This window comes from Actinosynnema sp. ALI-1.44 (assembly GCF_001984155.1).
GTDB lineage: Bacteria > Actinomycetota > Actinomycetes > Mycobacteriales > Pseudonocardiaceae > Kibdelosporangium.
In genome coordinates, this window is sequence record NZ_MTQO01000026.1 from 1 (window position 1) to 57,671 (window position 57,671).

Annotated in this window: 45 protein-coding genes; 23 read left to right on the forward strand and 22 right to left on the reverse strand. The window is 68.7% G+C overall.

All coding sequences use genetic code 11. The features are described from left to right. From ALI144C_RS02965 to ALI144C_RS02980, 4 genes are all read right to left on the reverse strand, one after another. The coding region (locus ALI144C_RS02965; protein ID WP_237773937.1) for a DUF11 domain-containing protein at positions 1–3,807 on the reverse strand (3,807 nt) is incomplete at its 3' end. 490 nt (positions 3,808–4,297) lie between these two features. After that, positions 4,298–6,076, reverse strand: coding sequence for a S8 family serine peptidase (locus ALI144C_RS02970; protein ID WP_076985436.1), 1,779 nt, complete (start codon positions 6,074–6,076; stop codon positions 4,298–4,300). 118 nt (positions 6,077–6,194) lie between these two features. Beyond that, entirely contained in the window at positions 6,195–8,912 is a 2,718-nt protein-coding gene (locus ALI144C_RS02975) for a LuxR C-terminal-related transcriptional regulator (RefSeq protein ID WP_076985437.1), read from the reverse strand. Positions 8,913–9,003: 91 nt separating this feature from the next. Further along, complete coding sequence (locus ALI144C_RS02980; protein WP_076985502.1) at positions 9,004–10,560, reverse strand: phytoene desaturase family protein; 1,557 nt, start codon at positions 10,558–10,560, stop codon at positions 9,004–9,006. A 175-nt stretch (positions 10,561–10,735) separates the two neighbouring features. Between ALI144C_RS02980 and ALI144C_RS02985 the strand changes: the two genes are divergently transcribed. After that, a complete protein-coding gene (locus tag ALI144C_RS02985) occupies positions 10,736–12,652 on the forward strand; it encodes a hypothetical protein (protein ID WP_076985438.1) in 1,917 nt (638 codons plus the stop codon). A 6-nt stretch (positions 12,653–12,658) separates the two neighbouring features. On the opposite strand, the gene ALI144C_RS02990 is transcribed toward ALI144C_RS02985, so the two are convergent. Then, positions 12,659–13,621 carry a helix-turn-helix transcriptional regulator gene (locus ALI144C_RS02990; RefSeq protein ID WP_076985439.1) on the reverse strand — a complete coding sequence of 321 codons (963 nt, stop codon included), beginning with the start codon at positions 13,619–13,621 and terminating at the stop codon, positions 12,659–12,661. 90 nt (positions 13,622–13,711) lie between these two features. On the opposite strand from ALI144C_RS02990, the gene ALI144C_RS02995 reads away from it, so the two are divergent. Then, a complete protein-coding gene (locus tag ALI144C_RS02995; protein WP_076985440.1) occupies positions 13,712–14,119 on the forward strand; it encodes a VOC family protein in 408 nt (135 codons plus the stop codon). On the opposite strand, the gene ALI144C_RS03000 is transcribed toward ALI144C_RS02995, so the two are convergent. Genes ALI144C_RS03000 through ALI144C_RS03015 form a run of 4 tightly spaced genes read right to left on the reverse strand, consistent with a single transcriptional unit; the run spans position 14,116 to position 18,117 of the window. Next, positions 14,116–14,802, reverse strand: a complete 687-nt coding sequence (locus tag ALI144C_RS03000) for a response regulator (protein WP_076985441.1) — start codon at positions 14,800–14,802, stop codon at positions 14,116–14,118. The genes ALI144C_RS02995 and ALI144C_RS03000 overlap by 4 nt on opposite strands. Positions 14,803–14,838: 36 nt before the next feature. Beyond that, a complete protein-coding gene (locus ALI144C_RS03005) occupies positions 14,839–15,984 on the reverse strand; it encodes a sensor histidine kinase (protein WP_143230369.1) in 1,146 nt (381 codons plus the stop codon). Positions 15,985–16,003: 19 nt separating this feature from the next. Then, positions 16,004–17,137: a right-handed parallel beta-helix repeat-containing protein gene (locus ALI144C_RS03010; protein WP_076985442.1), complete on the reverse strand. Its 1,134-nt coding sequence runs from the start codon at positions 17,135–17,137 to the stop codon at positions 16,004–16,006. Between the two features lie 14 nt (positions 17,138–17,151). Beyond that, on the reverse strand, positions 17,152–18,117 hold the full coding sequence (locus tag ALI144C_RS03015; RefSeq protein WP_076985504.1) for an ArsR/SmtB family transcription factor: 966 nt from the start codon (positions 18,115–18,117) through the stop codon (positions 17,152–17,154). A 250-nt stretch (positions 18,118–18,367) separates the two neighbouring features. Between ALI144C_RS03015 and ALI144C_RS03020 the strand changes: the two genes are divergently transcribed. The 3 genes from ALI144C_RS03020 (at position 18,368) to ALI144C_RS03030 (ending at position 23,834) form a co-directional block, all read left to right on the forward strand. Continuing rightward, on the forward strand, positions 18,368–19,975 hold the full coding sequence (locus ALI144C_RS03020) for an FG-GAP-like repeat-containing protein (protein WP_076985443.1): 1,608 nt from the start codon (positions 18,368–18,370) through the stop codon (positions 19,973–19,975). 14 nt (positions 19,976–19,989) lie between these two features. Further along, on the forward strand, positions 19,990–21,513 hold the full coding sequence (locus ALI144C_RS03025; RefSeq protein WP_076985444.1) for an alkaline phosphatase D family protein: 1,524 nt from the start codon (positions 19,990–19,992) through the stop codon (positions 21,511–21,513). A gap of 206 nt (positions 21,514–21,719) precedes the next feature. Next, positions 21,720–23,834: an Agd3-related carbohydrate-binding protein gene (locus tag ALI144C_RS03030; protein ID WP_076985505.1), complete on the forward strand. Its 2,115-nt coding sequence runs from the start codon at positions 21,720–21,722 to the stop codon at positions 23,832–23,834. A 104-nt stretch (positions 23,835–23,938) separates the two neighbouring features. Here the strand turns inward: ALI144C_RS03030 and ALI144C_RS03035 are convergent, their stop codons facing one another. Next, on the reverse strand, positions 23,939–24,415 hold the full coding sequence (locus tag ALI144C_RS03035; RefSeq protein WP_076985445.1) for a MarR family winged helix-turn-helix transcriptional regulator: 477 nt from the start codon (positions 24,413–24,415) through the stop codon (positions 23,939–23,941). 40 nt (positions 24,416–24,455) lie between these two features. On the opposite strand from ALI144C_RS03035, the gene ALI144C_RS03040 reads away from it, so the two are divergent. Continuing rightward, positions 24,456–25,358, forward strand: coding sequence for an alpha/beta hydrolase (locus ALI144C_RS03040; protein ID WP_076985446.1), 903 nt, complete (start codon positions 24,456–24,458; stop codon positions 25,356–25,358). Positions 25,359–25,372: 14 nt separating this feature from the next. Here the strand turns inward: ALI144C_RS03040 and ALI144C_RS03045 are convergent, their stop codons facing one another. Beyond that, entirely contained in the window at positions 25,373–26,251 is an 879-nt protein-coding gene (locus ALI144C_RS03045; RefSeq protein ID WP_076985447.1) for a LysR family transcriptional regulator, read from the reverse strand. 92 nt (positions 26,252–26,343) lie between these two features. Between ALI144C_RS03045 and ALI144C_RS03050 the strand changes: the two genes are divergently transcribed. From ALI144C_RS03050 to ALI144C_RS03070, 5 genes are all read left to right on the forward strand, one after another. Then, positions 26,344–28,125 carry a gamma-glutamyltransferase family protein gene (locus ALI144C_RS03050; RefSeq protein WP_076985448.1) on the forward strand — a complete coding sequence of 594 codons (1,782 nt, stop codon included), beginning with the start codon at positions 26,344–26,346 and terminating at the stop codon, positions 28,123–28,125. A gap of 124 nt (positions 28,126–28,249) precedes the next feature. Next, positions 28,250–29,875, forward strand: coding sequence for an ABC transporter substrate-binding protein (locus ALI144C_RS03055; protein WP_076985449.1), 1,626 nt, complete (start codon positions 28,250–28,252; stop codon positions 29,873–29,875). Then, positions 29,875–30,831 (forward strand): ABC transporter permease, encoded by a 957-nt coding sequence (locus tag ALI144C_RS03060; protein ID WP_076985450.1) that lies wholly within the window; start codon positions 29,875–29,877, stop codon positions 30,829–30,831. Before ALI144C_RS03055 ends, ALI144C_RS03060 begins: the two co-directional genes overlap by 1 nt. After that, entirely contained in the window at positions 30,828–31,745 is a 918-nt protein-coding gene (locus tag ALI144C_RS03065) for an ABC transporter permease (RefSeq protein ID WP_237773938.1), read from the forward strand. The genes ALI144C_RS03060 and ALI144C_RS03065 overlap by 4 nt, the downstream gene beginning before the upstream one ends. 146 nt (positions 31,746–31,891) lie before the next feature. Further along, positions 31,892–33,466, forward strand: a complete 1,575-nt coding sequence (locus tag ALI144C_RS03070) for an ABC transporter ATP-binding protein (protein ID WP_076985451.1) — start codon at positions 31,892–31,894, stop codon at positions 33,464–33,466. Here ALI144C_RS03070 and ALI144C_RS03075 read toward each other — a convergent pair. The 4 genes from ALI144C_RS03075 to ALI144C_RS03090 are packed head-to-tail and all read right to left on the reverse strand — an operon-like array spanning position 33,459 to position 36,450. Beyond that, positions 33,459–34,181 (reverse strand): DUF6882 domain-containing protein, encoded by a 723-nt coding sequence (locus ALI144C_RS03075; protein WP_076985452.1) that lies wholly within the window; start codon positions 34,179–34,181, stop codon positions 33,459–33,461. The genes ALI144C_RS03070 and ALI144C_RS03075 overlap by 8 nt on opposite strands. Before the next feature lie 50 nt (positions 34,182–34,231). Next, positions 34,232–34,828 carry a phosphoribosylanthranilate isomerase gene (locus tag ALI144C_RS03080; protein WP_076985453.1) on the reverse strand — a complete coding sequence of 199 codons (597 nt, stop codon included), beginning with the start codon at positions 34,826–34,828 and terminating at the stop codon, positions 34,232–34,234. 42 nt (positions 34,829–34,870) lie between these two features. Next, positions 34,871–36,124, reverse strand: coding sequence for an RNA polymerase sigma factor (locus ALI144C_RS03085; protein WP_202818838.1), 1,254 nt, complete (start codon positions 36,122–36,124; stop codon positions 34,871–34,873). Then, the gene (locus tag ALI144C_RS03090; protein WP_076985454.1) at positions 36,121–36,450 is read right to left on the reverse strand and encodes a YciI family protein; all 330 of its coding nucleotides are present in this window, start codon (positions 36,448–36,450) and stop codon (positions 36,121–36,123) included. The genes ALI144C_RS03085 and ALI144C_RS03090 overlap by 4 nt, the downstream gene beginning before the upstream one ends. A gap of 218 nt (positions 36,451–36,668) precedes the next feature. Here ALI144C_RS03090 and ALI144C_RS03095 point away from each other — a divergent pair, with 218 nt between their 5' ends. The 3 genes from ALI144C_RS03095 to ALI144C_RS03105 all read left to right on the forward strand — a co-directional run bounded on the left by ALI144C_RS03095 (position 36,669) and on the right by ALI144C_RS03105 (position 40,261). Then, the gene (locus tag ALI144C_RS03095) at positions 36,669–38,213 is read left to right on the forward strand and encodes an MFS transporter (protein ID WP_076985455.1); all 1,545 of its coding nucleotides are present in this window, start codon (positions 36,669–36,671) and stop codon (positions 38,211–38,213) included. Beyond that, the gene (locus ALI144C_RS03100) at positions 38,206–38,787 is read left to right on the forward strand and encodes a dihydrofolate reductase family protein (protein ID WP_083752659.1); all 582 of its coding nucleotides are present in this window, start codon (positions 38,206–38,208) and stop codon (positions 38,785–38,787) included. The genes ALI144C_RS03095 and ALI144C_RS03100 overlap by 8 nt, the downstream gene beginning before the upstream one ends. Positions 38,788–39,295: 508 nt before the next feature. Next, a complete protein-coding gene (locus tag ALI144C_RS03105) occupies positions 39,296–40,261 on the forward strand; it encodes a hypothetical protein (RefSeq protein ID WP_076985457.1) in 966 nt (321 codons plus the stop codon). A gap of 60 nt (positions 40,262–40,321) precedes the next feature. On the opposite strand, the gene ALI144C_RS03110 is transcribed toward ALI144C_RS03105, so the two are convergent. Further along, complete coding sequence (locus ALI144C_RS03110; protein ID WP_076985458.1) at positions 40,322–41,197, reverse strand: helix-turn-helix domain-containing protein; 876 nt, start codon at positions 41,195–41,197, stop codon at positions 40,322–40,324. A 348-nt stretch (positions 41,198–41,545) separates the two neighbouring features. Between ALI144C_RS03110 and ALI144C_RS03115 the strand changes: the two genes are divergently transcribed. The 3 genes from ALI144C_RS03115 to ALI144C_RS03125 all read left to right on the forward strand — a co-directional run bounded on the left by ALI144C_RS03115 (position 41,546) and on the right by ALI144C_RS03125 (position 44,012). Next, complete coding sequence (locus ALI144C_RS03115; RefSeq protein ID WP_076985459.1) at positions 41,546–42,112, forward strand: hypothetical protein; 567 nt, start codon at positions 41,546–41,548, stop codon at positions 42,110–42,112. A gap of 60 nt (positions 42,113–42,172) precedes the next feature. After that, on the forward strand, positions 42,173–42,808 hold the full coding sequence (locus ALI144C_RS03120; RefSeq protein WP_076985460.1) for a DUF6239 family natural product biosynthesis protein: 636 nt from the start codon (positions 42,173–42,175) through the stop codon (positions 42,806–42,808). Between the two features lie 124 nt (positions 42,809–42,932). Beyond that, a complete protein-coding gene (locus ALI144C_RS03125; RefSeq protein WP_076985461.1) occupies positions 42,933–44,012 on the forward strand; it encodes a hypothetical protein in 1,080 nt (359 codons plus the stop codon). A gap of 62 nt (positions 44,013–44,074) precedes the next feature. Here ALI144C_RS03125 and ALI144C_RS03130 read toward each other — a convergent pair whose 3' ends face one another. After that, positions 44,075–45,136, reverse strand: coding sequence for a cobalamin-independent methionine synthase II family protein (locus ALI144C_RS03130; protein WP_076985462.1), 1,062 nt, complete (start codon positions 45,134–45,136; stop codon positions 44,075–44,077). 239 nt (positions 45,137–45,375) lie between these two features. Here ALI144C_RS03130 and ALI144C_RS03135 point away from each other — a divergent pair, with 239 nt between their 5' ends. The 3 genes from ALI144C_RS03135 (at position 45,376) to ALI144C_RS03145 (ending at position 49,699) form a co-directional block, all read left to right on the forward strand. Beyond that, positions 45,376–46,086, forward strand: a complete 711-nt coding sequence (locus ALI144C_RS03135; protein WP_083752667.1) for a lysophospholipid acyltransferase family protein — start codon at positions 45,376–45,378, stop codon at positions 46,084–46,086. A 167-nt stretch (positions 46,087–46,253) separates the two neighbouring features. Further along, positions 46,254–47,891 (forward strand): ribosomal protection-like ABC-F family protein, encoded by a 1,638-nt coding sequence (gene abc-f, locus ALI144C_RS03140; RefSeq protein ID WP_076985464.1) that lies wholly within the window; start codon positions 46,254–46,256, stop codon positions 47,889–47,891. Positions 47,892–47,953: 62 nt separating this feature from the next. Next, positions 47,954–49,699 (forward strand): DEAD/DEAH box helicase, encoded by a 1,746-nt coding sequence (locus ALI144C_RS03145; protein ID WP_076985465.1) that lies wholly within the window; start codon positions 47,954–47,956, stop codon positions 49,697–49,699. 87 nt (positions 49,700–49,786) lie between these two features. On the opposite strand, the gene ALI144C_RS03150 is transcribed toward ALI144C_RS03145, so the two are convergent. Then, entirely contained in the window at positions 49,787–49,996 is a 210-nt protein-coding gene (locus ALI144C_RS03150) for a heavy-metal-associated domain-containing protein (RefSeq protein WP_076985466.1), read from the reverse strand. A gap of 213 nt (positions 49,997–50,209) precedes the next feature. Here ALI144C_RS03150 and ALI144C_RS03155 point away from each other — a divergent pair, with 213 nt between their 5' ends. After that, positions 50,210–51,070 carry a hypothetical protein gene (locus tag ALI144C_RS03155; protein WP_143230370.1) on the forward strand — a complete coding sequence of 287 codons (861 nt, stop codon included), beginning with the start codon at positions 50,210–50,212 and terminating at the stop codon, positions 51,068–51,070. Positions 51,071–51,079: 9 nt separating this feature from the next. Then, positions 51,080–51,739: an extensin family protein gene (locus ALI144C_RS03160; protein WP_076985468.1), complete on the forward strand. Its 660-nt coding sequence runs from the start codon at positions 51,080–51,082 to the stop codon at positions 51,737–51,739. Here ALI144C_RS03160 and ALI144C_RS03165 read toward each other — a convergent pair. Further along, the gene (locus ALI144C_RS03165) at positions 51,736–52,209 is read right to left on the reverse strand and encodes a GNAT family N-acetyltransferase (protein WP_076985469.1); all 474 of its coding nucleotides are present in this window, start codon (positions 52,207–52,209) and stop codon (positions 51,736–51,738) included. The two genes, ALI144C_RS03160 and ALI144C_RS03165, sit on opposite strands and share 4 nt — an antisense overlap. A gap of 20 nt (positions 52,210–52,229) precedes the next feature. After that, positions 52,230–53,741 carry a carotenoid oxygenase family protein gene (locus ALI144C_RS03170; protein ID WP_076985470.1) on the reverse strand — a complete coding sequence of 504 codons (1,512 nt, stop codon included), beginning with the start codon at positions 53,739–53,741 and terminating at the stop codon, positions 52,230–52,232. Between the two features lie 245 nt (positions 53,742–53,986). On the opposite strand from ALI144C_RS03170, the gene ALI144C_RS03175 reads away from it, so the two are divergent. Beyond that, the gene (locus ALI144C_RS03175) at positions 53,987–55,696 is read left to right on the forward strand and encodes a class I adenylate-forming enzyme family protein (RefSeq protein ID WP_076985471.1); all 1,710 of its coding nucleotides are present in this window, start codon (positions 53,987–53,989) and stop codon (positions 55,694–55,696) included. Here the strand turns inward: ALI144C_RS03175 and ALI144C_RS03180 are convergent, their stop codons facing one another. Together ALI144C_RS03180 and ALI144C_RS03185 are read right to left on the reverse strand one after the other, a co-directional pair. After that, a complete protein-coding gene (locus ALI144C_RS03180; RefSeq protein ID WP_076985472.1) occupies positions 55,697–56,104 on the reverse strand; it encodes a nuclear transport factor 2 family protein in 408 nt (135 codons plus the stop codon). Then, a complete protein-coding gene (locus ALI144C_RS03185) occupies positions 56,101–57,537 on the reverse strand; it encodes an aldehyde dehydrogenase family protein (protein ID WP_076985473.1) in 1,437 nt (478 codons plus the stop codon). The genes ALI144C_RS03180 and ALI144C_RS03185 overlap by 4 nt, the downstream gene beginning before the upstream one ends. Positions 57,538–57,671: the final 134 nt, after the last annotated feature.

Consider the following 57,671-nt stretch of genomic DNA (forward strand, 5'->3'; position numbering starts at 1 on the left):
CACGGTCGCGGTCTGGCCGACAGCCAAGTCGCCGGTCCACGTCAGCTTCGGCGCCGCATAGACCACTGAACCCACCGAAGCCGCACCATCGTTCTGGTAGTCGGCGTCATCAAGAACCTTCGTCAGGTCATCGGTGAACGTCGCTCCAGTGAGCGGAGTCTGACCAGCGTTGCGAACAGTCACCGTGTACTTCACGACATCGCCGGGATTCGCCGACTGCTTGTCCACCGTCTTGGCGATCTCAAGACCGGAAACCGGCGTGGTGGTCGTGCATTCCGGAATGGCCCGGCCCGGTGGGCAGTTCCCACCTGGGGTGTCGGTCGTGACCACGTTGGTGAGCCGGTTGTCCCCCGTGTTCGGCCTCTTCACCTTCACCGAATAGGTCAAGGTCGTCGACTGCCCTGCTTTCAGGTCGCCTGTCCAGGCCAGCTTCGGGGACGTGAACGTGAACGCACCCGCGACTGGCGCGCCCTTGGCGTCGTTCTGGTAATCCGCGTCATCCAGAACCGCGGACAAATCGTCCGTCACACGCACGGCCTGGTCACCGACCAGATCCACCTTGCCCGTATTGGTCACCGTCACCGTGTACGTCACAACGTCACCCGGATTCGCCGACGACTTGTCGACCTTCTTGCTCACCGTCAAACCCTTGACCGGGACCTTCGTCGAACAGGCCGGGTCGGTGGATCCGGGCGGGCAGTTGCTGCCCGGGGTGTCCGAGGTGACGACGTTGCCGAGCTCCTTGTCGCCGGTGTCGGGGTTCTTGACCTTCACCGTGTAGGTGATCGTCGCTTCCTGCCCGACGCCGAGCGAACCGGTCCACTTCAGATTCGGCGTGGTGAACGTGACAGCGCCGATCGACGCGGTCGCGTCGTTCTGGTAGTCCGCGTCGTCCAGGACCTTCGTCATGTCGTCGGTGAAGGTCGCTCCGGTGTACGGGGTCTGGCCGGTGTTCTTCACCGTCACCGTGTACTTCACGACATCGCCGGGGTTCGCCGTCTGCTTGTCGACGGTCTTCTTGATCGCCAGGCCCGAGACAGGGGTTGTCGTGGTGCACTTCGGGTCCGTGGAACCCGGCGGGCAGTTGCCACCCGGAGTGTTCGACGTGACAACGTTGGTCAGCTTGTCGTCACCCGTGTTCGGCTTCTTCACCTTCACCGAATACGTGACCGTCGCCGTCTGACCGACAGCCAGATCACCGGTCCAGGTCAACCTCAGAGAAGCGAACGACACCGAACCAACCGAAGCCGCACCGTCGTTCTGGTAGTCGGCGTCATCAAGAACCTTCGACAGATCATCGGTGAACGTCGCACCGGTGTACGGAGTCTGGCCCGTGTTCTTCACCGTCACCGTGTACTTCACGACATCACCGGGGTTCGCCGACTGTTTGTCGACCGTCTTGGCGATCGCGAGCCCGGACACCGGGGTCGTCGTGGTGCAGTTCGGGTCCGTGGAACCCGGCGGGCAGTTGCCACCCGGGGTGTCCGACGTGACCACGTTGGTCAGCCGATTGTCCCCCGTGTTCGGCTTCTTCACCTTCACCGAGTACGTGATGTCCACGGTTTGGCCCGCCGCCAGCGAACCTGTCCACGTCACCTTCGGCGCGGTGTAGGCAACGCTGCCCACTCCCCCGGGAACGGTCGCGGCGTCGTTCTGGTAGTCGGCGTCGTCCAGGACACCGGTCAGGTCGTCGACGACCTTCAGCCCGCTCGCGGTGACCTTGCCGGTGTTGGTCACCGTCACCGTGTACTTCACGACGTCACCGGGGTTCGCGGACTGCTTGTCCGCCTTCTTCTTCACTGTGTACGCGGCCGATGGCACCTTGGTTTTCGCGCAGGCCGCAACAGGGTCGTCCGGGCACCGGTTCTCCGGTGGGACGACCGGTGGCGGGCCGATGGGTACGTTGGCGCGGTTGACGAGTTCCTTGCCGATGGCGGCTTGCTCGACCCGGACGCGCACGGTCAACGTGGCGGTTTCCCGCACCGCCAGACCGCCGACAGCCCAGTCGATCGGACCCGTACCTGTCGCGGTTCCCTTCGACGCCTGGGACGACACGTACGTCGTTCCCGGTGGCAACGTGTCGCGGACTGTCAGCGCGGGCACGGGAATGACACCTGTGTTCCGCACCGTGACGGTGTAGGTGAGGATGTCGCCCGGGACCGCTTCGGCCAGGTCGACGGTCTTGGTCAGCTGGTATCCCGGCGAGGCCACGGTGTTCCGGACCGTGTTCGAGGTCCGCTGCTGCTCGCGTCCGGTGTCCTGGCCGCGGAAGTCGAGTTTCGCCGTGTTGTCGAGCTTCGTGCCGTCGGGCACGGTCGCGCCGACCGTCACCTTGAACGACACCTGCTGCGACTCGCCCGGTTTCAGGTTTCCCAGACGGCACGTGACCAGTTGCCCCGCGGCGGAACAGTTCGGATTCGAACCCGCCACGAACGTCATGCCTGTCGGCAGGGTGTCGGTCAGGACGATGTTGGTGGCGGTGTCCAGGTCGGTTGTCGAGCCATCGGCGTGTTTGTTGGCCACGTCGAAGCTGTAGGTGACCTCGCTGCCCTTGGTCACATAGCCAGGCGGGTTGTCGTTGGTGTTCCCGACCGGGTTGTTGGCCTTGGTGATCTGCAGGTCGGGTTCGAGCGCGTCCGTGACGAGCCAGACCACCTGGGGGTAGATCGCGTCGCCGACCGTGCCGATCTTCACCTGCATCGTGGAGGAGCCCGCAGGCACCTTGCCGGTGATGTCGATCATGCGGGAGTCGTAACCCAGGTTGTTCACGGGGTTCGGGTTCCGGGTGGTGACGTTCGAGCCTGAGCCGTTCGACGACACCCGGTCGATGCGGCTGCTGAAGGCGTTGTTGGTGACCACACCCGCTGGCGCCGGGAGCGGGACGTCCCTGAGGCTGGCGGCGTTCGGCCCCACCTGGAGGTAGTCGCCGGTGATGGGCGCGTCGCCGTCGCCCGCCACGATGCCGAGCATGACGTTGGGATCGCGGGACGTCGGGGCCTTGATGCCGCCGAGGGAGATGGTGGCGCTGACCGGGCTCCCGCCACCGGCCACCTTCTGCAACCCGTCCCACATCTGTAGGTACCGCAGCGGCTCGCTGGCCAGTTCGTAGGCCACCACCAGCGACCAGCCGCCCCAGCAGCCCAGGTTCGTGCCACTGACCGACTGGCCCTGGCACGCTTGGATGTCGGCGACCGTGTAGTCACCGGCGCCGGCGTTGGTCACGAGGTTGGTGACGTCCGCCGCGCCGCCATAGGCGTACAGGGTCGGGTAGTAGCCGGTTCCGAGAGCGTCGAACCAGTCGTAGGTGTCCGCTGTGATCCGTTGGTAGCCGGCCGCCCCCGGTGTCTTCATCGACACCTGCACACCGGCCTGGCCGTTGCCGGACCAGCTGGGCGTCGTGGAGCTGACCGGGTTGAACTGCCAGTAGAGGCGGGCGTTGAGCACCTTGGCGCCCGCGGGGATGTTCAGTCGCGCGGATGAGGCCGTGTTGCCGGGAGCGTTCGGGTCCACCTTGACCCACGACACCGAACTCGCGTTGCTCGCCGACGGGTCACAGAACACGCCTGGGCTGCACGTGACCACGGAGTTCGCCGCCATGGTGACGGCGCCGTGCGCCAGACCGGAGTACACCGGCTGCGGCCCGATCGGCCGCTCGGTCCCCGCGCCGCGCGGCTGTGCGGACGGCTGGGCGGACGGCTGGGCGGCCGACGCTGTCCCCGGCGAGACGACGAGCAGGAGCACCGTGATGGCGGTGACCAGGGCGACAAACCGGTTCCACTGCTGTCGCCCGATCCATCTTGGACACACCGGCACGCCGCCTCCCGCTGCTCCGCTCGCCGCCAACGAGGCCGACTCACCAGGCATCTTGCGGTGCGGTGATCACCCGCGCCATCCGGAACAGGGCAGCGGTACGGAGAAAGCGACTCTCGAGCACGAAAAACCCCCCGAACGGGTGACGAACTCGTCCTCGTCCACTTCAGACTGTCCAAGTGGAGCAGAGCCGCTCATTCGATGAGGTGGCAGGCCGCGCACTCCGCACCAGGGAAGAGGAACCGTGAAACACCTAGGGATCGCGACCGCCGCCACGCTTGCGCTGGTGTCGTTCACCGGCTTCACCTCCGTGGCTCGACAGAAGCGGACACGGCGTGGCAGCGGCGACTCTCGTCAACTGGTGAACACGGAGTTCCGCACCTGTGCCGAATACCGGGGCACCTCAACAAGCCGTGATTCCTGAGCGATAGCAGGTGCGGCTTGGCCCGAAGCGGGCCAAGCCGCACCTTCCCGACCCGGAAACCAGTCAGAAGGCGAAGCAGAGCGGTTCGTTGATGTGCTTGTGGCAGCGGACCTCGTGGCTGGTGGTGCCCTTCTGGTTCTTGCTGTCGGTGACTGTGAGCGTCACGGTGTACGTCTTGGCCACGTTCGGATAGGTGTGTGACGCGGTCCGGCCGGAGCCGGTGGTGCCGTCGCCGAACGCCCACGCGTAGCCGCTGACCGAGCCTTCCTGGTCTGCGGACGCGCTGCCGTCGAAGGAACAGGTTCCCTTCTGGCAACGGGAGGTGAACGCGGCCGTCGGCGGCAGGTCACCGGCCTTGACCAGACGACGCGTGGTGTTGGTCTTGCCGTCGTTGTCGGTCACGACAAGCCGGACGCTGTAGTAGGCGGCCGTGTTGTACGTGTGCGATGTGGTTTTGCCGGAGCCGGTGGTGCCGTCCCCGAATTCCCACGCATAGCTCGTGATCGTGCCGTCCGGGTCCTTGGCCGCGGCGGCGTCGAACGAGCACGTGGTGTTGCTGGCGGAGCAGGTGCCGGTGAACGCGGCGGTGGGGCGGCCGGGGTCGGCGGGACCGGCCGGGTAGTCCTGGGCGGAGCTGACGTCCAGCAGCGGCTCGGTGATGCCGTCACCGGAGTCGTCGCGCCAGGTGGTGTTGCCCGTGTCGACCAGGCGTTGCCGGACGGCCATGACGCCGTCGCGGTTGGTGGGCCGGTTGCCGCTGACGGTGAGCAACGCGGCGGCACCGGCGACGTGCGGCGACGCCATCGACGTGCCGCTGAAGGTCTGGTAGCCGCCGTTCTTGTAGGTGGACAGGATGCACGTGCCGGGCGCCGCGATCTCCACCGACGGGCCGAAGTTGCTGAAGTCGGCCAACGTGTCGTCCTGATCGGCACGGCACGTCGACGCCGCGCCACCGCCTGCCGCGCCGTTGAAGTCCGCCAGTGCGGAGACCGTCACCACGTCGGGGTGGTTGGCCGGGGAGAAGGTCCTGGCGTCCTTGTGGTTGTTGCCCGCCGCGACGACGAACACCACGCCTCGCCCGACCGCGGTCGAGATCGCCTGGTTGAGGGCGTCGGTCGAGCAGTTCTCACAGCCGAGGCTCATGTTGGCGACCTCGATCTCGTCGGCGTGCGCGGCGACCCAGTCAACCCCGGCGACGACACCGGACAGTTGTCCGCTGCCGCCCGCGTCCAGGACCTTGACCGACCAGATCCGGGCGCCCGGCGCGATGCCGACCACGCCCGCACCGTCGTCGCGGGCGCCGATCGTGCCTGCGACGTGGCTGCCGTGACCGTGGTCGTCGGTGCCGGAGTTGTCGGTGCACGTCGTGGTGTTGAGGCAGGTGGTCTGGGCGACCACGGTGAGGTCCGGGTGTTTGGCGTCGACCCCTGTGTCGATCACGGCGACGTCGGCGTCCGCGACGAAGTCGTTGACCCCGTTGATCTTCAAGGTGGGGTTGTCGGGCGCGAACGCCCGGTCGACACCGGTTGGCACGGTCTGGTCAGTGGTGTGCATGACGACATCCGGCTCCACGGACGCCACGCGCGGATCGCGGCGCAACGCCTCGGCACCCGCGGCTGTCAGGCTCGCGGAGAAGCCACGCAGTGCGTTGTGGTAGACGTTCTTGATCTGACCGCCGTGCTGCTGCACGGCGTTGGACATCGCCTCGGCGGACTGTCCGCGCAGTGCGACGACGTAGTCGGACCGCGTGGTGTCCGGCTGGGCGACCGCCGGGATGGCGGCCGTGGCCAGTGCGAGCACGCCCAGTCCGGCCAGCACTGTCCTTTGTAGCTTTTCGTACACGGATTTCCTCCTGATGCAGGGATTTCGTGGAGGTTCCGCAATCGGGTTGCGGTGTCACCATCGTGCAGAACGGCACGTGCGGGCAACAACGCCGGAAATCGTGGGTAGGGGTACGCATTCACCGTATGTCGCCGATGTCCTCCCTGCGCGTGACGCCGAGCTTGTGCAGCACGCGTGCGGCATGGCGTTCGACGGTCCGTGGCGAGAGGAACAGCACCTCGGCGATCTGCCGGTTCGTCCTGCCCGACGCCATCAGCCGCGCCACCTCTTGTTCTCGCGGGGACAGTTCCGCGCCATAGCCGCGACGGCCGCGCCGTGGCCCAGGCATGCCGCCGTGTTCCCGGGCGAGACGGCCGCAGCGCGCGGCGTCCCACGTGGCGCCCAGCGTCGTGAACAACCGGCACGCGTCGGCCAACTGTTCGACCCCCTCCTGATGCCCGGCTGCCAGGGAACAACGGGCGGCCGCTTCCATCGCGGCGGCCTGCTCGTACGGGCGTGGTAGCGCCGCGAGCAGTGCGGCGGACTCGGTGTGCAGATTCGCCGCGTCGGCGAACTGACCGCGGTCGGCGGCGATCGCGCCCCGGCAGCCGGGGATCATCGCGTGGCCCAACGGGCAGTCGCGTGGGCCGATGTCCGCGGCGAACTCGTCGGCGAGGCGCCGGGCCGACGCGGTGTCCCCGGTGTGCAGGAATGCCCGCACCCCGGCGTCGGCCAGTTCGGCCGCCCACGCCCAGGTTTCCTTGGCCCGCACCATGTCGAGCGCACGCGTCAGTTCCGGGAGCGCTTCGTCGACGCGTCCGCGGGCCATCGCCAGCCGGACGAGAGTGGCTGCCGCGACCAGAACGACGTGTGAGCACCAGCCGTTGGTCGGCCGCAGACCGGGTGCGCGGAGAAACGCCTCCGCCTCTGTCCACTCGCCACGAGCCAGCGCGAGATGCCCCAGCACCAGTGACGCGTCCGCGGCGGCGAACGGTGTCTGCGCCGACGCGACCACGTGCTCACGGGCGGCGGCCTCGATGCCAGGCCACTGCCCGACGGCCACAGCCTGGCGCAATCCGTTCGAGATCATCATGTGCCGCAGGTACGACGGCCGGGTCCGACCGGCCAGGTGCTCGGCCTTGCCGTGGAACTCCTCGGCCGAAGCGTGGTGGCCCAGTGAAATCGCTATGTCGGTGAAGTTGCTGAAGCCGCGTGCCAGTTCACGGCGCTCCCCGGTGGTGGCAGGCGCGTCGGGCAGGTCCGCGATGGCCTGCCACGCGCGAGGATCGCCGATCTGCAGCAACGCGCCCGCACGGTTGACCCTGATGGCCATGTGCAGTGCCGGGTCACCTCGTTGGGGCAGTGTCCGGTCCAGTCTGGTCAGCCAGGACAGGTGCTCAGCGAGGGGGCCGCTGCCCCAGCACGGCATGGCCAGCGCGGACATCGCGCGGGCGGCCAGCAGCGGGCGTCTGCGCAACTCGCGGACCGCGACCAGGAGGTGGGCGCGCTGCTCGTCTCCGTCGCCTGCCTGGTTTCCGACCAGCAGCCCGAAGTGCAGGCGCAACTCGCCGCGCACACCGTCGGGCAACAAGTCGTCAGCGAGCAGGTCACGGAGCAACGCCATGGTCTCGTCATAGGCCAGGCTGTCGAGCGCGAGGCGGCCGAGCCGTCCCGCCAACGCGGCCCGTACCCTGCTGGGCAGTGCGGAGTCGCCCAGCAGCGTACGCACCAGCGCCACCGCCGCCTCCGGTTCGCCCGACCGGACGGCTCGTTCGGCCGCCTTCTCCGCGTGCCGCGCCGCTGTGGTCAGGTCACCGGCCGCGCGGCTGTGGTGCACCAGTTCTGTCGACTGCTCCCCACGCCGGTCGAGCACGCGTGCGACCGTGGCGTGCATCCGGTGCCGTTCGACCGCAGAGGTCGCCTGTGCGACGGCCAGACCGATCAGCGGCGGCTGGAACTCGAACACCCCGGCGTGGCACAACTCCAGCAGGTCCGCGTCGACCGCGTGGGTCAGCATGGCTCTGGCCCGGTCCGCGTCGATCCGGCACATCTCGGCCGGGATGTCGGCGGTGAACGGGCCGCGCAGCACCGATGCGGCGGTGATCAGGCGTCGCGCCGGGACGGGCAGCGCGCGGAGCCGTTCGGCGACCAGGTCGACGACCGCCTCCGGCACCCCGCGCCGCAGCAGCGCTTCGTGCGGATCACCCTGGTCCGGTCGCAGGTGTGTGAGCACTTCGGTGACGAACAGCGGGATCCCGCCGGTCAGGCGGTGGACGGCGGCCGCCCAGTCCGGTGGGCCGGCCACGTCCCGCACGGCCAGCGGACCCAGTTCGAACCGGTGCAACGCCGCCGAGCCCCATCGTGCCCACAGCGGACGTTTGCTTCCCGGCGTGTAGGTGAGCAGCAGCGCGACGTCGTCCGGCGGCCGGGAGGCGCAGCACCTCAGTGTGTGCCGTGACCACCGGTCGGCCAGGTCGACGTCGTCCACCACGACGAGCACGGGCGAGCCGGACAGGGCGGCGGTCTCGGCCAGCAGTTCACGCACAGCGGCGCAGGTGCGGTAGTCGGGCGTGCCGCGTGCGGTCCCCGCTTCGGCGGCGGCGAGGGCCTCGGCTGCCCGGATCGCCGGGCAGCCCGCTTCCACCAGGCCACGCACCAGTTCCCGGACCACGACGTACGGTTCGTCCGGCAGCCCACGGCAGTCGACGAGCACACGGACGGCGCCGGGCCCAGTGTCAGGTCCGCTGGCCAGCGCACGGGCGGCGAGCCAGGTCTTGCCCATCCCCGCCGCGCCGCTGACCAGCACGACGGCCGGAGTGCGGGCAAGAGCCGCGCGCACGTCGTCGACGGTCCGCATGTCGCACCCCCGGAGCGTGCGCGAACTTGCTCGAAAGTGCGACTGACACTACATCTTCAATCACCCTCCAGGAGAGGGCCGTGCGTAGGGTTCAGTCCAGCAGCCCCTTCGCCACGATGTATCCGGACGCCCCGTTGACGCCGTGACCAGGCCAGGTGGCCGCGCCCAGCATCCACAGGCCCGGCACGACCGTCTGGTGCGACGGCTGCGCGGGCAACGGCCGGAACACGTAGCTCTGCGCCAGGTCATGGCTGCCGCCGTACGGGTCGCCAGGGCCGGTGTTGCGGTTGGCCTTGGCCAGTTCCGCCGGGCTGGTGACGTGCATGCCGAGGATCGCGTCGGGCAGGTTCAGCACGCTGCGCGAGGCGACCTCGATGACGCGGTCGGCGAAAGCATTCTTCACGTCCTCGGTCCAGCCGTTGGTCTCGATGAGGCCTGCCGCGTCGCCGATCGGCCGGGTGGGCACGTCCAGCAACTGGAGACGGGCCACGGCCCGGCCGGGCGGGCAGCGCTCCGGGTCCACTGTGGATGGTGAGTCGAAGCTGATCGTCGGCTCGGCGGGCAGCAGGCCGCGGGTGGCCTCGTTGACCGACCGGGACAACGCGTCCAGTCCGCCGCTCAGGTGCGGCTGACCGGCCAGCGCCAACCGTTCGTCGGCGAACCGGGGCGGCTCCGACAGCGCGAGGTGGAGCTGGAAGCAGCCACGGCCGTAGCGGTACTTCCCAGCCTGACGGCGGATCGTGTCCGGCACCGCCTCCAGCAGCTCCAGGTAGAGCTGGTCCGGGTTGACCGACGCGACCACCGCGCGCCCGGCCCGATGAGTGTCCCCGCCTGCCACACGCACGCCGGTGGCCTGCCCGTTCTCGACCAGGATTCGTTCGACGCGCTGTCCGGTACGCACGCTGCCGCCGAAGTGCTCGATCAGCCGGACGAGCGCCTCGGCGAGCCGGCCGCTGCCCCCGGCCGGTGTCGGCATCCCCGCGCCGCTGAGCGCGATCTGGACGAGGATCACCCACAGCGCGCTGTTGACCTCGTCCGGCCCGCGGCCGAGGTGCAGCGCCCACGGCGCCAGGCCGCCGCGTACGACCGGCGAGGTGAACGTCTCGGTGAGCAGGTCACGCCCGGTCCGGGTGAACAGGTGCGCGAACGCGGAGAAACGGCCGTCCTCGTCGTGGAACAGGTCGTGGATCTCGCGCGACTTCGTCGCCAGGTCCGCGCCCATCAACTCGAACACCGGCCCGGCGTACGGCTCGAAGTCCGCGAGCATCCCGGCGAGCGCCCCGCCGTCCCCCGGTGAGAGCCGGTCGAACTCGGCGACGGTCTCGTCGAGGTCCTGGGAGAACACAGCCGTGCCCTGCCCCGGCATCGAGATGCCCGACCAGTACCGCGGTTGCCTGTACAGCAGGCCCAGCGCGGCCAGGTCCGGCGCCAGTTCGGCGTAGGCGGGCCCGCCGGTGAACAGCGGGTGCGCCGTCGAGTAGGTGTCGTGGTGGAAGCCGGGCAGGGTCAGCTCCTCGGTCCGCACGAACCCACCAGGCCGGTCGCGCTCCTCCAGCACGAGCACACCCCATCCGGCCCGCGCCAGCAACGCACCCGCGACGAGTGCGTTGTGACCGCTGCCGACGATCACCGCGTCCCAAGTTTCCATACGCCCGAAGGTAGTCACATCCCACCACGCGATCGCGTGTTCTTCCCCGATGGACGCGGAATCGTGCACGGCCGCCTGTACCGCGTGAGGTCTACCGCGGATGGTTGACGGGCCACCGCGGATCTCAACCGCTGATTTGACGCGGCACGAGGTGCACGCGCCTATCGTTGCCGCCGTGGAGAAGATCGCGCGTGCCATGGTGTCCGGGGCGGCTGTCATGTCGCTCGCCGTGCCGGTCCCGGTGTCCGCTGCCGAACCTGTACAGATCACCATCTCCGCTGACAGTGATGAAGGTCCGGTCCGCGCCGAACTGCTCGGCGCGAACCACCGCTACCCCGGTCTCGGCTACGGCATGTGGGACCCGGTCGCGAACGCGCCACGACCGGAGGCGGTGGCGGCGACCAAGCGGGCCGGGCTCACGATGATCCGCTACCCCGGCGGCACGGTGGCCAACACGTTCCGCTGGAAACGCGCCATCGGACCAGCGGCACAACGCGGCTGCCAGACCGACGGCCGCGACTGGACCAAGGCGGACAGCACCTACGGGCCGATGGAGCACATGCGGTTCGTGGCGGCGACCGGCGCGCAGGCCCAGATCATGGTGCCCTTCGCGGTGATCACGCCGGGCAACGCCGCCGACTGGGTCGAGTTCATGAACGCCGAAGTGGGGACCAACCCCAACGGCGGGACCGCGTGGGCTCAGGTCCGCGCGGACAACGGACACCCGCGACCCTACGGCGTTCGGAACTGGGAGTTGGGCAACGAGCACTACCTGCGTGGCCAGCAACGCTATTGGATGGACCAGGACCCGGCGGTGGCCGTCGACCAGTACATCAAGGGCGGCGTGGTCCGGATTCCCGCCGAACCGCTGGGCAAGGACTGCGCACATCCGGACAGCGGTGTGCCCGCCGGCGGGACAGCGGGCGAGGTGTTCGAGGTCAAGCACGCGCCGGTCGTCCCGGCGAGCGTGCAGGTCACGGTCAACGGCACAGCCTGGCGCCGAGTCGACGACCTGGCCACCGCGAAGCCGGGCGACGCCGTGTTCGCCGTCGACCGCCCGGTCGACGGGCGGATCCGGTTCGGCGACGGCGTCCACGGCCGCAAGCTGCCCGCCGGTGCGCGGGTGTCGGCGTCCTACCAGTCGGTCCACAGTGGATTTCCCGAGTTCTACCGGGCCATGAAACAGGTCGACCCGTCGATCCAGGTGTGCTCGAGCTGGGGCACGGTCGCGTTCCCGAAACGGATGAAGGCACTGGGACACACCGGGGACTACGACTGCGTGACCGCACACCCGTACACGAACTTCGCCGCGGAGAAGGACGCGAACGGCAACCCGCGAGACGCGTGGACCACTCCGCTCGACGGGCACGACCAGCACATGATGAGCGCCTGGACCCGCGTCGAGCAGACGCAGGCGCTCAAGACAGCGATCAGCGACAGCGGGAGCAAGGCCTACGTGGCGTTGTCGGAGTTCGGCGCGCTGTGGGGACCCGACCCCGGCGCGCCCACGCCGTTCTACCGATGGAACACCTCGATGACCCACGCGCTGTACATGGCCTCGCAGTGGATCCGCTGGATGTACCACGACATCCGGTACGCCGAGGGCAACGACCTGTTCACCACGCCGCTGCGCTACGGCCTCTTCCACGGCACCACACCGGTTTTCACCTCGGAAGCGGTCACCAGGGAGGTGATCAAGCCGCTGTTCCACGCGGGCGGGCACCGATTGACCCGCAAGATCACCGGCAACCCGGTCCGCGTCGTGGATCCCGCCAACTGCGGCAACGGCAACGACGGCTGTTACGAAGCCCTTGTCGTCGCCGCTACACGCGGTGCGAACGGCCGCACGTACGTCATGGTCGTCAACCGCATGCCCGGCAACGGCGACGCGGTGACGGCACGGCTGACCTTCACCGGTGGGCTCACCGCGACCACCGCCCACGTCCAAGCCACGCAGAGCGCGGACTTCACCAGCTACAACGACGAGGCCACGACGGGGGTCACCGCACGGACCACGTCCCTGCCGGTGAGCGGCAACGGCTTCACCTACACCTTCGCACCGCACTCGGTGACGTTGCAGGAGTTGAGCTAACGGACATCACCCAGGATCCCTGGCGGCTGCCCGGTAACGGTCGGCCAGCTCGTCCAGCGTCCGGCGCAGTTCCGGCGGATCGAGCACGGTGAACGCGATACCGATGCTGCCGAGGAAACTCGCCAGGTCGTCCAGCGTCTCACCGCCGGTCTCCAGGACGCAACTGGTCTCGCCGTCGCTGTGCAGCACGCCCGCCATCGGGGAGATGCGTTCGGCGACCGTCTCGACGGGAGCGTGGAAACGCACCTGTGCCGGGTGTTTCCACGCCCGCGAGCTGACTCCACGCAGCACGTGCCGGGCGGCGTCACCGTCGGGTGGCTCGCGCGGGGTGAACCGGGGCCCGGTCGGCACACGGGGGCTGATCCGGTCGGCGCGGAACGTCCGCCAGTCGCCTCGGTCGTTGTCCCAGGCCAGCAGGTACCAGCGGCGTCCGCCGTAGACGAGGCGGTGGGGTTCGACAGTGCGGACGGTCGCCATCCCGTCGTGGCCCTGGTAGTCGAAGCGCAGCCGCTCGTGGTCGCGGATCACGGCGGAGAGCGTGCTCAGAGTCGCCGCGTCCAGGGTCGGCCCGCGGCCGGGCACCGCGACCGTGGCCACGCGGATCGCGTCGACGCGGTGCCGCAACCGGGACGGCAGCATCTGCTGGAGCTTGGTGAGCGCGCGCAACGAGGTCTCCTCGATGCCGGTGACGGAGCCACCCGCGGCCGCGTGCAGGCTGACCGCGACCGCGATGGTCTCCTCGTCGTCCAGCAGCAGCGGCGGCAGCGACGTACCTGCGCCAAGCCGGTAGCCACCCGCCGTCCCGGTCGTCGAGTGGACCTCGTAACCCAGGATGCGCAGCCGTTCGATGTCGTTGCGCACGGTCCTGCTCGTCACGTCCAGCCGGTCGGCCAGCTCCGAGCCGCGCCAGTCCGGCCGTGACTGCAACAACGACAGCAATCGCAACAGCCGCACCGAGGTTTCCAACATTTCTCAAGTCTGCCAGCCCTTGAGGAACCATACGTTCCACAAGGGGTCATAGCGTTCCGGTCAGCACAAAGAACCGAAGGGAACGAAACGATGCTGCGAGGAATGGCCACCGTGAGCTACTGGGCCGACGACGTGGTGGCGGCGAAGGACTGGTACACCGAACTGCTGGGGGTCGACGCGTACTTCGTGCGCCCGGTGAGCGGGCCGCCTGCCTACGTCGAGTTCCGGATCGGCGACCACAGCCACGAACTGGGCCTGATCGACCGCCGCTGGGCGCCGCCCGGCACGACCACCGACGTCGGGGGCACCGTGCTGTACTGGCACGTCGACGACGTGGCGGCCGCGCTGGAACGGCTGAAGGCCATGGGCGCGAAAGAACACGAGCCACTGACTGAGCGCGGCGACTCGGGTTTCGTCACCGCGTCCGTGATCGACCCGTTCGGCAACGTCCTCGGCGTGATGTACAACCCGCACTACGTCAGCATGCTGGGCGATTAGTCCTGGCTGCGCGGGGTCACCAGGCCGGTCTCGTAGGCCACCACGACCGCCTGGGCGCGGCTGGTGAGGCCGAGCTTGGTCATGGTCCGGTTGAGGTGGGTCTTGATGGTGGCCTCGCTGACGGTGAGATCACCGGCGATCTCGGTGTTGGTCCGGCCCGTGCCGACGAGCTGGAGGATCTCCAGCTCACGCGGGGTGAGCTGGGTGAGGTTCGGGATCGCCCGCGGCGCCACCCGGCGCGGCTTGCCGACATACGCCTCGACCAGCCGCCTGGTCACCGACGGGGCGAACAACATGTCCCCGGCGGCCACGGAGTGGACCGCGGCGATCACCTGCCGCGGCTCGGTCTCCTTGAGCAGGAACCCCGACGCCCCGGCCCGCAGCGCCGCGTAGACGTACTCGTCCAGGTCGAACGTGGTCAGCACGATCACCCGCGGCTGGGGACCGGCGGCAGCGGCCATGATCCGCTCGATGGCCGTGATGCCGTCCATGACCGGCATCCTGATGTCCATCAGGATCACGTCCGGGCGCCGTTCGGCGGCGAGCGCGACAGCTTCCCGGCCGTCGGCCGCCTCGCCGACGACGTCGAGACCGGGGGCCGCACGCATCAGCGTGGCCAGGCCGACCCGGATCAGTACCTCGTCGTCGACGACCAGAACTGTCGTCGTGGGTGATCCGCTCATCGCCGACACTTATACCGGTAGCTACCGACATCCGTCCTAGCCGTCACCGCCGATTGGCAGGGTGAGCTCGACCACGAACCCACCATCAGGGCTTTCACCTGCGGAAAGAGCGCCATGGTACAGCGCCGCGCGTTCACGCATGTTGATCAGGCCATGCCCGGTGCCCCCGGTGTCGGGCGACGGCGTCCCTTTCTCGTTGGCGACGCGGACGGTGAGGTGCTCGACGTCCCGGCGCACCCGTACCGCGGTCGGGGCGAATCCGGCGTGCTTGATCACGTTGGTGAGGGCTTCCTGGACCACGCGGTACGCACACAGCTGCATCCCCGACGGCAGGTCCTCGACGTCGGCGAGCTCCAACTCGAGCGTGACCGGCAGGCCCGTCATGCGCATCCGGTCGGTCAGTTCCGGCAGGTGCGCGAGGCTCAACGCCGTGTCGCCCGGCTCGTCGTCGGTGCGCAGCAGCATCAGCAACCGGCGCATCTCCGCCAACGCCTCACGGCTGGTCGTGGCGATGGTGTCCACCGCGGCACGGGCGGTCGGCGGGTCGTCATCGAACACGTACCCGGCCACCCCGGTCTGGACGGCGATCACGGACATGTGGTGGGCGACGACGTCGTGCAGTTCCCTGGCGATGCGCAGCCGCTCCTCGGTGACGGCCTGCTCGGTGCGCAGTTCCTGTTCGACGCGCAACTGTTCGGTCAGCACGGCCAGTTGCCGGTTGCGCAGCCCCAGCTGACGGCCGACGTTGCCCAGCATCCACGCCGTCAGCGGGATGAGGACGGCCTCAGCGACCGCGACGTACCACGCCACGTTCGACACCATCGCCGCCCAGAACAACACCGGCATCAGCGCTCCGGCGCAGACGCCGGTGGTCCTTGGCGGCCGCAGCGACGCCACTGTGTACAGCAGCAGCGCCGGGGCCCAGAAGTTGAACGCTATCTGGGTGTAGCCGAACGCCAGGAACACCAGCAGCATCGCGGTGCTCACCGCGAAGGCGACCACCGGAGCTCGCGTGCGGGCGACGAACGGCAGGAAGATGAAAGCAGTCAGCACGTAGGCCAACGGATCGGGACCCCAGCTGGTCGGCGAGTACTGCCTGCCGACCAGCCACGAGATCACGACCATCGCGACGGTGATCACGACGTCGACAACCGGGACTGTCCCCCGTCCATGATCACGCACGCGAACAGCATAAAGTGCCCTATGAGGTCGTGTTGCCCGCTGTGCGCAGGCGTTGGTCGCCTGCCGGGATCGTGCACGGCGCGCCACCGGCGTTGGTCAGACCGGGCGGGCTCAGCGTCCACGCCTCGCTGGAGTTGTCGCCGTCGTAGTCGGAGATCAGCCGGTTGCCCGCGAACCGGTTGTGGTACGAGGCGCACTGCCGTTCCAGGCCCGGATTCGCCTTGACGCAGGCCGCGTCGCAGAACTCGTCACGGTAGAAGCCCGCTCGCCCGGTGCGGGTGAAGCTGTTGTCCTCGACGTTGTTGAAGTTGCTGCGGTCGCGGATCTTCACCGGGTCGCCGTTGATGTACGCGAACCGGTTGGCGCTCATGGTGTTGCTCGAACTGAAGTGCGTCACGTACAGGCCGTGGATGTGCCCGCCGTAGTTGCCGTGGTTCTCGATGTTCACGAAGTGGTTGTTGGCGATCCGGTTGCCGGACGAGTTCGTCAGCACGATCGCGCCCCAGCCGTAGCAGTCCGCCCCGCACGGCGCCCACTTGCTGCCGATGTGGGTGAAGACCATGCCGAAGAACGTGTTCCCGTTCAGCCCTTTGCTGCCCTGCTTGCGCATCGGCGGCGAGTACGTCTCGTCGGCGATGTCGCGCTCCGAGTCACCGTGCACCGACACCGCGCCCGACGAGTAGTACTCGACCTGCAGGTAGTAGAACCTCAGGCCGCTGGCGCCGCCGTCGTACAGCGGGTCGGCCTTGTCCTTGGGCAGCCGGGGTTGCAGCCAGAACCCGGCAGGCCGGTCGGCGAGGTTGCGGAACACCGGCCGCCCGGCGATCCCCGACTCGCCCTCGCCGTACTCGTAGTCGGACGGCATGAACGACACCGTGTGCCCGGGTACGTAGAACCGCCAGTCGTGCATCGGCGGCGCCACATAGGTTCCCTGTTTGACCCGGACCTCGACGTCGGTCACCGGTCTGGCCGCGCGGAGCACCTCCTGGACGCGTACCAGGCTTTTCACCGCCGTCGCCGGAGTCCGTCCGTCCGCGCTGTCCGAGCCGGTCGCCGACATGTGCACGGTGAAGACGTCCGCCGCCCCCGCCGTGCCGGTCGAGAGGCACGTGGCGGCGAGCACAGCGCCTGCCAACGCCAATCCGATGCGCATCGTCTTCCTTTCGTTCACTGGGTGGCGCCTGCCAGCAAGGCCAGGCCGAGTGAGGTGATGGAATGCAGCACGGACTGGCCGTTCTGCCTGCTGGCGACCAGACCGGCGGCGCGCAGCGCGGACGCCTGCTGGCTCGCGGTCGGCAGGCTCGTGTCCGTCCGGCGGGCCACTTCGCTGGTGGTGCAGGGCCTTTCGCCGATGGTTTCCAGCACCCGGGCACGGGTGCGGCCCAGCAGCGACGCCAGTGGCCGTGTCCTGTCCCCTGTGGACCATCCGACCGTGTGGCCGATGGGGTACAGCAGGACCGGTTCGAGGTCGCCGTCGAGCAACGTCGTCGGCATGCCCTGGCAGAAGAACGACGGCACCAGCCGCAGTCCCCTGCCGCCCAGGTGCAGGTCCTGGTCGACCGGGTAGCTCAGGCACAGGACCGGGTAGTGCCATCGCGCGGACGGGTGCAGGTCGGCGAAGAGCCGCTCGAACCCGCCTTCCGCGACCAGTTGCGCCTGTCGGGCGTGTTCCTGGTCGACGCGGCCGCGGATGTGTGTCCAATAGGGTGCCAGGCACGCGGTGAAGTACTGGTCGACCGCGTCGGCGATCTGCCCGACGGCGTCCGCGCGGCCGTCGGCCAGCGTCGTCGCCCACGCCGGCAGTCGCCGGTCACGGCCCAGAACGGACAGATCCGCGCGCAGCCGCCGTTTCGGCGTGCGCCGCAGCGCCTCCAGGCCTTCGGCGAGGCAGAAGTTCTCGGTCATCGGGGTGAGGAAGTCGGCGGCGTACCCGGACTGCGGCACGAGCGTGGTCAACAGCCGGGTGCTGGACGGCACCTTCGGGCGGACCGATCCGCGCCACTCGTCGAACACGATCTCGCCGTCGCGTCTTCGCAGGCGGTACAGGCTCAGCAGCGCTTCCCACATCGGGTGCGGCCGTGGACTGATCCTCGTCCGCGCCAGGTCCTGCGGGCTGAAATGGATCCTCAACACGACGACCACCGGGAACACAGCACAGGACATTCCCCCTTTTTTTTGCCCACCCCAGTTGGACATTCCCCCTCGTCGGCCGAGGTTAGGGCACCCCGCTGTCCCGCCGACACCGCTCGCCGGGGAAATACCGCCAAAGTTGCAGGCGCGTACCGCGCGGGATTGACGACGGACGGGGTGGGTCGTGTGAAACCCTTTCCAGCCTGACGGAAACGCTTGTCGGCGGTGGTGTGGCGTTCCTAGCGTCCATCCGGTGTTGACGCAGAGATCGCTTGTACCGCTGGTCATCGCGGTGAGTACGTCCTTGGCCGCGCCAGCGGCGGCGCAGCCCGCGGCGGCCCAGGTTCCGGCAGCCGCCCGGGCGGATGTGAACGGCGACGGCATCGCCGACCTCGTGCTGTCGACGGGTGCCCGGCTGACCTACAGCGGCGACACCGCACTGCTGCCCCACGATCTCGGCGGCTCGGTCCAGGTGGTCCCCGGCGGGCTGACCCAGGGAGTGTCACCGCCCGCCGCGCTGGTCAACCAGAACACACCCGGCATCGGGCTGGGCATGGAGGCCGACGACAGGTTCGGCACCGCGCTGGCCACGGCCGACTTCAACGGCGACGGACTGGCGGACGTGGCGATCGGCAACCCGGGCGAATCGGTGAGCGGCCTGGCCAACGCGGGCACGGTGTCCATCCTGTACGGCCAGCGCACCGCGCCGTACCTGCGGACCATCACGGGCGCGCTCGGCACGATCACGCAGGACACGGCGAACGTGCCCGGGGCGATGGAGGCCGGTGACCTGTTCGGCGCCTCGCTGGCGGCCGGGGACTTCAACGGCGACGGGTACGCCGACCTCGGCATCGGTTCGCCCGGCGAGGCGGTCGAGACGAAAGCCCGCGCGGGCGCCGTGTGGGTCTTCTACGGCGGCAACGCGGGGCTGACCACGGGTGGCGTGATCGCGTTCAACCAGGACCACGCGGACCTGGCCGGTGCGGCCGAGGCCGGTGACCTGATGGGTTTCGCGCTCGCGGCGGGCGACGTGACCGGGGACAAGCGTGACGACCTCGCCGTGGTGTCGGCCGGTGAGGTGATCACCGGGACGACCGGCGCCACCGGTTCCGTGCACCTGTTGCACGGCTCGGCCACCGGGGTGGCCGCGGCCGGGTCGTCGTACGTCAGCGTGGGCGCGGCCGCGACTGGCGGGAAGTGGCGCAGCGCGGTGATCGGCAAGTTCCACGGCGGCGCCAACGCGGACCTGGTGATCCAGGCCGACCAGCGCCGCGGCGGACCGGCGGCCTCCGGCGCGCTGGTGGCCGTGCGCGGCAGCAGGACCGGCCTGACCACCGCCGGTCTCCAGGTCATCGACCAGGACACCGCGACCGTGCCCGGCGGGACCGAACCGAACGACTTCTTCGGCGGCTCGCTGGCCGTCGGCGACCTCGACGGTGACTCGTTCGACGACCTCGCCGCGGGCTCGATCAAGGAGAACACCCGTGCGGGCAGCGTGTTCCTGTTCCGCGGCAGCACGACCGGCCTGCTCACGCACGCGCCGTCGGCCTTCGGCGAGAACGCGGCACCGATCAACGGCAACGAACAGCCCGGCGAGGCGTTCGGCTACGGCCTGCGCGTGCTCGACGTGACCGGCGACGGCAAACCGGAGCTCGTCGTGGCCGCGCCGTGGGAGGACGGCTCGCTGCAGACAGGTGCGCTGTTCCTGCTGACCACCGGCCTGTCCGGCGACTCGCTGGCGGTGACCGGTTCACGGCGAGTCACCCGTGCGGACATCGGCACGCCGTCCGGTTTCGGACCGGGCGCCCCGATCGCCGGGAGTGCCCACGTGCTCAACGACAACCTCGACTCGCCTCGCTAGGGGGACCGACCGACATGAACAAGTTCAACCGGCGCATCTTCGTCTTCGGCGGTGTCGCCGCCGCGGGGGCGCTCACCCTGACCGGCAACGCGTCCGCCGCACTGGCCTACCCCTTCAAGCTCGGCATCGCCTCGGGTGATCCGCTGCCGGACGGTGTGGTGCTGTGGACGAGACTCGCCTTGGACCCGACTGACGAGAACGGCCACGGCGACATGCCCAACCAGTCCGTCGACGTGGACTGGCAGGTCGCCACGGACGAGACGTTCGGCAACGTGGTCCAGAGCGGGAAGGTGACCGCGCTGCACGCCGACGCCCATTCGGTGCACGTCGAAGTACACGGGTTGCAGCCGGACTACGAGTACTTCTACCGGTTCAAAGCTGCGGGCCACCTCTCCCCCGTCGGCCGCACCCGGACGTCGCCCGCGCTGAACGTGGTCGGTCGCGACCTGCTGATGGCGTTCACGTCGTGTGCGCACTACGAGAACGGCTACTACACGGTCTACCGGCGGATGGCCGAGGACCGGCCGGACCTCGTCCTGCACCTGGGTGACTACATCTACGAGGGCAAGGGAGTGGCGGGCGGCGTCAGACAACACCTCGGCGACGAGATCCGCTACCTCAAGGACTACCGGCGCAGGTACGCGCAGTACAAGTCCGACCCCGATCTCCAGGCGGCACACGCCGTCGCGCCCTGGCTGGTCGTGCCCGACGACCACGAGGTCGAGAACAACTACGCGAACATGACGAGAGCCAACAACTCGCCCGAAATGACCGCCGCGCAATGGAAACAGCGCCGGGCGGACGCGTATCGGGCCTACTACGAGAACATGCCGCTACGGGGTGGCGCCAAACCCAACGGCGCCAACATCCAACTGTACCGCCGGGTCCGCTGGGGCGGGCTGGCTACGTTCCACATGCTCGATACCCGCCAGTACCGCCACGACCAGGCGTGTGGCGATGGGTGGCAATACTGCCCACCGGCCGGGGACCCGGCGCGCAGCCTGCCCGGTGTGGCGCAGGAGAACTGGCTGCTGGACGGGCTGGGCAGGCGCGAGGGCATCTGGGACGTGATCGGCCAGCAGGTGTTCTTCGCCCGGCAGGTCGACGGCAGCGACGCGGGCAACATGGACGCGTGGGACGGTTATCCGGCGTCGCGCGACCGCATCCAGAAGGGCTGGGTGCAGCGCGGTGTCCGCAACCCCGTGGTGCTCACCGGGGATGTCCACCGGGCGTGGGCGAACGACCTCAAGGTCGACTACACCAACCCGGCCGCGCCGGTCGTCGGCACCGAACTGGTGACCAGTTCGGTCTCGTCCGGAGGGGACGGCACGGATTCGACCACGATTCCGCACGCGGCGTACAACCCGCATCTGAAGTTCTACTCCCAACACCGGGGTTATGTCAGGACGCTGATCGGCCAGTCCAAGATGGACGTCGATTTCCGCGTCGTTCCCAAGATCACCACGAAGAACGTCGCGGCCCGGACGCAGCGGTCTTTCGTGATCGAGGAAGGGCGGCCCGGCCTGCGCAATCCGTAGGCCGCCCCCACGGATGTGGACCACCACCGCTCCATCCCCCCGGACCGGTGGTGGTCCACTTGATACAAACTGGGAAACCTTTACTCCGTTCGTGCGGCAGTTTCGGCGACCCGCAAGATCCATGTAACGCTGGGGTTTCCACGGCGACACCATCCAATGGTCCACACCACTACCCAGCGCCTATGGATCCTGCGACGGAGGTCGCATTGAAAATCTCAAGGGCTGTGACCGGCCTGGTCGCCTTGGCGGCGACGACCTTGTTCCTCCCCGGCGCGACGGCCTTGCCCGCGGCCGCCGACGCCCATGCGCACGGTTCGAACGCCAAACACAAACACCCGTTGATCCGTGCGGACGTGGCCCGTCCCCAACCGTCCCCACCCCCGAGACTGCGTCCTGTGAACGGCGCGGTCGCCGCGAAACCCGAGGACACCCGGGTCCTCGCGCCCACCAAGGTCGCGTTGCGACCGTTGGTGATCGCGCTGGACAACGCGGACTTCGGCCTGCCGACGTGGAAATCCGTTCTCGACAAGGTGGGCACGCCGTACGACGTACTGCTCGCCAGGTCCGAACCACTCACCGCCGCCCGGCTGACCAGGCCCGACGGCACCGGCAAGTACAACGCGATCTTGTTGACCGACAACGCGTTGCTCTACCAGAACGGCAGCGGTGACTACGTCAGCGCATTCGACGCCGCCGAATGGCAGGCGCTCTGGACTTATGAGAGCACTTACCAGGTGCGGCAAGCATCGCTGTACATGTCGTGGGGCACGTTCCCCGAGGACCACTGCCTGCGCGCCGGATCGGAGGGCGGCGTCGAGACCCCGCCCGTCCAGGCGACGCTGACCAGCGCGGGGGCGCAGTTCTTCGACTACCTCAAGCCCACCGCCCAGATCCCGATCTCGTACTCGTACGTCTACCGGTCCACACTCGCCTCCGGGTGCGACGCGCAGCCGCTGCTGATGCTCGGCACCGATGTGGCCGGTGTGCTCAGCCGCAGCGCGGACGGCCGGGAACGCGCCGGGTTGACGTTCTCGTCCAACGAGTACCTGATGCAGACCGACCTGCTCGGCTACGGCCTGCTGCGGTGGGCGACCAGAGGTGTGCTCGTCGGCGAGCACCGCCACTGGATCAACGCCGACCTGGACGACTGGTTCAACTCCAGCGACCACCTGTACCCCGACGGGCACCTGGAGACCGACCCCGGCTTCCGGCTCGGCGGCGTCGAAGCGGCGTCCGTGAACGCGCAGCAGGTCGCGTTGCGCGACCAGTTCCCGCTGGCCGCGGGCTTCACTCTGAACCTGCCGTACAACGGCGGCGACCTCGACCCCGAGGCACCGTCGAAGTGCAGCGCGCTCAACACACCCGACCCGCTGACGAGCTTCTCCCGGTGCCTGGCGGGCAGTTTCCGCTGGGTCAACCACACGGTGTCGCACCCGGAGATGAACTTCACCGATCTGGAGGAGAACTACGAAGAGATCGGCGAGAACCTGGAGATCGGCAGGGAGGCCGGGCTGAGAGTGCCGACCGAGGTGCTCAAAACCCCGGCCTACTCGGGGCTCGGCGTCTACAACCCGGACCCGAACGCGCCGGACACCGATCCGCCGACCGACTTCGGCCTGGCCAAGTCGAACCGCGACATGCTCGAGGCGGCCGCCGACCTCGGCGTGAAGTACCTGCACGGCAACATGTCGTTCAACAGCCACAAGCCGTCCTGCTTCAACTGCGGGATATACCACCCGCTCGAGCCGAGCCTGCTGATCGTGCCGGACTGGCCGACCAACATCGGCTACCAGACAACAGCACCGGCCGAGCAGACCTTGTTCTACAACTCGCTGTACGGGCCGAACGGTCGTTGGCCGTTCCACGACCACAACCTGACGTACCAGGAGATGCTCGACTACGAGTCAGACGTGGCCCTGCAACACGTGATGACCGGGTCGGCGTACGCGCACACCCTGCACCAAGGCAACCTGCACCAGTACGCCCCGGGCAAGAGCCTCACGTTCGACTGGTTGCAGGCGACCGTGGCGAAGTACAGCGCGAAGTACCAGGTCCCGCTCAAGAACCCCGACTGGATGGCGCTGTCGGGCTACGTGAAGGCAAGGACCGCGCACTTCGCGGAACTGGCGGCCAAGGCGGACCCCGTGTGGGACAAGACAGCCAACACAGTGACCTACAAGCCGACCCGCGCGGGGTCGCTGTTCCTGACCGGGGTCACCGGCGGCAACGGCGCCACTGACCGCTACGGCACGGACAACATCACCCAGTTCACCACAGTCGCGGCCAGGCAGATCACGGCCACCGCGACACCCCGCGCCTGACAGCCACCCGTCAGCACAGGGAGAAGGGACATGCCGGACCGCTGTCGTTTCCGCATACCGACGGCAGCGGTCCGGCATGGACTCCTCCCTTTTCATTGAGCGAGTCAGCCCGCGGGCATGCCGATCTGGTCGCGCTCGAGCGTGGCCCGCAACTGGGACAGGACCTGCGCGGCGGCCGCGAACGGTGAACCGACGAGGATGGCATCGAGCAGTTCGGCCAGGCGTTCGGTGTAGGTGTTCCGCGCCGCCTCGACGAGTCGCATGCCGTCCTCGGTCAGCGTCAGCAGTGACGACCGGCGATCCGACGGGTTCGGTTGCCGCAGGACCCACCCCTGTTTCGCCAAGCGGTCGACGCCCTTGCTGGTCGCCCCGATACCGACGGCGAACTCGGTGGCGAGGTCCGCGACCCGGGCGCCGGGGTGCTCGCGCAGGAAGCTCAGGAACTCGAACTGCGAGGTCACAATCCCGTGCCGGTCCCGTAGCCGGTCGTTCAGCGCGTTGTACAGGCGCGTCTCGCACCGGACGAGGTCGGCGAAGAAGCCCGCCGGGTCGCCGACGTCACACCTCGATTTAGATGCCACGGCATATACTGTACAGGCATGCACTATCGAGGAGACGGTGATGAGCAAAGAACAACGCGCGAAGGTCGACGCGATGCTGAGGCAGCCTCGCCCCCAGGGCCCTCGATCGGTGGAGGAACTGCGTGCCGGGTTCGCGGCACTGATGAGCCAGATGATCGTGCCACCCGGAATCCGCACTCAGGCCACGACGCTCGGCGACCGGCCCGCGGTGCTCGTCGAACCGGTCGACGGCCCGAAGCACGGAACGATCCTGTACTTCCACGGCGGCGGTTTCGTGTTCGGCTCACCCGGCACGGCGATGTCGCTGACGGCGAACCTGGTGACCAGGACCGGGTTCAAGGCGTTCTCGCTGGACTACCGGCTGGCCCCCGAACACCCGTTCCCCGCCGCCATCGAGGACACACTGGGCGCCTACCGTGCCCTGCTCGACAGTGGCGAGGACCCGTCAGCGATCGCGTTCGCCGGCGACTCCGCCGGCGGCGGACTGACGGTCACCACCTGTCTCGCCGCCCGCGACGCGGGTCTGCCCATGCCCGCCGCGATCGTGGCATTCTCCCCTGGCCTCGACCAGACCCGGACAGGTGAGAGCATGGAAACCAAGGCGGGCGCCGATCCCATCTTCACCCTCGAAGCCGTGCGGCACACCGGCGCCATGTACCTCGCGGGCCAGGACCCGCACCAGCCCCTGCTGAGCCCGGCTGTCCTCGCCGACCCGAGCGGGCTCCCGCCGATGCTGTTGCAGGTGGGGACCAACGAGATCCTCTTGGACGACTCCACACGTCTGGCAGCGCGCGCGAGGACGGCCGGAGTGGATGTCATCCTTGACGTCACCGCCGATGTCCCCCACGTGTTCCAGTCGTTCGCGGGCGTTCTCGACGAGGCCGACGATGCGTTGGACCGCGCCGCCCTTTTCCTGGGCCAGCGCGTCCGTGCTGATCGATAGCAGCTACCTGCGGGTCACCGGGCCGCCAGCGTCGTGTCGATGAACGCGCGGGTCGCGGCGGCCAGTTGGCCGCGCCGGTACACCAGCCACTGCGGAAGCCGTTCCGGCGGCGAGAACCGGTAGACGTCCGCGCCGGCCCGCTCGGCCAGGTCGGCCCACCCGTCCGGCATCAGACCGGCACCGATTCCCTTCAGCACCATGGGCAACACGACGCTGCGGTCACCTACCTCGGCGGCGATCGTCATGTCTCCCACGGTCGCGGCGAGCCGGTCGAACAGGGCTCGTGCGGCGGTCGGGGGTTTCATGACCACGAACCGCATGCCCCGCAGCTGACCGCGTGTCACCGTGTCGCCCTCGGTCGTGATGGTGCCGGGCGGCACGACAAGCAGGAACTCCTCGTCCCGCAGGTGGTGTGCCACCAGGCCACGGCCGGTGGGGCGTTCGGCGCTGCCGCAGACACCGACTTCACACCGCCCCTGCACCACCATCGCTATCACTTCGGCCGCAGCGAGCGCGGACGACGTGCTGACCACCACGCCGGGGTGCCGGTCGTGCAGTTCGGCGATGATGCTGGTGACCGGTTCCAGTGCCGATGACGACGTCGCCGCCACATCCACCCTGCCGACCACGCCTTCGCCGATGGACCGCGCGGCGGCGCGCATGGCGTCGAGGTCACGCAGCACCAGCCGGGCGCGGTCGGCGAGCATCTCCCCCGCGCTGCTGAGCACCACGTTGCGGCCGACTCGGTGGAACAGCTCCACGCCGAGTTCATGCTCCAGTTTGGTGATCGCACGGGACAACGACGGCTGGGCGACGTGCAGGGCTTGGGCGGCGTGGGTGAAGCCGCCGTGTTCCACGATCGCCACGAAGTACTCGAGCTGCCGCCGTTCCATAGCCAGACGCTATCGGAATGGTGTCACAGATGTCTTGGACACACTGCCCGGCTCCGGTGTCTACTGCCGGGTGACGCTGGCGAAAGGACCCGATGTTCACCACCCGGCCCACGTTGCAGGGCACCTTCGGCATGGTGTCCTCCACCCACTGGCTCGCCTCGGCGACTGCCATGGCGGTGTTGGAGGACGACGGCAACGCGTTCGACGCGGCGGTCGCCGCGGCTTTCGTCCTGCACGTGGTCGAACCACATCTCAACGGCCCGGCAGGCGAGGTTCCGGCGATCATCGCCCCGGCAGGCCAACCGCCGCGGGTGCTGTGCGGACAGGGCCCGGCCCCGGCAGGCGCCACGATCGAGCACTACACCTCACTCGGGCTCGACCTGGTGCCCGGCACCGGCCCGTTGGCCGCCGCGGTTCCCGGCGCCTTCGACGCCTGGATGGTGCTGCTGCGTGACCACGGCACCAAGCGGCTGGCGGACGTGCTGAAGTACGCGATCGGGTACGCCGACAACGGCCACCCGGCGGTCGAGCGGGTCGGCACAACCGTCGAAACCGTGCGGGAGCTGTTCGAATCCGAGTGGACCAGTTCCGCGGGCGTGTACCTGGTGGACGGCAAGGCCCCCGCGGCAGGCGCGTTGCTGCGCAACCAGGCACTGGCGGGCACCTGGCGGCGCCTGATCGAGGAAGCCGAGTCCGCGGGCGCCGGGCGGGATGCGCAGATCGAGAAGGCACGCCAGGTGTGGCGGACGGGGTTCATCGCCGAGGCGATCGCCGAAGCCGCCGCACAGCCCACAATGGACACCTCCGGCGAGCGGCACACGGGCACCCTCACCGCCGACGACCTCGCGGGCTTCGAAGCGACCTACGAGGCCCCGACCACCTACGACTGGAACGGCTGGACGGTGGCCAAACCGGGCCTGTGGAGCCAGGGCCCGGCGTTCCTCCAGCAACTGGCCCTGCTGCCGGAGAGTCTGGAGTACGGCACCCCCGACTACTTCCACACCCTCATCGAGGGCACGAAACTCGCGATGGCCGACCGCGAGGCGTGGTACGGCGACAGCACCGACATCGCACTGGACGCGTTGCTCGCCAAGGACTACAACGACGCCCGCCGCGCGCTGATCGGCGAGACCGCGTCCTTCGAACTGAGGCCGGGCAACCCGGGTGGACGCGAGCCACGGCTGCCCGCGGCGATCACCGAGGGCCACTCGTTGGACGTGCCTGTGGCCGCGGGCGTCGGTGAGCCGACCGTGGCGACCGACGGTCGTACGCGCGGCGACACCTGCCACATCGACATCGCGGACCGGTGGGGCAACATGATCGCGGCCACGCCCAGCGGCGGCTGGCTGCAGTCCAACCCCGTCATCCCGAGCCTGGGTTTCCCGCTCGGCACCAGGCTGCAGATGGCCTGGCTCGAACCAGACCTGCCGAACTCGCTGGCTCCGGGACGACGCCCGCGGACCACGCTGAGCCCGTCGCTGGCGCTGCGCGACGGTGTGCCGGTGCTCGCGTTCGGCACACCGGGCGGTGATCAGCAGGACCAGTGGAGTCTGCATTTCTTCGTCGCCGTCGCCTTGCGGGACAATGTGCGCAGCGGATGGGACCTCCAGGGCGCGATCGACGCCCCGAACTGGCACACCAAGAGTTTCCCGAGTTCGTTCTACCCCCGCGAAACACAACCGGGAAGCGTGATTGTCGAATCGCGGATCGGTCAGGAGGTCATCGCGGAACTCACCGGCCGCGGACACGACGTGACACTGGGCGAGCCCTGGTCAGAGGGCAGATTGTGCGCCGTAGCACGTGATCCCGACACCGGCGTGCTGTCGGCCGGAGCCAATCCGCGAGGGATGCAGGGCTACGCGGCCGGACGGTAGCCGACGGCGCGGAAAACAGCGGTCCACCTCCGCCGGACCGCTATTTTCCGCGCCCTTTTTCCGGCACAATCTCTTAATCAATTCGAAATGCGCGTCGGTCGGTAAACATCGTACGTTACTGGCCATGCGACATTCCCGGTTACTGGTGATCGCAGCAGGTGTGTGCACGCTGGCCGCGTGTGTTCCGATCCAGGCGGTCACGTCCGGCGGCGAGCACACCGACGACTTCGGCACACCGGTCGGCGACCAGCGGGTCCGGACCGGCGGCGAGCTGGTGATGGGCCTGTCCAACGAGCCCGACCGGCTCGACCCCACCACATCGACCTCGCTCTACACGCGGTACGTGATGAACGCGGTCTGCGAGAAGCTCTACGACATGGACGCGGGCGGCAAGGTCGTTCCGCAACTGGCGACCGCGTTGCCGACGACCTCGGCCGACGGCCGGACGGTGACGATCCCGGTCCGCACCGGGATCGAGTTCGCCGACGGTTCCCCGTTCGACGCGACCGCGGTCCAGACCAGCCTGCAGCGCCATCTCACGATGAAGACGTCGCAGCGCGCCAGCGAGATGGGGCCGGTCGAGAGCATCACAGCCGCGGGCCCGGACAACGTCGTGATCCGCTACAAACGCCCGTTCGCGCCGATCACGGCCGCGCTCGCGGACCGCGCCGGGATGATCATGTCACCGGTCGCGTTGACCGCCAGGGGCGACAACTTCGGCGACGCCCCCGTCTGCGTGGGCCCGTTCAAGTTCGCCAAGCGGATCCCGCAGACGTCCATCACCGTCACCCGCGACCCGAACTACTACGACGCGGCCAAGGTGCACCTGGACACGATCGTCTACCGGATCATGCCGGACGCCAACACCCGTGCGGCGAACCTGCGTTCCGGGGACGTCCACGTCGCCGACACCATCTCGCCGCAGGACGTCGACGCGCTCGCCAAGGACCGGTCGTTGCGCCTGCTGCAGGCGGGATCGTTGGGCTATCAGGGCTTCACCATCAACATCGGCAATGTGGACGGGGTCGGCAAGCCGCCGAAGCCGATCGACACACCGCTCGCCCGCGACGCCAGGGTCCGCGAGGCGCTTGTGCTCACAGTGGACCGCGAGACGCTCGTCAACACAGTGTTCAACAACTGGTACGAGCCCGCCTGCTCCCCCATCCCACCGCAAAGCCCGTACGCGTCCGCCGCCAGCAACGTCTGCCAGAAGTTCGACCCGGCACGCTCAAGGCAGCTGCTGGCCGAGGCCGGGGTGCCGGTTCCGTTGCGGGTGGAGCTGAAGGTGAGCAACACCCAGGACGAACTGCGCTACGCCCAAGCGCTGCAGGCGAGCGTCGCCGAGGGCGGGTTCGACCTGCGGATCGTCCCCGTCGAGTACTCCACGTTGCTCGACGTGCAGAAACGCGGCGACTTCGAACTGCTGCAGCTGGGCTGGTCCGGCCGGATCGACCCGGACAGCAACACGACCCGGTTCCTGGCCACCAAGGCGGCGAGCAACGTCGGCGGCTACTCGCTCGGCGAGATGGACACGTTGCTGGCTCAGGCGTCCCAGACCAACGACGTCAAGCAACGAGCCGAGCTGTACGGCAAAGCCGTCGGCATGCTCCTGCGGGACAACCCGATCGTCTACACCTACCGGCGGCGCAACCTCACCGTCCACACCAGACAGGTCACCGGGGTGGAGACGTACGCCGACGGCGTTGTCCGGCTGGGCAAGGCCGCGTTCGTCGAAGGTCAGGAGGGATAGTGGCGCGCTACTTGGTCAACCGGCTCTGGCAGTCCGCGCTCACCTTGGTGCTCGCGTCGGTCATCGTGTTCATCGGCGTCCGCGCGCTGCCCGGTGACCCCGCGCTGGCGATGGCCGGTGAGGAAGCCGATCCGGCGACTCTCGCCGCGGTGCGCGCGCAGCTCGGCCTGGACGAGTCCGTCGTGGTGCAGTACCTGAAGTTCATCGGCAACGCGGTCACCGGCGACTTCGGCAAGTCGGTGCGGACCGGCACGCCGGTCAGCGAGCTGCTCGGCGCGACACTGCCCGTCACGATCCAGCTCGCGATCTACGCCATGCTGGTCGCGTTGCTGCTCGGCCTGGCCGCCGGGGTCGTCGCGGCGGTGTTCCGCGGCCGGTGGCCGGAGTGGACGGCCAACGGTTTCTCGCTGTTCGCGTTGTCCGTGCCGACGTTCTGGCTCGGCATCCTCGCCGTGCTGTACCTGTCGGTGCAGCTGGGCTGGTTTCCCGCGTCGGGCTACGTCTCGCCGTTCGACCATCCGCTGCGCGGCGTCTACTACCTCACGCTGCCCGCGGTGATCTTGGGCCTGACCCACGCCGCTGTGGTGCAACGGCAGACCAGGTCCTCGATGGTGGCCACGCTCACCGCGGACTTCGTCCGCACCGCGCGGGCCAAGGGCCTCGGCCGCGGCGCGGTGATCTTCCGGTTCGGTCTGCGCAACAGCCTGATCGTGGTGACCACGATCGTGGGGCTCCAATTGGGTGGGCTGATCGCGGGCGCGGTCGTCACCGAACGGATCTTCAGCCTGCCGGGCATCGGCAAGCTCACGCTCGACTCGGTGTTCACCCGCGACTACCCGGTGATCCAGGCGGTCGTGCTGGTGATCACCGCCGCGTACATCGTGATCAACCTGCTGGTCGACTTCCTCTACACGGTCATCGACCCGCGGATGCGCGTCTCCGGGAGGGCATCGTGACGGCTGTGGATCCGGTGGCGGCAGGCGAACCCGGCAGCGAGCACGGCAGCGGACTCGGGCGGGTTCGCGGCCGGGTGCTGCGCAAGCTGTGGCAGAACCCGATGGGCGTGGTCGGCGGTGTCCTGCTGCTGATCGTGCTCATCGCCGGGGTGTTCGCGCCGTGGCTGGCGCCGTACCCGCCCACCCAGGTGCACTTCACCACCCCGTTCCAGCAGCCGTTCACGGTCGGGTTCGCGCTGGGCACCGACGACCTCGGCCGGGACGTGCTGTCCCGCGTGCTCTACGGCACCCGCGCGTCACTCGAAGTGGGTGTGCTGTCGGTGTTGCTGGCGGTCGCCGTCGGAGTCCCGCTGGGGCTGCTGGCCGGGTACTGGCGGTGGTTGGACGCGGTGGTGTCGCGACTGGCCGACGTGATGCTGGCGTTCCCGTTCCTCATCCTCGCGGTCGGCCTCGCGGCGATCAACGGCGGCGGCATCGGCAACGCGGCCATCGCGCTCGGCATCGCCAACATCCCGACCATGGTCCGTGTGGTGCGCGCGGAGACGTTGCGGCTCAAGGAGTCCGACTTCGTCCTGGCCGCGCACACGATGGACGCGGGCGCCACGCGCATCCTCGCCCACCACATCCTGCCCAACGCGCTGTCGGCGATCATCGTGCAGGCGACGGTGATCATGCCGTCGGCGGTGCTCGGCGAGGCCATCCTGTCGTTCCTGGGCCTCGGCATCCAGCCACCCGACCCGAGCCTGGGCATCATGCTGTCCGACGCCCAGCAGTACCTGTTCCGCACGGTCTGGCCCGGCGTGTTCCCCGGTGTCGCCATCGCGGTGATCTGCCTGGGGTTCAACCTGTTCGGTGACGCGCTGCGCGACGCACTCGATCCCAAGGCCCAGCGGGTGAGGAAAGGGAAGCGATGACACCCTTTGTGTCCACCCCGAAGGCCACGTGGCACCCAACCGCACCTCAGGGGAACGTGGTGCGAACCAGCCACCGGTACGCGCCGAACTGAACGGTGCCGGCCCAAGGTGACCATGCGTCGAAATTTCGGGGAGGCGGAACTGTCATGACCGAGCCGTTGCTGGAGGTCGACGACCTCGAAGTGTCCTTCGGGGACGTGCCCGCCGTGCGCGGCGCCGGTTTCCGGCTGATGCCGGGCGAGCGGGTGGCCGTGGTGGGCGCGTCCGGGTCCGGCAAGTCGACGACCGCGCACGCGATCATGGGCCTCCTGCCGGGAACCGGTCACGTCACGAGCGGCCGGATCCGCTTCCGCGGCGAGGACGTCACGCACGCCGGGGAGCACCGGTTGCGCCGGTTGCGCGGCCGGGAGATCGGCCTGGTGCCGCAGGACCCGATGTCGAACCTGAACCCGGTGTCGCGCGTCGGCCACCAGGTCGCCGAGACCCTGGTGGCACACGGCCTGGCCGGTCGCGGGGAGGCGAAACGGCGTGCCGTGGAGATCCTGGCCGAGGCCGGGCTGCCCGACCCGGCCAGGCGCGCACGCCAGTACCCGCACGAGTTCTCCGGCGGCATGCGCCAGCGCGTGCTGATCGCGATCGGCCTGGCCTGCCGCCCGGACCTGTTGATCGCCGACGAACCGACCTCCGCGCTGGACGTGACCGTGCAGCGGCAGATCCTCGACCACCTCGAGAAGCTGACCCAGGACCTGGGCACGGCCCTGCTGCTGGTCACGCACGACCTCGGCCTCGCCGCCGACCGGGCCGACCACGTCGTGGTGATGTCGGACGGGCAGGTGGTCGAAACCGGCCCGGCACGAGAGATCCTGACCGATCCGGAGCACGAGTACACCCGGCGGCTCGTGGCGGCAGCACCCTCCCTGACCACGACCACGCACCGGTCCGCGCCCGCCGCCGAACCCGTGCTCGAAGTGGCCGGAGTGTCCAAGGAGTACCGAATCAGGGGCGGCGGCGGTGCGCTGCGGGCGGCCGACGACGTGTCGTTCACCGTGCGGCGCGGCCAGACGACCGCGATCGTCGGCGAATCCGGCTCGGGCAAGACGACGACCGCCCACATGGTGCTCGGTCTGGTCGCCCCGACCTCGGGCACCATCCAGCTCGACGGCACCGACGTGACGGCGGGCCGGCGGACGGCCCGCCGGGCCATGCAGGCGGTGTTCCAGGACCCGTACGGCTCGCTCGACCCGATGTTCACAGTGGAGCGTCTGATCACCGAACCGCTGCGGATCTTCGGCATCGGCGACCGCTCGTCGCGCCGGGCCCGGGTCGCCGAACTGCTCGACCAAGTCGGACTGACACCGTCGATGGCCCAGCGCTACCCGAACGAGCTGTCCGGCGGTCAACGGCAGCGCGTCGCGATCGCCCGCGCCCTCGCACCGTCACCACGTCTCGTGGTCTGCGACGAGGCCGTGTCGGCGTTGGATGTCCTTGTCCAGGACCAGATCCTGCGGCTGCTGGAGTCGCTGCAGCAGGAACTGGGGCTGAGCTACCTGTTCATCTCCCACGACCTCGCCGTGGTCCGGTCGATCGCCCACGACGTCGTGGTCATGCGCAACGGCCGGGTGGTCGAACAGGGGCCGGTCGCGCAGGTCCTCGGCTCCCCTGCCGATCCGTACACCCAGCAGCTGCTCGACGCGATTCCCGGCGCGGGGGTGTTCAGCTGACGCCTGCCTTTGCCTTTTCGTTGCCGATGGACATGGCGACGACCTGGTTGCGCTCGTTGAACCGGATGTTGGCGGAGACGTCGGCGTTGCTGATGCGCGTGACCTGCCCGTTGTGGGCGACGTCGAGCCCGCGGCGTTGGGCGTAGGAGACGATTCCCCGGCGCTGGTCGTGGAACGTCAGCTCGGCCGTGCCCTGCTGCAGGACGCGGCTGAACCGCGGGAACTCCGGCTCGGGCAGCCGGAAGTCCGGGTGGTCGAGCAGGAAACCGGCCCGCGTTCCACCGCCGACCGGGCCCTGGTAGCCGGTGTACCGCCCGGTCACGGCCTTGGTCGCCTCCATCATCAGCGACGCGACCACCGCCGGGTCGGTCGGCGCGCCGGGCAGCGCGGCGAACGGCACCTCGGCGTTGGCCAGCTCGGGGACACCATGGCGCTCACCGAACTGCTTGGCCTCGTTCGCGGCACGCAGGATGTCCTCGCGGTAGCCCGCGGGGTTCGCCCACGCCCACAGCCAGGACTGGGGCCCTGGCGCGGCGGTGCCGAGCATCTGCACGTCGGTGCACGACGTGACCACGTCCTCGGGCGAGGTCAGCTCGAACCGCGCCTCGTCGAGGTTCATCTTCCACGAGGCCAGGCCGACGACGTCGAACAGGCGGAGCTGGTACTCCAGGGAGATGAGTGCGGCGTCGTCCTGGAGGGCGGTGAACGTGATCACCGCGCCACCGTAGGGGACAGCGGGAGCCGCTGCGGGGCGATTGGCGGAAATTACCCTTTCGCCGTCTTGACGAACGCCCGGATCAGCTGGTGGTCCTTCACGCCCCGGGTGGATTCGACGCCGCTGGAGACGTCGACGCCCCACGGGCTGGCGGCTTCGATCGCGGCCGAGACGTTCGCGGGCGTCAAGCCGCCCGCCAGCAGCCAGGTCCCGCTCGGCCGTGACCCGGTGAGCGCGGCGAGGTCCCAGGTCTCCCCCGATCCGGCGACCGGGGAGTCCAGCAGCAGCATGTCCTCGCCGTACCTGCCGACCGTGACGTCCGTGTCCTCGGTGAGGGAGGTCGCCCGGATCAGCCGGTACGGCTCGCCCGCCAGCTCCTCGAACGCCGCCGCCGGGTAGTCGCCGTGCAACTGCACCGCGCCGACGCCCGCGTCGAGCGCGATCCGTCCAGCCTGCGCCGCCGGGATACCCGCGAACACACCGACGGTCAGCACCGTGTCCGGGATGTCGGCGACCAGGCCGCGGACCGTCTCGGCGTCGACCTGGCGGACACTCCTGGTGAAGACGAACCCGACCGCGTCAGCCCCGGCGCTCACCGAGACCTCGACGTCGGCCGACGTCCGCAACCCGCACACCTTCACGAACACTCCGAAAACGATACAGCGCGGACAGCCCCGACCAGCACGACCTCACGAGGGTTCTCCTGCGGACTCCTTGATCCGCATCGCGAGAAACGCCCGTTCCGCCTCGTTGTCCGCCAGTTCCATGGCGTTGCGGTACGCGGCCGCGGCTTCGGTGTGCCGTCCGAGCCTGCGCAGGAAATCGGCCTTGATCGCGGCCGTGTAGCGGTAGCCCGTCAGCAACTTGTCCCGTTCGAGCTTCTCGACTTCCCGCAGGGCCACGCCGGGACCGTCCACCATGGCCACTGCCACCGTCCGGTTGAGCGCCACGACCGGTGACGGCCAGACGCGCAGGAGTTCGTCGTACAGGACCAGGATCTCGTTCCAGTCCGTGTCCTCGTAGGACGGCGCCGTGGCGTGCACAGCCGCTATCGCCGCCTGCAACGAGAAACGCCCGGGACGACCACCGCGCAGCGCGGCGACGACCAACTGGTGTCCCTCCGCGATGGCCGCCTGGTCCCATTGCGACCGGTCCTGGTCCTCCAGCAGCAACAGCCGCCCGTCGGGATCCGTGCGCGTGGCCCGGCGAGCGTGGTTCACCAGCAGCAACGCCAACAAGCCGCGCACCTCGCGCTCGTCGGGCATCAGCCCGTGCAGCATCCGGCCGAGGTCCACGGCACGCTCGGCCAGGTCAGCACGGGTGAGCGTGTCACCCGACGGCGCGGTGTGGCCGGTGGTGAACAGCAGGTGGATCACGGTCAGCACGGCGTCCAGCCGGTCAGGCAACTCGGTGGCCTCCGGCACCCGGAACGAGATGCTCGCCGCCACGATCTTCTTCTTGGCCCTGGTGATCCGGGCGGCCACGGTGGCCTCCGGCACGAGGAACGCCTGCGCGATGTCCGGCGTCGCCACGCCGCACACCAGGCGCAGGGTGAGCGCGATCCTGGCGTCCGTGCTCAGCGCCGGGTGGCAGCACATGAAAACCAGCCGCAGCGTGTCGTCGCGGACGACCGACCCGCCGGTGAAGCTCACCTCGTCGACGTCGTCCTCGGCCAGCAGCGGCATCTTGGTCCGGAAGACCTGGGCACGGCGCAACACGTCCAGCGCGTTGCGGCGTGCCGTGGTGACCAGCCACGCGCCCGGGTTCGCCGGGACACCACTCGTGGTCCACGCGTTGAGCGCGGAGACGTAGGCGTCCTGCACGCATTCTTCGGCCAGGTCCAGATCGCCTGCGACACGCACCGTCGCGGCGAGCACAGCGGCCCACTCCCGTCGATGCGCGTCGGCCACGGCGCGCTGGACGACACCCGGATGTGCGGTCACATCTCGTGCAGCGGCCGGATCTCGATCCCGCCGTCCATGATCGGCAGCAGCTTGCCGATCGCGATCGCCTGGTCGAGGTCGCGGCACTCGACCACGAAGAAGCCCGCGATGGTCTCCTTGCCCTCGATGAACGGGCCGTCGGTGATCGCGCCGCCCTTCTGCAGTGTGGTGGCGGTGCTGCCCGGCTGCATCGGGTACTCGGAGACGATCCGCGCGCCCATCGCCTCGATCTTCTCCGGCGCCGCGAGGTTGGCCGCCATGACGTCCGCCGGGATGTCCTCGATCGGGATCTCGTTCTCGTAGATCAGAAACGCGTACTGCGGCATCCGGGCGATCCTGCCTTTGTCCTTGGGGTCAGTCCAGGGGACGTGCGCGAATGAGTCGACTGAGTCGTCGGCCAGTGTGGCACAGGCCGGGAACTCACCCCGATCTTAACCCGTTCGGCGTAATCCGAAAACCGCTCGAAGGCCGTTGTTGAATCGCCGTCCCTTCGCTCGTCGTGTGAGTAGGACCCACCCCCACACGCGAAACCGGAGGACGCAGGGTGACTACCGATCAGGCCCCGCCCAGGGCCGGTCGCCGGGAATGGGCCGGCGTGCTGGCCCTGTCCCTGGCTACCTTGATGATCACGTTCGACATGTTCGTGCTGCTGCTCGCCCTGCCCGAGATCACGGCGGACCTGCGGCCGAGCACCGTCCAGCAGCTGTGGATCATAGATGTCTACGGCTTCATGGTCGGTGGCTTCCTGATCACGATGGGAACGCTCGGTGACCGGATCGGCAGGCGCAAGCTGCTGATGATCGGTACCGCTTGTTTCGCGGTCGCGTCGGCGCTGTGCGCGTACTCCACCAGCGCGGAGATGTTGATCGCCGCCCGAGCGCTGCTCGGCGTCGCGGGTGCGACGCTGGCACCGTCCACACTGTCGCTGATCATCACCATGTTCCCCGACCCCAGGCAGATGGGCCAGGCCATCGGCGTCTGGGCGGGCGGGTTCACGCTCGGCGCGATCCTCGGCCCGGTCGTCGGCGGCCTGATGCTGGCGAGCTTCTGGTGGGGCTCGGTGTTCCTGGTCGGCATCCCGGTGATGGTGCTGCTGTTCGTGCTGCTGCCGGTCCTGGTGCCGGAGTTCAAGGACGCGAGCGCGGGCAGGCTGGACCTGGTGAGCGCCCTGCTGTCGGTCGTCGCGATGATCGCGTTCATCTACGGTCTCAAGGAGGTCGCCCGCCACGGCTGGGACGACGTCGTGCCGATCGTCATCGGGCTCGTGGGCATCGCGCTCGCCGTGGTGTTCGTCCGGCGCCAACTGCACCAGACCAACCCGTTCATGGACCTGAAGCTGTTCGGCAACCGGTCCTTCAGCACGATGCTGGGCGGATTGGTGCTGTACGCGCTCATCGGCGCGTCGAGCATGTTCTTCATCACCCAGTTCCTGCAGTCGGTGTCCGGCATGTCGCCGTTGACGGCCGCGCTGTGCCTGTTGCCGGGTATGGCGGTGGCCACCGTCGCCGCGACCGTGACGCCCGTCGTCGGGCAGAAGATCCGGCCCGCCTACCTCATCTCGGGCGGTCTGGTCTGTGTCGCCGTCGTGTTCGCGTGGTTCAGCCGGCTCGAACCGAACTCCAGTCCGGCCGTGCTGATCATCGGCTTCGCGATCATGGGACTGGGTGAGGCGCCGCTGCTGACGCTGGGCACGAACCTCGTGGTCGGGTCGGCGCCGCCGGAGAAGGCCGGTCAGTCCTCGTCGATGACGCAGGTCGCCAACGAGGCGGGCGCCTCGCTCGGTGTCGCGGTCATGGGCAGCATCGGCGCGGCGGTGTACGTCGCGCACCTCAACGACTCCGCTCCGTCCGGAGTGGACACCGCGGCGCTCGGCGCCGCACGGGAGAACGTGGCCAGTGCGCTGACGGTCGCCGGTGACCTGCCCGCGAACGTCGGCAGCCAGCTGACGGAAGCGGCGAAGGCGTCGTTCACCAGCGGGATGACCACGTTCGCGGTGATCTGCGTCGTGGTCATCCTCGTCGCCGCGGTCCTGATCACCGCACTGCTACGGCACGTACCACCAACCGGCCAGGAAGGACACCATGCGTAATCTCATCGTTTCCATGCAGCAGACCTTGAACGGCTTCGGCACCGATCCCGGTGACCGGATGGAGTGGGTCAGGATCTCGGCGCAGACGTGGGAGTTCACCCACTGGATCCACCAGACGTGCGACGCCGTGGTGCTGGGCAGGAAGATGTACGAGGACTTCCTCGGCTTCTGGCCGGAGGCGGCCGAGGACGCGTCGGACACCGACCTGGCCAGGCATGCCAGGTGGTTCAGGGACGTGCAGAAGTACGTCGTCTCGTCCACGCTGGCTGAAGCCGACCCGGCGTGGCCGCGTACCGAGATCCTCGGCGGCGTCGAGCAGATCAAGCCCATCAAGGAGCAGGACGGCAAGAACCTGGTGATCTTCGGCGGGATCGACGTGCTGAACTCGTTCGCCGAAGCGGACCTGATCGACGACTACCACCTGCACGTGAACCCGTCCACCATCCCGGCGGGCAGGCCGCTGATCCACACCGGGGTCGACCTCGACCTGGCCGCGGTGCAGACGCACAAGACGGGCACCGTGGTGCTGCACTACACGCGCTCCCGGAACGGCGAGGCCCGGCCCGGTTCCTGACCCCCAGCGGGGACCGGGCCTTCCGTGCCCGTGCAGGACGTCCGGCCCGTACGGCTCGGTGCCAGATCCGAACCGTACGTGCCGGGCGACGGAACGTCTAAAGTAGACACAGCTGAGCACCGAGTTGCTCGCGGGGTGGCAGTGGCGGAACAGGGACGCGCTGTACCACTATTCGGGTGAGACCGGCGACCGAATTAGTCCGATCGTGGTGGCCGAAAGAGCAATATTGAAGAGATTCAGCAATTTCACCGTGCATCACGGGAAACCGGGCAACGGTGACTATGCTGGGAAACATGGCACCCAGACGCTCCCCCTGCGACGGGTGCACGACTGCGCGGACACGTAATACGTTCGACACGGATGTCCTGACGCCACACACCATCCTGCACCGCATTCGTTCGTTGTGCGAGGCGCTCGAATTCAGGCCCGGTCGGTACCGGGCACTGGCCGGGTAGTCGCCTTCCGCACGGAGGTCATCGCTTCCGCACTCGCATTCCGGGAGAACTTGGTGACGCGTTCCGTTCCGACACAAGCACTTCAACCCGAAGCCACGTCGAGTCTCGTCTCCGGGCACTTCCCGCGCAGGCGCGGTCTCGTCCTACTGCTCAGCGCGGTGGCGGGCTTTGCGCTGACGGTGATCTGGTCAGCCGAGTTCGTGGACTCCACGATCGGCGACTCCGTGGCCAACACCCTGCTGGGCCACGACGCCAAGCAGACACCGATCACCGGGATCGCCGCCGGGATCCTGTTCGCCTTCGTCTCCGGCCTGGCGGGTACGTTCACCGCCTGCAACATCGCGGCCTTCGGTGCGGTCGCCCCGCTGCTCGGTTCGACGGGCAGCCGGTGGCGACGCGTGGCCCACACACTGAAACCGTTGGGCTGGCTGGCCGTCGGCATGCTCGTGGTGTCGGCGGTGTACGGCTTCGTCGTCGGCGTCGTCGGCACACGGATGCCGCAGTTCGACACCGCGGCGGTCCCGCCCGGCGTGCTGTCCGCGCGTTCGGTGCAGTCACTGGTCGTGTTCGGGCTGATCGGCTTGGTCATGCTCTACCTGGGCTTGGCCGCCCTCGGCTACGTTCGTGATCCGTTCCGCCGCGTCACCCGCCGATTCCCCAACGCTCCCATGGTGTTCATGGGCGCGTTGATCGGCGCCTTCCTGATCGGCCGCCCGTTCCCGTTGTTCCGGCAGATGTTCCGGGACGCGGCTGAAAGCCACAACCCGCTGTACGGGATCGCCGCGTTCTGCCTGCAGTCGTTGGGCAACATCGTCATCATGGTGGTGCTGTTCCTCGTGCTGACGCTGGTGACCGGCGAGCGGTTACGGCGCTGGCTGACCAACGACCCGCGCAGGCTCACGGTGGTCGTCGCGGCGTCGTTGATCGTCGCGGGCGTGTTCACGTTCCTCTACTGGGACGTACGGATGCTCGCGCGCAGGGACATCATCCCCTGGTACCCGACCGCGCCGTGGAGTTGACACCGCGACCGGAAACCCGGAACTGAAAACACTGGAAGACAGGCGATGCCGACCAGAACCCTACGAGCAGGTGCGCTTTCTCGACTGCCGGGCGGCCGGCGGCGAGGTTCGAACTGGCTCTCGCCCCAGCCCGGCCCACTCCTGGCCGTACCGCGTGGACACGACGTGCCTGCCGTCCGCCTGCTCCGGCAGTCCGACCAGGCTCAGCAGCACCGGCGGGTCGAGCCGGTTCATCGGCCGCATCCGCAGGTCGGCCGGGCTGATCCGGGTTTCCGGGCGGATCGTGATCGGCCCGCACGCCCCGATGAACAGTCCCGTACCGGATTCACGCGGGCTCGGGATCAGCGGATCGCGGTCGGCGGCGGCCGAACAGCCGAGGAGGTACCAGGTTCCCAGTGGGACATCGTTGAGTTCGTACTGTCCCGGCCGGTTCAGGACCGTGCACCGCACCGGTCGGCCCTGCGGCAGCCGGTCGGGGAACATGCCGACGAAGATCGAGCCGAGGCCCGCGGGCACGTGCGGCGCGGTGACCTGCCCGCGCAGCGTCGCGGGTCTGATCGGCGTCAGGTGCCTGCGGCGGGGGGATCCGCACACCTGCGGGGTCAGTCCGCCGAGCCGCCGGTAGGTGCTCGGCGAAATGCCGACACTGCCGCGAAACCGCGAACTGAAGGTGCCGACGCTCTGGTAGCCGACGCGGTGGCTGATTTCGGTGACGCTGAGGGAAGTGGCCAGCAGCAGCCTTTTCGCTTCCTGCAGCCGCATCGCCGACAGGAATCGCCCCGGTGAGATACCGGTGGCCCGCTGGAAGATCCGGGAGAAGTGGAACTTGCTGAACATCGCGGTTCTGGCCATGTCGTCGAGCGTCATCTGCTCGCCCAGGTTCTCGTGCATCGCGTCTATGACACGACCGACCGCTTCCTCGATCAGTTCGTCCACTGAACCCCCCGGAGACCCGGCAACGCGACTGAGAAACCCCCCGGCGATCCTTGACGAAGCCCCAGTCTCACCGATTACGCACGTTAGCAGGGCGCCACCAGGCGTGCAAGCACACGGTGACAAGCCAATCACCCTCCGAACACCGGGTGACCGGCCGCCTGCCGAAGCGGGCCGATTCCCCGGCATCCGCCCCGGATGACCGACACGAACCGCGGCAACAGCCCGGTACCTTCAGCACCGACGGAACGGAATCGTCCGCGCGGCAAGGGAACGCGGGGGTCGCGGTCGACTACGGCGCACCCGTACCCGTCGGCGCCACGTCACACCTATGACGACAGGAGTCGCAGGATGACAGCACACGTCCACCACACCCCCACCCCGGCCCCGGGGTTGCTCAGCAGGCTCAACACTTCCGGCCACCGGATGGCATTGGCTCTGTTCACGTTCGTCGTGCTGGCACACTGGGCCGAACACCTCGTCCAGGCGTTCCAGATCTACGCACTGGATTGGCCGCGCCCCCAGGCAGGCGGCGTGCTCGGCCTGTGGATCCCCTGGCTGGTGACGTCCGAATGGCTGCACTACGGCTACGCCATCGTGATGCTCATCGGATTGGTGCTGCTGCGCAAGGGTTTCACCGGCAGGGCGCGGACGTGGTGGAACATCGCGATGTGGATCCAGGTGTGGCACCACTTCGAGCACCTGTTGCTGCTCCTGCAGGCGATCACCAAGTCGAACCTGCTCGGCATGCCCGTGCCGACGAGCATCGCCCAACTGCTGTTCCCACGGGTGGAGCTACATCTGTTCTATAACGCCATCGTGTTCGTGCCCATGGTGGTGGCGATGGTCTACCACCTGCGCCCCAACGAGTCCGAGCGCGCCGAGATGCGGTGTTCGTGCGCGATGGCGACCACCTGACACGAAACGCCGTTCTCCGTGATCTCCCCTGCTTTGACGGCGTACCAAGGACATGACCACGTGCTCACCGTCCCGGTGAGCATCGGCCCGCTGATCCTGCGAGTCGCCTTGCTCGCGGCGGTTCCGGCGATCGCCGGATTCGCCGTGCTGCGGGGTTTCGTCCCCGAACCCGGCCGCGCCGCGACCGCGACAATCGCGGCGTCGGCCGTCGGCGCCATCGTGCTCGAGTTGATGCTGTCCGCGGGGCTGGCGCTGCCGCCTCAGGTCGTCGTTCTGCTGCTGGCCCTTGCCGCCGCGCCGCTGTGGCTCATCCTGGGCAGGGACGAGCGCAAGGCGCGGGTCGTCGCCTTCGGGAGAATGGCCGCGCCGTGGATCGTCACGGCGGCAGCCGTGACGGCGTTCGTCGCCTTCGGACGGGCGTGGCCGCCCCGGGAAGCCTCGGAGTCGCTGCTGCACACCGCGATCGTGTTCGCGCTGACCGGGCTGTCCTGGTTCACGGTGTGCCGTCCCACGGGCCCGGGGCTCGCCTCCGTCGCACTGCGCGTGGTGGCCACGACCCTGGCGTTGGCGGTATTGGCCGGTACCGCATATGCCATTACGGTACGGCCGCTCGAGCGGTCCGCCGCACACAATGGCCCGTGTCCAATTCATGGGAACAACGTGGAACTCGGGACGGACCCGGCACGAATGTGTTGATCACGTGGTTCACACACGACTTCGGGCAGATGTTTTTCGTCGAAACGATCACACGGGGTCAGTTGCTTCGACGAACTGGCATGAGTTAGTGTCGAGGCGGTCGTTCGGCTCAGTGGGGTGAAACATGGGCGGAATTCTGCTCAGGGCGGCGCTCCGCAAATCACTGGCCGGAATCGACCACGTGTCCCCCGCCCCGCCGAGCGGGGACAACGCTCTCGCCGCGTCGGTGTACCGGCAAGTCGAAAGCGATTTCGGGCTACTGGCCCCGCCTGTCGCACTGCACTCCCCCGCTCCCGACGTGATGGCCGCGTGCTGGGTCATGTTGCGGGAATCGCTCGTGGTCACCGACCGAACCGACCGTGACACCAAGGAAGCCGTCGCCACTGCGGTATCGCTCTGCAACGTCTGTTCCTATTGCGTCAACGTGCACAGCATGACGCTGGAGGCATTCGTCGCCGAGGACGCCGACGACCCGGAGAAGGATCTGCGTGTCCGTGCGCTCGCGGACTGGGCCCGCCGCACGGCGCCCGCGACTACGACGCCGTGTTGCCCGCCGTTTCCCGCGTCGCACGGACCCGAATTGATCGGCGTCGTGCTTGCGTTTCACTACATCAACCGGATGGTCAACATCTTCCTGCCGGACTCGCCGTTGCCGCGCCTGGTTCCCCCGGTCGCCCGCGGGACGGCGTTGCGCACGCTCGGCAGGCTGATGCGGGCGGCCACCCGCGGCCTGCACAGACCTGGGACGGCACTGGACCTCCTGCCCGAAGCGCCACTGCCCGCCGATCTGGCATGGGCACGGGACAACCCGCGCGTGGCGGACGCGTTCGCCCGCGCCACCACGGCCATCGACGCGGCCGGAGCCCGCTCGGTACCGGACTCGGTGCGCTCGTTGGTCTCCCGCATGCTCGCCGACTGGATCGGTGACCCACCGGGCATGAGCCGCACCTGGGTCAGCGACGCGGTGGCCGACCTACCGGCTGGTGACCGCGCCGCCGGTCGGCTGGCCTTGCTGACTGCGATGGCGTCGTTCCAACTGGACACCACGACCGTCGCCCAGTTCCGCGCGATCCGGCCGGACGACAGGTCCCTTGTGGAGCTGACGTCCTGGGCGAGCATGACGGCGGCGAGGCGGATCGGCTCGTGGATCACCGCGGGCCAGAGCCTGCACGACCACTGCACCGACAACCCGGTGGGCACGTAGCGCCGGGTGGGCGCGCGTGCGCTAAGCGGCCCGGACGCTGATCGCGCCCGGGTCGCCGGGTGTCAGCCGAGCTGTTCGGACGCCAGCCTGGTGCCCTCGATCCGCGCCGCGATCTTCGCGAACGCGGTCTCCCGTGACGTGGAGACGTCGTCCCCGAACGGCGAGAAGCCGCAGTCGTCACAGGTCCCCAGCCGGTCCGGTGGGATGTACCGCGCCGCCTCCAGCACGCGGTCGCGCACTTCCTCGGCGGTTTCCACCCTCGGGTCGATGGGGTCGGTCACGCCGATGAAGATCCGCTGGTGCGGCGAGGAATGCTCGGCGATGAGCCGCAGCACCCGCGCCCGGTCGGGTTCGCTGGCGAGTTGGATGTAGAAAGTACCCGCGTGCAGCTGGAACAGGTCCGGCAGCAGCTCCGCGTAGTCGACGTCGAGGCTGTGCACGGAATCCTGGTCACCGCCGGGGCACGTGTGCACACCGAGCTTCGCCCGCTCCGCCTCCGAGAAGCGATCGAGCACGACATTGTTCAACGCGATGAAATCGCGGAGTACCCCCTTGGACGGGTCCAGCTTGATGGCCAGCCGCCCTTCGGTGAAATCGAGCTGAACGGAATCGGCGCCCGCGTCCAGGCACGCCCTGATGTCAGCCTCGGCCTCGTTGACGAGATCGGCGATGAACTCGTCACGCGAGTAGCCGTCGATACCGTCGGCCGGATAGAGCAGGCTCATCGCGGACGGCGCGATCACCGCCTGCTTGACCGGGTGGTCGGTGAGTGTTTTCGCTTTGGCGAGATAGGATGCCGCTCGAACACCGTAGCGAAACGGCCCGCCGCTCAGCCGCGGCAACTGCCGGGTGTGCCCGTCCGCGAACGGAATGACGACTCCGTCCGGTTCGAGCGCGGTCAGCCCCTGCAACGGGTATCCGACAAAACTCGGCTTCGACTGCTCACCGTCCATGATCACCGGCGAACCGGCTTCGGCGAAACGCTCGATGGTTTCCGCGACTGCCCGGTCGTAGCTGGCGTCGAGCGATTCCTGGTCGATCCGGCCCGCCTGGTAATCCGCCAGCGCGTCCAACAGGTACTTCGGGCGAGGAATGCTGCCGATTGGCTCAGAGGGTAGAGGCATATGCCAATCCTGGCGGTGATGCGTTCGGCGAAATAGTCCCCTTCACTCGAACGTTCGCACGTTCGCACGTTCGAAGAAGCGTCCGCCATCGCGGACTGCTACTGGCGTGCGATGACCAGCCGGTACGTGCTCGGCGCCACAGAAGCTCGCATTCCGGACAGCGGGACTGGGAGGATGCGATCGAGGGTAGCCGTGCGGAACGGACAACTCCCGACGAGAAGAGGACACCCGTGGAGCTCGTGTACCCGCCCGTCATCGCAGCGTGCAGAACCCTCTTCCGGGTGCTTGACCTGAGGCTCGACGTACGCGGGACCGAACACATCCCGGCGGGCGGCGGCGCGGTCGTCGCCTGCACGCACGTGAGCTACCTCGACTTCATCTTCTGCGGCCTGGCCAGTCTGCCCGCCGGGCGCAAGACGCGGTTCATGGCCAAGAAGGAGATCTTCGCCAACCGGATCGCCGGACCGCTGATGCGGGGCATGCACCACATCTCCGTCGACCGTTCCGCGGGCCAGGGCTCCTACCGCGAGGCTGTGGCGGCGTTGCGGGCCGGTGAGGTGGTCGGCGTGTTCCCCGAGGCGACCATCAGCCAGTCGTTCACGGTGAAGGCGATCAAGACCGGCGCGGTGCGGATGGCCGCGGAGGCGGGCGTGCCGGTGATCCCGATGGCGGTGTGGGGTTCCCAGCGACTCTGGACCAAGGGCAGGCCACGCGATCTCACCCAGCGGCACGTCCCGATCCTGATCCAGGCAGGCGAACCGTTCCAGCCGCTCCCCGGTGACGACCAGGACGCCCTCACCAAGGACCTGCGCACGAGGATGAGCACACTGCTCGACCAGGTACAGCGCGCCTACCCGGCCAAGCCGAAGCCGGGCGAGGACCCGTGGTGGCTGCCCGCGCACCTCGGCGGCACCGCGCCAACCCCCGAGCAGGCCGCCACCAAGGACTGATCCACCCGCGTTGTGCAACCAATGTGGCCTTCGTTGCGGAAAACGCAACCAATGTGGCCTTCGTTGCACAGACCGCCTCGCTACCGGCGAGTAACTAAGGTACCTAACATAGTTCGTAGTCAAGGGGCCGCCACGCTGACCGGGCGACTGGGCATAATTGCTCCCTGATGGGCGCCACACTCGTTGCCAAGGATCTCGCCGCAGGCCACGGCGACCGTGTTCTCTTCTCCGGCCTCGACCTGGTCGTCGCCCCCGGCGACGTGGTCGGCCTCGTCGGGGCCAACGGAGCGGGCAAGTCGACGCTGCTGCGCACCCTCGCCGGGCTCGTCCCCGCCGAACAGGGATCGGTCCGGCTCAGCCCGGCGACCGCGAACGTCGGGCACCTGCCGCAGGAGCCGGAACGCCGGCCTGGGGAGACCGTGCGCGAGTTCCTCGGCAGACGGACCGGTGTGGCGCGGGCCCAGTCGAAGATGGACGCCGCCGCGGCGGCGCTGGGCAGCGACCAGCCCGGCGTGGACGACGCCTACGCCGACAGCCTGGAGCGCTGGCTCGCGCTCGGCGGCGCGGACCTGGAGCAACGCACCGAGGACGTCGTCACCGACCTCGGCCTGGCGGTGCGCCTCGACCAGCCGATGACGTCGTTGTCCGGTGGGCAGGCAGCGCGGGTCGGCATGGCGTCGCTGCTGCTGAGCCGGTACGACGTCTTCCTGCTCGACGAGCCGACCAACGACCTCGATCTCAACGGCCTCGAACGGCTGGAGAACTTCGTCAAGGACCTGCGCGCGGGCACGGTCGTGGTCAGCCATGACCGTGAGTTCCTCACCCGCACGGTCACCAGGGTCGTAGAACTCGACCTGGCGCAGCAGCAGATCCGGAGCTACGGCGGCGGATACACGGCGTACCTGGCAGAACGGGAAGTCGACCGCAGGCACGTCCGCGAGCAGTACGACGAGTACGCCAACACCGTCGCCTCGCTGGAGGCGCGTGCGCAGTCCCAACGGTCCTGGATGGACAAAGGTGTGCGCAACGCGCGGCGCAAGGCGACCGACAACGACAAGATCGGCCGCAAGTTCCGCAGCGAGGCGACCGAGAAGCAGGCGTCCAAGGTCCGGCAGACCGAGCGCATGATCGAGCGGCTCGACGTGGTCGAGGAGCCGCGCAAGGAGTGGGAACTGCGGATGACCATCGCGGCGGCGCCGCGGTCGGGCGCCGTGGTGGCCACCCTGCACGGCGCCGTGGTGCGGCACGGCTCGTTCACCCTCGGGCCGGTCGACCTGCAGATCGACTGGGCCGACCGGGTCGCCATCACCGGCGCCAACGGGTCGGGCAAGTCGACGCTGCTCGGCGCGTTGCTCGGCCGGGTGCCGCTGGACGAGGGCACCGCGTCGCTCGGGCCGGGTGTGGTCGTCGGCGAGGTGGACCAGGCACGCGGCCTGTTCGACGGGGACGAGAAGCTGCTGGACGCGTTCAACGCGGCCATCCCGGAGTGGACACCGGCGGACGTGCGGACCCTGCTGGCGAAGTTCGGGCTGAAGGCCGCGCACGTGACCCGTCCGGCCCGGTCGTTGTCCCCGGGCGAGCGGACCCGGGCCGCGCTGGCGTTGCTGCAGGCCAAGGGCGTGAACCTGCTCGTGCTCGACGAGCCGACCAACCACCTCGACCTGCCCGCGATCGAGCAGCTGGAGTCCGCGCTGTCGACGTACCCGGGGACGTTGCTGCTGGTCACGCACGACCGGCGGATGCTGGACGCCGTGTCGACCAACCGGCACGTCGCCGTCGCCGACGGCCAGGTCCGCGACCGCTGACCGCGCCGCCCACCGCGGACCCCGTCCTCCCCCGGCGGCGGCGCCCGCGGACGTGCACGACAATGAGCTTTCAAAACACTGGAAGGTGGCAAGTGGAATCGAACGCGCGGGAGGACACGGCGAGCTTCGGGGATCTGGCGCTGCGGCCCGAACTGCTGGCGGCCCTGTCGAGCCTCGGCTACGAGGAGCCGACGCCGATCCAACGCGAGGCGATCCCGCCCTTGTTGCAGGGCAAGGATCTGCTCGGCCAGGCCGCGACGGGGACCGGCAAGACGGCTGCGTTCGCGTTGCCCGTGCTCCAGACGCTCTCCGAGGAGAGACTGGGCAAGGACCCGGCGGCACTGGTGCTCGTACCCACGCGTGAACTGGCTGTCCAGGTCTCCCAGGCGTTCCACCGCTACGGCCGCGACCTCGGCGTGACCGTCCTGCCCATCTACGGCGGCGCACCGATCGGCCGTCAGCTGCAGGCCCTCGACCGCGGCGTCGACGTGGTGATCGCCACACCGGGCCGCGCGCTCGACCACATCGGCCGCGGCACGCTCCGGTTGGGCGGCGTGCGGACCGTGGTGCTCGACGAGGCCGACGAGATGCTCGACATGGGATTCGCCGAGGACATCGAGGCGATTCTGGACGAGACCGCCGACGAGCGGCAGACCGTGCTGTTCTCGGCCACGATGCCGTCCCGCGTCGACGGGATCGTGCGCCGCCACCTGCGCGAACCGGTGAAGATCCAGATGGGCCGGGCGGAGTCGACCGACGGCGGCAAGACCCCGCTGGTGCGCCAGAGCGCGTACGTGGTGGCCCGCGCGCACAAGCCCGCCACCCTCGGCCGCGTGCTGGACGTCGAGGCGCCGACGTCGGCGATCGTCTTCTGCCGGACCCGGGAAGAGGTCGACCAGCTCACCGAGACGATGAACGGCCGCGGCTACCGCGCCGAGGCCCTGCACGGCGGGATGAGCCAGGAACAGCGCGACCGCGTGATGGGACGGTTGCGTGCCGGGACAGCGGATCTGTTGATCGCCACGGACGTCGCGGCCCGGGGGCTCGACGTGGAACAGCTGACCCACGTGATCAACTACAACGTCCCGTCGGCGCCCGAGGCGTACGTGCACCGCATCGGCCGTGTCGGCCGCGCGGGCCGCGAGGGCGTGGCGCTGACGCTGGCCGAGCCCCGCGAGCACCGGATGCTCAAGGCGATCGAGCGCGTGACCAAACAGCCGATCACGGTCGAGAAAGTACCGACTGTGGCGGACCTGCGAGCCCGCAGGCTGGAACTGACCCGCGCGGCACTGCAGGAAAGCCTGCTCACCGACGACCTCGACCGCTTCCGCGTCGTGGTGGAAACGCTGACCGACGAGTTCGACATCATGGACGTCGCGCTGGCGGCGGTGAAACTGGCGCACGAGTCGAGCGGGATCGTCGCCGACGACGAGGAGATCCCGGACGTCGCGGACGTGGGCGGGCGCAAGAGGCCCGAGCGCCGCACCGGCGGTCCGGCGGGCAGGCGCCGTGCGTCGGGCGACGACGTGGCCCGGCTGTTCCTCGGTATCGGCCGCAACGCGGGGATCCGCCCGCAGGACCTGGTCGGCGCGATCGCGGGCGAGTCGAGCCTGACCGGCCGCGACATCGGCGCGATCGAGATCGCCGACCGCTTCTCGCTCGTGGAGATCCCGGAGTCCGCGGTGGACGAAGTGATCCAGGCCCTGCGGCACAGCACGATCAAGGGCAAGAAGCCGACCGTCCGCCGCGAACGGATCACCCCGACCAGTGGCCCACGCAAGAAGACCCCCACCGGCAAACGGAAGTAGTCCCGCTGTTGTCCACAGCGGACTGATCGTCGACCGGCGGGGGACGACCCGTGGCCACCGGGCGGACGGAGGCCGCGGGTCGTCCTCTTATACGCGGCCGGCCAGCTCGTATCCCGCTTCGCTGACCGCACGGGTGACGTCGTCGGTGTCGAGTGCGGATTCGCTCGACACCGTCACGTGGCCCGTGGCCAGATCGACCCGCACATCGCGCACGGCGGGGATCTGGCTCACTTCCTCGGTCACCGACGACACGCAATGCCCGCATGTCATCCCCTTGACCACGTAGACCGCCTGCATGCTCACCTGGAAAGTCCCTTCGGTTCAGCTGTGTTCGATCGGGGCTGCCCAGATGGTCGGCCGAACAGGGCTTTCGGTTCCCGCCGAACCAGATGTACTTCCATCCACGTGAAAACGGTTCACAGGCCGCTGCGCGGCGCATAGGCTCCCCCTTGCTCCCGTAAAGGATTAACCAACCAGACCCTGCGGGTGGTCATACCGGACGGAGAAGCGATGAACGAGCGCGCCTGCCAGTTACCCCGCCGGAGCTTCGTACTCGGGATGACCGGAGTCGCTTTCCTGGGCGTCGGCACCGCCACAGCACAAGAAACCCTCTCCCGCGCCGCGGGCGTGGCCGTGCTCGGCCAGGCGGCCAAAGCACTGTGCCTGCTCGGCACGAGCTGGGTCCTGGTCGACGAGGACGGCACGACCTACCCGACCACCGGACTGGACGGTGCCGCTGTCCTCGACGTCGCCACCGATGAGCGAGGCGTCCTGGCTGTGGGATCCCGCCCGGCGCCACCGTTCACCGAGGCGACGGTGTGGGAGTCGGCCGATGGCGTGACATGGCGCGAAGCCATGCGCCTGGCGGGTGTGAACGCGGAGTTCACCGGTGTCGGGTTCGGACCGGGCACAGCCATGGCACTGGGATCCGTGCTCACCGAGGAACGCGCACCTGCGCAGACGATCGCCGCTCGCCGTGAGCGTCGCGTGTGGAGCGAAGTCCCCGTCACCGGGCTCGAGCCCACCGCGGAACTGGCCATAACGACGTTGTCAGGCAACAGGTCCGGCTGGGTCGCCGCCGCGATCACGCAAGAAGGCACAACGCTGTACCGCTCCCCTGACGGCGCCTCCTGGAGCACGGACGGCACGGTGCCGGACGCGGCGGTGCAGGGCCTGCTGCTGGAGCCGGGTGGCGTCCGGTGGGTCGCCAACGCGATCGGCGGCTCCGCGGCGATCACGGGAACCGTCGGCGCCGGACGTGAACCGGTGGCCGTCCCCCAGGACGCGCACGCGGTGGGCGCGGTACGGACCCGGCGCGGCCCGCTCTCGTACTGGCTTGTCGACGGCCGCCTCGTCACGGCACGGATCTGAGGAGGCACCATGATCACGTTCAGCACCATCGACGGCACACCTGTCTACTACTGGCGGGCCAACCGCCCCAACACGACTCCCCGCAACTGGCAGTGCACACAGGCGTTCTACGACCGGCTCGTGCTGTGGATCCGTGACCTGCGGTCGCTGTCCACCGCTTACGGCACGGTCTCCTATGTGGCGTCCGCGGGCTTCTACGTCAACAAACCGGGCGAGCACGGCGCGGGAACGGCGGCGGACATCGACCACATCCAGTGGAGCAGCGGAACGGTGTGCACGCCGCTGGACAAACACCACGCGTCGAGCAATGTCGCACTGCGCAGGCGTTATCTCGCACTGGACGCGGTCACGCGGCGCCGGTTCCGGTGGGTGCTCAACGGCTGGTACAACGCGGACCACGCCGACCACATCCACGCGGATTTCGGCGGCACGCCGGTCCGGCTGGGCACCGGCTCGTCCAGTGACGTGAAGTTCATCCAGGCCATGTGCAACAACTTCCGCAACGCCGGCCTCGACATCGACGGCAAATGGGGGCCGTTGACGCAGGCCGCCTACACCTCCGCCAAGTCGGCACTCGGCGTCTCCGGGGACCCGACCAGCGGCGCGGCGCCGTACCAGCAGATGCTGTCGGCGATCGCCAAGCACGGCTTCGCCAACACCACGTTCTAGTCGAGCCGGAGCAGGGTTTCCTCGATCTCGGTGTCGCGGGCGTTGGCGTAGGACACCTCTGTGCCCGTGATCGCGAAGCCTGCCTTCAGCAGGACCCGGAGCGATCCGGCGTTGTCGCTGGCGACGCGGGCGTGCATCGGCCGAACCGTGACCATGTCGAGGAACAGCGCGAGTGCTCGGCTGGCGACGCCCTGTCCCCAGGCGGAACGGTCGATCCAGTAGGTGATCTCGGTGTCGCCGTCGATGACGAAGCTGGAGATGGTGCCGACGAACTGTCCGTCAAGGGTCACGGCCCGCAGCGTGATGTCGGGCCTGGTCCGCAGTTTCGCCATGTGGGCGTCGAAGGCGGCGCGGTCGTCGGGGTCCTTGGCGGTGAACGCCGCCATCCGCACCGACTCCGGGTCACGCATCTGCTCGAACAGCGCGTCGAGGTCGGCATCGTCGACCGCCCGCAGTGCCACGTCCGCCACGAGGCGAAACCTATCAGCAGTCAGAGGCCGACGGCGACCGCCGGGTCGTCCTGCTCGTCCCAACCCGTGATCAGGGCACCCGGCGCCCAGGTGGAGTGCGTGCCGCTGCTGACGCGTTCCGGCAGGCGGATCCGGGCGATCGGGCCCGTGGTGATGTCGCGGGCGTCGAAGATCAGACATTCGGACAGGTCCCGGTTCATGTCCGACGTGATCGTGACGAGGTAGCCGTCGTCCTCGGCGGTGGAACCGGTTCGTGGTGCCATGGCCGTCTCGCTGCCGAAGACGCCTTCCCCGAACTCGAAGCGTTCCTGCCCGCCGGTCAGCGAGTCGTGCTTGACCAGGCCGTCGAACAGGAACCAGCCTGCCGGTGAGGTGGCGGCGTAGCTGTAGCGGTGTTTGCGGCCCGCGTACCGCTGGTTGATCATGCCGAACTCGCTGGGCGTCGGGCTCAGCTGTTCCTCCTTGCACAGACCGGTGGTCAGGTCGAGCCGCCAGCGGTGCAGGCGCCCGCCGAGCTGGTTGTTGTCCAGGAACCGGAACATCCGCTGGTAGAGCGTTCCGCCGCCAGACGGTGGCACCGGGTCGCTCTGGTGGAAGCCTTCGAGGACGATCTCGTCGCCTTCCTCGTAGGCGTTGGTCCAGTGCAGGACGTAGGTGGGGTCCGCCTCGAACCACCTGATGTCCGCGGTGGTGCCATGGCGTGGGATGACCGCGAGCCGGGACGCGGTGTTCGGGTAGTACCGGGCCGCGTACTTGCCCTGTGCCAACGCTTCGGGCGCCCAGTACAGCGGCAGGTCGTTGAGGATCGCGTAGTTCTCGGTGAACGCCATGTCGTGCGGCAACCGCGGCCCCGGCAGGGGCACGTCGATGTAGGTGACGAGATTGTCCGCGCGGTCGACCACGCCGTAGTGCATGTACGGCGCCTCTGTGCCGTAGTTGAAGAACAGCAACTCACCGGTGCGCTCGTCGAACTTCGGATGCGCGGAAACCCCGACGTCACTGGGGAACCCGCCGTTCCACGTCGCCTTGCCGAGCGTCTCCAACGTGGTCGGGCTCAGCCGGTAGAGGTCGCCGCACTGGTAGAAGCTGGTCAGTGCCACCCCGTTGTGCAGCACGACGTCCGTGCTGGAGGCGTCCTTCATCCGGCCACGGGCACCCCAGCCGGTCGGCGTCGGCGAACGCCGCGGGTCCTCGGCCAGGCCCGCCCACAACGCACGGCCGGCGTCCTGCTCGGCGACGAAACCGTCCGTGCGGATGAACCGGTTGCGGTAGAACGCCTTGCCGTCGCGGAAGCCGACGGCGTGCACCATGCCGTCGCCGTCGAACGGGTGGTAGATCTCCACGGCCGGGTGTACCGGGTTCTCGGTGTTGCGCAGGTACACGCCGTCCAGGTCGGCCGGGATCTCCCCGACCACTTCGAGGTTCTCCGCGCTGCGCTCCACCTGCTGCGGACGCCACGGCCCGGTGCGGTACGGGTGGTCGTCGTCCGCGGGCAGGGTCGTCAACGCACGTCCCAAGACCTCGATGTCCATGCTCAAGCCTCCTAGGCGGTGGCGACGACGAAACCAGGTGGAAACACCCTCATTACTACAACCAACGGCGGGACGGGCGCTACGGTGTCGTGAAGGACCGGCGCTGCGGCTGACCATACCCAGTGCGGCCGCACTTTCCATCCACGACTACGGTGCAGCGACCGCGGGGAACGGTTGCGGGGCGCGTCGGTGCGAGTCGTGCGCGACCGCGACGAACGACTTACCGCAGGTGGAGGGAGGTCGAAATGCCAGCAAGACCGACGCATTCGCCCGAGCGGGTCGCGGAGTACACCGGTAAGGGGTGGTGGACCGACCAGACCGTGCACCAGCTGTTCGCCGACTGCGTCGACCGGTACGCCGACGAGACCGCGATCGTCGATCCGGCCGACAAAGCCGACCTGGTCGACCTGCCCCCTCGGCGGTTGACTTGGCGGGAGCTGGACGACGAGGTCGACGGCCTGGCGGCGGTGCTGCTCGCCAACGGCATCGGCGAGGGCGACGTCCTCGCGGTGCAGTTGCCCAACAGCATCGAACTGGCGGTGGCCTATCTCGCGGCGTGGCGGGTGCGTGCGATCGTCTCGCCGCTGCCTGTTCAGTACCGCGGGCACGAGATGGTCGAACTGGGCACCATCAGCGAGTTCACGGCTTTCCTGACCGCCGATCGGATCGGCAAACGCTCGCATGTCACGGAAGTCCTTGACGCGCGCGCTTCGATCCCTTCACTGCGCACGGTCCTCTACTTCGGGCCGTCCGATGTGCCTGGCGCGGTCAGGCTCGGGGCGACTGTCGGCGAGGATGATCGTGGCCGCGTCCGGGCTCATGAGGCCGAGCATCCGGTCGACCCCAACGACTGCATCACGATCTGCTGGACCTCCGGCACGGAAAGCCGTCCCAAGGGCGTCCCCCGTGCGCACTGCGACTGGCTGACGATGACGCAGGGCACTGTGTCCGGGCCCGGCCTGACGCACGAGTCGCGGCTGTTGAACCCGTTCCCCATGGTGAACATGGCCGGTATCAGCGGGATGTTCCTGCCGTGGCTGTGGACCGGGTGCGTACTCGTCCAGCACCACCCGTTCGACCTCGCGGTCTTCCTGCGGCAGATCAAGGACGAACGGATCACCTACACCGTGGCTCCGCCCGCGGTGCTGGCTTTGCTGCTGCGGCGCGAGGACCTGCTCGCCATGACGGACCTGTCCACGTTGCGGCAGATCGGCAGCGGTTCGGCTCCGTTGCAGGAGTGGATGGTGCGCGGCTGGTACGACAAGTACGGCATCAGCATCATCAACTTCTTCGGGTCCAACGAGGGCATCGCGTTGATGACCGACGTGCAGGTGATGACCGACCCCGCTCAGCGGGCGCGGTTCTTCCCGCGCTACGGCGGCGGTCGCAAGTGGACGATCGCGGCCGCCGCGCAGACCGCGGTCAAGCTCGTCGACCAGGAGACCGGTGAAGAGATCACCGAGGCTGGGCGGCCGGGCGAGCTGTACCTCAAGGGCCCCAGTCTCTTTCCCGGCTACCTCGCCGGGTCGCAGGCGCCGAGCCCGTTCGACGACGACGGTTTCCTCAAGACCGGTGACGTGTTCGTCATCGACGGCGAGAACGACGAGTTCCTGCGGTACGTCGACCGGGCGAAGGACATCGTCATCCGCGGCGGCGTCAACATCTCGCCCGCCGAGCTGGAGACGCTGATCGCGGGCCACCCGTCGGTCGCCGACGTCGCCGTCGTCGGATACCCGGACGACGTGCTCGGCGAGCGGGTCTGCGCGGTGGTCGTGCCCCGGCCGGACACGACCATCACGCTGCCTGATCTGGTGAACCACCTCATCGAGCAGGACATCGCGACCTACAAACTGCCCGAACGCCTCGAGGTCGTCGAGGCGCTGCCGCGCAACCCGGTCGGCAAGATCCTCAAACGCAACCTGCGCGACTTCCTTCGCCAGGCCGATAATATATGATCATTCGCCGCCGTCGCCCATGAGCATCGCCTCGCGGACCAGGTGTGTGTCGGTGAACTGTTCGAACCGCACCACCTGCCCGCCGCGCACAGTCCAGTGGTGCACGAACCGCGCCCGCATGTGCTTGCCCGTCGCGGTGAACACGCCCGCGTACGTGCCGAACACGACCACGTGGTCGTCCACGCTGATCAGTTCCTCGGGGATCGCCTGGTAGTCGTCCCATTCGCCGCCGAGCCTGCCGAACACCTGCTCGCGGATCTCCTCCACGCCGCGATATGTTCCCGCGTAAGGAAAACCGGCCATCTCGGTCCACTCGACGTCCGGCGCGAACGCCGCGACCATGCCGTCGAGGTCGCCACGGCCGGAGGCGGCGTAGTGCTCCTGGATGATGAGCTGCGGGTTGGTCACGATTCCTCCGTTGCCAAGTTCATGAAGACACCCTTGATCTCTGTGTACGCGTCGAGCGCGTACGCCCCCATCTCGCGGCCGATGCCGCTGGCCTTGAAACCGCCCCACGGGGCCGCCGGGTCGGGCACGTGCAGCATGTTCACGAACACCGCGCCCGCCTTGACCGACGCCGCGAGGCGGTGCGCGGTGACGAGGTCCTTCGTCCACACCGACGCCGCCAGGCCGTACGCGCTGTCGTTGGCCCTGCCCACCAGTTCGTCCGGGTCGTCGTAGGTCAGCACCGGGATGACCGGGCCGAAGATCTCGTCGCGGGCCAACGACATCTCGTCGCGGACGCCCGCGAACACCGTCGGCTCGTAGAAGTACCCGTCCCCAGCGACCGGTTTCCCGCCCGTGACGAGCTCCGCGCCCTCGGCCACACCCCGGCGGACGAATCCGTCCACCGAGGACCGGTGTTCGTCGCTGATCAACGGCCCGAGCCGGACGGCCGCGGCCTGGGCCGCGACCTTCTCGACGAACTCGTCCGACCGCGCGCTGTCCACGTAGAACCGCGAGTAGGCCGCGCACACCTGGCCGCTGTTGAACAGGGCGCCTTGCACCGTGCCGGTGACCGCCGCGTCGATGTCGGCGTCCCGTGCGACGATCATCGGGGTCTTGCCGCCCAGTTCGAGCGTGACCCGCTTGAAGTTGCCCGCGCTCGTCCGGAGGATCTCGCGGCCGACATCGGTGGAGCCGGTGAACGACACCTTGTCGACGTCGTTGTGCTCGACCAAGCGCTTGCCCACCGACGGTCCACCGGTGAGCAGGTTGACCACGCCCGCCGGGAAGCCCGCCTCCTGACACAGTTCCGCCAGCCGCACCGCCGTCAGCGGCGTCTGCTCGGCCGGTTTCAGGATCACGGCGTTCCCGCAGGCCAGCGCGGGTGCGAGCTTCCACGCGGTGATCATCAGCGGGAAGTTCCACGGCAGGATCAGCGCACACACCCCGACCGGTTCGCGGCGGGTGTAGTGGAACACGTTCGGATCGGACATCGGCGCCGTGCGGCCCTCGATCTTCGTGGCCCACCCGGCGAAGTAACGCAGGTGCTCGACCGTGCCGGGGATGGTCACGTTGCGCGAGACCTCGAAGGGCTGGCCGTTGTCGCTGGTCTCCAGGCGTGCGATGGCGTCGGCGTCGGCCTCGATCAGGTCGGCCAGGCGCCACAGCAACTGGCTCACCTGCCTGCGGGGCAGGCCGCTCCACGCTGGGTCGTTCATCGCCGCGCGGGCCGCGGCCACCGCCGCGTCCACATCACCGGGGGACGCCTCCGCGATCTCGCGCAGCGCGTTGCCGGTGGACGGATCGCGGGTGAGGAAGGTCTGCCCGGTCGACGAGGGCAACCAGTGACCACCGATCAACAGCCGTGTGGCGGTGTCGGCGTGAGCTTCGGACATGGTTCGAGTGTTCAGCGGGGGCCGTGGCCAGGGCTTGTCCGTCAGGCGTCTGTGCTTGTCGGATCGTGCACGAAACGTTCCCGGACACCGGGCTCATAATCGTATATGATCGGCCCGACTCTCGCCTGTGACGC

Coding starts and splice junctions, on each gene's coding strand:
- ALI144C_RS02975 (WP_076985437.1), bottom strand. CDS start 8,912: ATGCGGACCGTCGACGACGTGCGCGCGGCTCTTGCCCGCACTCCGGCC.
- ALI144C_RS02980 (WP_076985502.1), bottom strand. CDS start 10,560: ATGGAAACTTGGGACGCGGTGATCGTCGGCAGCGGTCACAACGCACTC.
- ALI144C_RS02990 (WP_076985439.1), bottom strand. CDS start 13,621: ATGTTGGAAACCTCGGTGCGGCTGTTGCGATTGCTGTCGTTGTTGCAG.
- ALI144C_RS02995 (WP_076985440.1), top strand. CDS start 13,712: ATGCTGCGAGGAATGGCCACCGTGAGCTACTGGGCCGACGACGTGGTG.
- ALI144C_RS03000 (WP_076985441.1), bottom strand. CDS start 14,802: ATGAGCGGATCACCCACGACGACAGTTCTGGTCGTCGACGACGAGGTA.
- ALI144C_RS03010 (WP_076985442.1), bottom strand. CDS start 17,137: ATGCGCATCGGATTGGCGTTGGCAGGCGCTGTGCTCGCCGCCACGTGC.
- ALI144C_RS03025 (WP_076985444.1), top strand. CDS start 19,990: ATGAACAAGTTCAACCGGCGCATCTTCGTCTTCGGCGGTGTCGCCGCC.
- ALI144C_RS03040 (WP_076985446.1), top strand. CDS start 24,456: ATGAGCAAAGAACAACGCGCGAAGGTCGACGCGATGCTGAGGCAGCCT.
- ALI144C_RS03045 (WP_076985447.1), bottom strand. CDS start 26,251: ATGGAACGGCGGCAGCTCGAGTACTTCGTGGCGATCGTGGAACACGGC.
- ALI144C_RS03050 (WP_076985448.1), top strand. CDS start 26,344: ATGTTCACCACCCGGCCCACGTTGCAGGGCACCTTCGGCATGGTGTCC.
- ALI144C_RS03055 (WP_076985449.1), top strand. CDS start 28,250: ATGCGACATTCCCGGTTACTGGTGATCGCAGCAGGTGTGTGCACGCTG.
- ALI144C_RS03070 (WP_076985451.1), top strand. CDS start 31,892: ATGACCGAGCCGTTGCTGGAGGTCGACGACCTCGAAGTGTCCTTCGGG.
- ALI144C_RS03090 (WP_076985454.1), bottom strand. CDS start 36,450: ATGCCGCAGTACGCGTTTCTGATCTACGAGAACGAGATCCCGATCGAG.
- ALI144C_RS03100 (WP_083752659.1), top strand. CDS start 38,206: ATGCGTAATCTCATCGTTTCCATGCAGCAGACCTTGAACGGCTTCGGC.
- ALI144C_RS03115 (WP_076985459.1), top strand. CDS start 41,546: ATGACAGCACACGTCCACCACACCCCCACCCCGGCCCCGGGGTTGCTC.
- ALI144C_RS03125 (WP_076985461.1), top strand. CDS start 42,933: ATGGGCGGAATTCTGCTCAGGGCGGCGCTCCGCAAATCACTGGCCGGA.
- ALI144C_RS03130 (WP_076985462.1), bottom strand. CDS start 45,136: ATGCCTCTACCCTCTGAGCCAATCGGCAGCATTCCTCGCCCGAAGTAC.
- abc-f (WP_076985464.1), top strand. CDS start 46,254: ATGGGCGCCACACTCGTTGCCAAGGATCTCGCCGCAGGCCACGGCGAC.
- ALI144C_RS03145 (WP_076985465.1), top strand. CDS start 47,954: ATGAGCTTTCAAAACACTGGAAGGTGGCAAGTGGAATCGAACGCGCGG.
- ALI144C_RS03150 (WP_076985466.1), bottom strand. CDS start 49,996: ATGCAGGCGGTCTACGTGGTCAAGGGGATGACATGCGGGCATTGCGTG.
- ALI144C_RS03155 (WP_143230370.1), top strand. CDS start 50,210: ATGAACGAGCGCGCCTGCCAGTTACCCCGCCGGAGCTTCGTACTCGGG.
- ALI144C_RS03160 (WP_076985468.1), top strand. CDS start 51,080: ATGATCACGTTCAGCACCATCGACGGCACACCTGTCTACTACTGGCGG.
- ALI144C_RS03170 (WP_076985470.1), bottom strand. CDS start 53,741: ATGGACATCGAGGTCTTGGGACGTGCGTTGACGACCCTGCCCGCGGAC.
- ALI144C_RS03175 (WP_076985471.1), top strand. CDS start 53,987: ATGCCAGCAAGACCGACGCATTCGCCCGAGCGGGTCGCGGAGTACACC.
- ALI144C_RS03185 (WP_076985473.1), bottom strand. CDS start 57,537: ATGTCCGAAGCTCACGCCGACACCGCCACACGGCTGTTGATCGGTGGT.